The sequence below is a fragment of the Pseudomonas sp. N-137 genome (genome assembly GCF_034555295.1).
Lineage (GTDB): Bacteria > Pseudomonadota > Gammaproteobacteria > Pseudomonadales > Pseudomonadaceae > Aquipseudomonas > Aquipseudomonas rhizophila.
Genome location: NZ_JAXUDQ010000007.1, coordinates 283397 through 341067, shown reverse-complemented (window position 1 = coordinate 341067; position 57671 = coordinate 283397). Strand labels below are relative to the sequence as shown.

The window sequence follows — 57671 nt, the reverse complement described above, 5'->3', positions numbered from 1 at the left end:
CTGGCGCCACTTGAGCAATACCTGGGGAATTTCGAGGTAGATCGCAACTACAAATTGATCACCGACGAGCGCTGCAAAGCGGCGATCTACATGCAGGGCTTCTGCCAGGCCAGCCACGGCCTGAGCGATACCTTGTTGTCGATCCTGCCGGTGCGCGCCGATGAGATCGCCGGTTCGCTGTACGAGCACAGCAAACATCGCGGACAGAGCCGTTCGGTGCGCGACCTGAAGCTGGCCACGGCGTAAGCAATCGGCAGTCTCGCCAGGAAATTCTTCAGAAACTTCCTACACTCACCTCACGTGTCCTGTCTTTCAGGCAGGCGCGTTGACGGTTCGCTGTTCCCTCGCTTTGGCAGTCTGAACCCATCAGCCGGTCTCCCTGACTTGACGTGAAGTCGGGGGTGTTCCGGGCCGACTACGCCAAACGAAACAACCTGAGCCAAATGACGCTGTTCTTACGCACAGGCCTGGTGGCGCTGTTGCTGGGCTTATCAAGTGTGACGCCGCAGGTTGGCGCGGCACCTGAGTCGCTGCAAGTGCTCGGGCGCTCCAGTGTGAGCGACTATTCGGTATCCCTGGGGGCGGCCGACTGGAACTGGCTACGCGGCAAGGGAACGTTGCTGTTGGGGGCCTCGGCGCCGGATTACGCACCGTTCGGTATCACCAGCAATGGCCGCGACTATGAAGGCCTCACTGCTGACTATGCCCAGTTGCTGGGGCAGATGTTGCACGTCGATGTGCGGGTGCAGCGTTACGCGTCACGGGAGGCGTCGCTCCAGGCGCTGCGTAGCGGTGAGATCGACATGCTCGGCACGGCCAACGGCTTCGAAGCCAGCGACCCGGCGTTGGCGATGTCCCAGGCCTATGCCGATGACCTGCCCACCCTGGTGGCCCGCGTCGCGGATAGCCAGGACTTGCCCACGGACTTGGCGGGCATGCGCGTGGCGATGCTGTATCACTATTTGCCCACCGAGACAGTCAAGGCGTTTTATCCGGATGCGGCCTTGCAGTTATACCCCTCGACCTTGAGCGCTATCGGCGCTGTGGCGTTTGGGCAGGCCGACGTTTACCTGGGGGATTCGATCAGCTCCAATTACCTGATCAGCAAGAACTACCTGAACAATGTCCAACTGGCTGATTTCTCACGCATGGAAGTGCAGCCGTTCGCCTTTGCGGTCAGCCGCGAGAACGCACGCCTGCTGCGCATTATCAACGCCGCGCTACAAGCCATCCCCGCCAGTGAACGCATGAGCATCCTGCGGCGCTGGAGCGCTGGCGGCGCGAGCATACCCGGTCAGCAACCCCTGCATTTCAGCGTCAAGGAACAGCGTTGGCTGAATGCACATCCGCGGATCACAGTGGCCGTCAACCAGAACTTCCCGCCACTCACGTTTATCGATGAGCAAGGGCATTTGCGCGGTATCAGCGCCGATGTGCTGGCCAGGATCAGCCTGCGCACCGGCCTGAAGTTCGATATCCAGCGGGGTAACTCGCTTCATGATGTGATCGGGCGCGTCAGAAGCGGTCGGGCCGACGTACTGGCCGCCGCTCCACCGAGCACCGAACTTGAGGGGGCGTTGCGTTTTACCCGGCCCTACCTGAGCAATCCGTTCGTGCTGGTGGCACCCTTGAGGGGCAAGGTCCCGTTGACGTTGGACCAGATGGAGGGCAAACGCCTGGCGCTGATCCGGGGCAATGTGCTGCGTGAGTATCTGCTGGAGCAGTTTCCCCGGGTGCACCTGGTGCCGGCTGAAAACGCGGCGGATGCGATGTCCATGGTCGCCGCCGGCACAGTGGACGGCGCGATCAATTCGCTGATCAGTGCCCGCTATATGATTTCCCGCCAGTACCGCGGCAAACTGCAAATCACCAGTACCGTGGGAACGTTTCCGGAGAGCGTGGCCCTGGCGACTCATCGTGATGCGCCGGAGCTGCATTCGATCCTGGACAAGGCGCTGCTGAGCATTTCTCCCGAAGAAATGGACGAGCTGACCAATCGTTGGCGCAGTGAAGTGGTGATCGACGACAACTACTGGTTGCGCAACCGCACCACTATCGTCCAGGGGTTCGCCATCGCCGCGCTGCTGTTGCTGCTGGCATTGGGGTGGGTCGTTTACCTGCGGCGTCTGCTGGAACAGCTGCGCGTGGCCAAGCAAAGCGCCGATGATGCCAACCGGGCCAAGACCACTTTCCTGGCGACCATGAGCCATGAAATCCGCACCCCCATGAACGCGGTGATCGGCATGCTGGAGCTGGCCCTGAAAAAAGCTGACCAGGGTGTCATGGACCGGTTCGCCATCGAAGTCGCGTCGGGCGCCGCTCGCGGCATGCTCGACTTGATCGGTGACATCCTCGACATCGCCCGCATCGAGTCCGGCAGGTTGTCGCTGACCCCGCAGCGGGCCAACCTGCGGGAACTGATCGAGTCGGTGGCGCGGATCTTTGAAGGCCTGGCCTGGCAGAAACAACTGCACTTACAGCTTGAACTCGACGCCGCGATCAACCGCGACGTATTGATTGATCCGTTGCGTTTCAAGCAGATCGTGTCGAACCTGCTGAGCAACGCCATCAAGTTCACCGACCAGGGGCAGGTGCGCTTGAGTGTGCGAGCCGCACCGGGCGATGACGCGCAGTGCCTGCCGATCCGCCTGCGCGTCGAAGACACCGGCTGTGGTATTTCGGCCGAGGATCAGCGCCGCTTGTTCAGCCCTTTTACCCAGGCCAGCAACAACACCCAGTCGGCCCGCAGCGGCTCCGGGTTGGGGCTGGTGATCAGCCGCACGCTCTGCGAAATGATGGGCGGCACTCTGACGTTGAGCAGCGTGCCGGGGGAGGGCACGCAGATTGAAGTTCTGCTGAGTCTGCCGGCGCTCGATGCCTTGGCTCAAGCGCCGTCGGCGCAAGTCGAGGCGCTGGCACCGGTGCGGGCGCTGAACATTCTGGTGGTGGACGACTACCCGGCCAACCGTTTGCTGCTGTCCCAGCAACTGAGCTATCTGGGCCATCGCGTCCGCGAAGCCGACGATGGTGTCCAGGGGTTGCGCGTCTGGCGTGCTGAACGGTTCGATGTCGTCATTACTGACTGCAACATGCCGTTGATGAGCGGCTACGAACTGGCCCGGGCCATTCGCGAGGCGGAGCGGGCCGAGGGTTTGTCGCCGGGGGTGATCCTGGGTTTCACGGCCAATGCCCAGCCCGAGGAAAAGGCCCGCTGTGTCGAGGCCGGCATGGACGATTGCCTGTTCAAACCCATCAGCCTCAAGGAACTGAACAGCTGCCTGGCTTCGGTCACGCAGGATTGCGCCGCAGTGCCCGATGAGCGGGTGCCTGCGCCGACCACCGGCGACATCGACTTGAGCAGCCTTGAACTATTGAGCGCAGGTGACACGGGCTCAATCAAAAAACTGCTAGTGGAAATGGTCAACAGCAATGCCGAAGACCTGGCGCAATTGATGCGTCTGCTCGCCCGACAAGACCTGCCAGGGCTGGCGGACCTGGCGCACCGGGTCAAGGGGGGCGCGCTGATGATCAGGGCCCAGCGCCTGATTGCCGCCTGCGAAGCCCTGGAAAGTGCCTGCCGTGGCGGCGACCGGTCGTTGCTCGCCGCCGCGGTGGATGACGTGCGCCAAGCCATGGAGCACCTGACTGAACGACTGGAGGCCTATGTGGCGGGGGAGCTTGCTCCCGCTGGGGCGCGAAGTGGTCCCCGCGGGTCTTCTCATGGATAAGCGAGCCGCGTAGTCATCCCGAAGCTACATGCGAAGTACCTTTTTCCTCCCTTTTTTGGGATTCGTCCTACAGCGCCTCTCAAAAGCTTCCTCTAGCCTGACGCCCCTTAACGATTGGGATGCCTGTCATGCCGAACAAAGCATTACGTATCATGATTGCCGACACGCAACATGCTCATCGAATGAGGCTTGAGCACCTGTTCAATCAACAGGGTTATTTTCGGATCGCCCCCGTGAGTGGCCTGCAGGAGCTGTTGACGCTGGTGGAATACGGCAGCGAGCCGTTCGACCTGGTCGTGGTCAATGCCGGCTTGGCCAACGGCGCGCTGAACCTGCACGATTTCATTCTCGATAACCCCCAGCTTCGTCACGCGATGATTTACAACACACCACAGGTCGGCCTGTCCTCGGCGGCGGTCGCGCGGCGGCCGGGCATGCACTTGAGCCCGGCCCAGTTGCCTGACCTTGCGTCACTGGCAAGTCTGATGGAGCGGATTGATCCCCAGGCCAGCGAGTTGACGCGACCCTGGCTTCGCCCTCTCAGGCAAGGTCACGCAGGGTGAAGCTGCACCGTTGGTCGGCACTGTCAGACCTGACAGGTGGCATGGCCCGGCGCCTGTGCAACAGTCCGAAGCAGTCATGGCATCGGCGCCGTTTGCATTTACGTGGGGAGTTGCCTTGAAAGACGTATTGATCGTGGATGACCACCCTGTCATACGAGGGGCATTGCGGCTCATTTGCCAGAACGAGGGGTTTACCGGAGTCAGGGACGCGAGCGGTGTCGCCGACGCCAGGGCGTTGATCAAGGAAAAGGCCCCAGACCTGGTGATTCTGGACCTGGTGATGAACGGATTCGATGGCATGGATCTGTTGGTCTGGATCATGACCCAGTTCCCAGAGTGCGGGGTGCTGGTATTCACTTCCCAGGACGCGCAGCACTTCTGCAACCGCTGCATCTCGGCCGGAGCCAGGGGCTTTGTGACCAAGAAAAGCGACCTGAAAGAACTGATCAAGGCCATTCATGCGCTGAAATCCGGCTACTCCTATTTCCCTCAAATGCCAGTCAGGCTGGATTTTCAACAACGCACTGAACAGCAGACCCTGGAAAGTCTCTCGACCCGCGAGCTATCCATTCTGCGAATGCTGGCCATGGGAATGCGCGGCAAGGACATCGCCGAGGCCTTGTTCCTGAGTCCGAAAACCGTCAGCACCTACAAGACCCGTCTGCTGGAAAAACTCGGACTCAAGACGCTAGTGGGTCTGTCGGATTTCGCCAAGCGCAATCATTTGTGATCCCTGTGTGCGGGCTCATTGCAGCCCCGTGCGATGGCATATCAGTGAAGTTGGGGGGCGATCGTTCTCTCTATAGAACGCTAAGACTGATTTTTGCAGTCTAGTGCGGCTGCGTTCGTGGTTTTAATCTGTGTCCATCGAATCGCAACGTCTGATTCGCAACACGATTGGAGCCACCGCATGAAAAACATCATCGGCGTCTACACCAGCCCCCGAGCCCATTGGGTCGGTGACGGCTTCCCGGTTCGCACGCTGTTTTCCTACGACAACCTGGGCAAGCACATCAGCCCGTTCCTGCTGCTGGACCACGCCGCTCCCACGCAATTCGAACCCACCGCCGAGCGTCGCGGTGTTGGCCAGCACCCTCATCGCGGTTTCGAAACCGTGACCATCGTCTACCAGGGCGAACTGGAACACCGGGATTCCACTGGCAGCGGCGGCAAGATCGGCCCTGGCGACGTGCAATGGATGACGGCCGCTTCCGGGATCATTCATGAAGAGTTCCACTCCGAGGACTTCGCCCGGCAAGGCGGGTTCATGGAGATGGTTCAGCTGTGGGTCAACCTGCCCGCCAAGGACAAAATGGCCCCGGCCGGCTACCAGACAATCCTCAAGAGCGACATTCCGAGCATCGACCTGAAGGACAACGCTGGCAGCCTGCGCTTGATTGCCGGCCGCTTCGAGGGGCATCAGGGCCCGGCGAAGACGTTTACGCCCATCGATGTCTGGGACATGCGCTTGAATGCCGGGAAAAACCTGACCCTCGACGTACACGATGGCTACAACACCGCGTTGGTGGTGTTGCGTGGCACGGTTCAGGTCAACGGTCGCGAGCGGGTCGAGGCCGGGCAACTGGCGTTATTCGACCGGGCCGGCGAGCAGTTGCACCTGCACGCCAATCACGACGCGGTGGTGTTGCTGCTCAGCGGCGAGCCCATCGACGAACCCATCGTCGGTCATGGCCCGTTCGTGATGAACAGCGAGCAGGAAATTCACCAGGCCTTCAACGATTTCCACTCCGGTCGTTTTGGCGCGATGGACGACTGAGGCGAAACAACAGTCAACCCAAAGCAATGTGGGAGCGAGCTTGCTCGCGAACGCGGTGTATCAGGCACATAGACGTTGACTGACACGCTGCATTCGCGAGCAAGCTCGCTCCCACACTGGTTTGGGGTGATCTCTACAGCGTGTTCAATTTGTGCCAATCTTCGCTCCATGACCTTCCTGGAGCTGTCGCGATGCTGTCTCTGATCTCCGATCACCCACTGCTGAGTGCCTTGGTGCTGTTGGTGCTCGACATTCTGCTGTGGCGGCTGGTCAGCGCTGATCGGACTTATTGGAAGATCGGCGGGCGGCTGCTGATTTTTTCGTTGTTCAGCGCGCTGCTGTTCAACGAAGGCCTCAACCCCCTGCAACCGGCGCAGTGGGTTGACGACGTGCCACGCCACTTGGCGGCCACCGGTTTACAAATTGCCTGGTGGCTGTTCGCTGCGCGGACCCTGACGGTGATGATCGGCGCGGTGATGATGCAATGGGTGGGTCATACCGGGCGGCTCTTGCAGGATTTGATCGGCGCGGTGATCTTCCTGATCGCCGTCATCGCTGCCCTGGCGTATGTGCTGGACTTGCCGGTCAAGGGCGTCCTGGCAACCTCCGGGGCGATGGCGATCATCGTCGGCCTGGCCTTGCAGAGTACCCTCAGCGACGTGTTCTCCGGGATCGTGCTCAACACCACCAAGCCCTATCAAGTCGATGACTGGATTTCCATCGATGGCACCGAAGGCCGGGTCACCGACATCGACTGGCGCGCCACGCGGTTGCAGACCGCCCAGGGCAGCATGGCGGTGATTCCCAACTCCTTGGCGGCCAAGGCCAAGATCGTCAACTTCAGCCGGCCCAGCGATGTCCACGGGTTATCCATCAGCATCCCGGTCAGCCCGCATGCACGGCCACAAACCGTGATCGATGCGCTGGAGCGGGCGATGATTGGTTGTCGTTCCCTGCTTGCCAGCCCGGCTCCCTGCGTGACACTCAAGAGCACCGGCAGCACCGGGGCGGAATATGAAATCAGCGGGTTCGTCGCGTCCATGGGCCAGAAGCGCGAGGTGCGCAATCAGTTGTTCGACCTGGCGTTCCGGCATTTGCAGGCATCGGGCGTAAGCCTGTTGTCCACCAGCGAAAGCGCGTCCACCAATGGCGTGTCGCGGCCCCGTGCGTTGCTGGAAAGCTCGAGCATTTTCTCCACCTTGCGCCAGGATGAGAAAGACACCTTCAGCCAGAACATGACCCTGCAGACCTTCCGCGCCGGCGACATGATCCTGCCGGCCGGGGAGGTCAGCGATCATTTGTTCATCATCGAGTCGGGGGTGGTCAGCGTGACCCTGTTTCGTAACGGCCAGCCGTTCGAGGCCGGACGCATGGGGCCGGGAGAGGTTATTGGCGAAGCCGGGATCGTTTCCGACCAGGCCGCGCTGGCGAACTTTTCCGCCAAGACCTTCTGCACCCTTTATCGCATCGAGAAGAGCTACCTCAAACCCTGCCTGGACGCTCGCCGCGACATCAACGACGCGATGAAAAACCTGCTGGACGTGCGCATGCACCTGGCCCAGAACCTGACCCGCGACGTCCCCAAACCGGTGGCCAAGAAGCGCTTCCTGCAATGGTTGCGTAGTCGGGCCTGAGCAAGTATCAAGGGCGTGCATTGGCCCCCCGAACTTCCCAATAATTGGCTATTTGTACCGCGCCACCGCGAGGCTAACGTAGCGCCACACCCAATTGTTCTGGAGTTCACCATGCAACCGCGTATCGATTTCTACACCGCTTCCCCTGAAGCTTTCAAAGCCATGCTGGCGTTCGAAACCGCTGTTTCGAAACTGGGCCTGGAAAAATCCCTGCTGGAACTGGTCAAGCTGCGTTCCTCGCAAATCAACGGTTGCGCCTTCTGCATCGACATGCACACCGCCGATGCCCGCAAGGACGGCGAGACGGAGCGTCGCCTGTATGCCGTGACCGCCTGGCGCGAAGCCCCGTTTTTCACCCCTCGCGAACGCGCCGCGCTGGCCTGGACCGAAGCGCTGACCCGCTTGAGCGACACCCATGCGCCAGACGCCGACTACGAACTGCTGAACCAGCATTTCACGCCCAAGGAAATGGTCGACCTGACCGTGGCAATCAACGCCATCAATGGCTGGAACCGCTTGGCGGTGGGCTTTCGCAAGATGCCTGAGGCGTGAGTCCACCGGCAATCAATCCAGATAGGTCCTCGGTGTACGACCGGTCATGTGCTTGAAAAAGGCGATGAAAGCGCTGTCACTGGCAAAGCCCAGTTCAAAGGCGCTGTAGCTCAGGCTGCGACCAGTGGCGAGCAGTTCAATGGCGCGCATCAGGCGCCATTGCTGGCGCCACTGTTGATAACCCATGCCGGTTTCCCGTTGAAAGATCCGTCCGATGGTTCGGCCGCTGGCACCGATCTTTTGCTCCAGCACCGCCAATGTTGGTGGCAGGTGGTCCAGGGTTGTGAGCAAAGGCGCGAGGCGTTTGTCCTGAGGCAGCGGTAGCAGCATCGGCTGTTCTGCCGCCTCACGGATTTCGTTCAGGCACAACCCCAGCAAGTGCAGGTTGCGACCTTGGGTCCAGTCGCTGTCGAACGCCGCGTCGGTGATCGGCTCGAGTACAGCGTGCAGCAGCGGCGAGACCTCAATGACGCAAACGCGTGAAGGCAGGTCCGCGCACAGCGTCGCCGTCAGGTAGATCGATCGGTAATCCACGCTCTGCTGCATCACCGCCCGATGGGGCGTCAGCGGTGGAATCCAGGCAGCTCGCGACGGGGGCAGCAGGCACAGCTGTTGCGCCAGTGTGATGCGCGCGCAGCCCTGTCGCGTAAATAGCAGTTGCCCGCGTTGATGCTGGTGTAGGCCAGAATCGTGGTGCCCCAGCGTCGCTGCAATGCCGATGACCGGCGCGCTATGACAGTCGGGGTCGAACCGGGCGTGAGCGCCGAGCCAAGCCATAAGTTGTCCGATTTCAAGGATCAGTTGTCAGGCTTTGGATAATACGATAGTCCTGGCTTCGTAGACTGCTCGTCGTTTTTCTAACGAGCGTGCCCATGACTTCTCGTCCGTTCCTCGGCCTGGCGATTGCCTTGGTGATGTTTCCGCAAATTGCCCAGACCCTCTATAGCCCTGCATTGGCAGACATCAGCCTGACCTTTGCCGTCAGCGCCGAAATGGCGGCGCAGATGTTGTCCGTATTTTTCCTGGGATTCGCCTTGGGTGTGGTGGTGTGGGGGGGCGTCTGTGACCGCATCGGCCGAAGGCCCGCCATGCTGGGTGGGTTGGCGTTGTATGCGCTAGGGACGGTGCTGGGCCTGAACGTCGACACCTTCGACGCATTACTGGCCGTCCAGGCTCTGGCTGCGTTTGGTGCGGCGGTCGGTTCGGTGGTCACCCAGACGATTCTGCGTGATCGCTACCAGGGCGCGGAACTGGGCAAGGTTTTTTCGATGATTGGCATTCCCCTCGCGGCCAGCCCGGCGATCGGTTTGTTCAGCGGTGCCAGCCTGGTTCGCTTCTTTGGCTATCAAGGCACACTCGGTGGCCTGTTGATGCTGTCGCTGATTCTACTGTGGTGGAGCGCGCGATCCTTGCCCGAGACGCTTGAGGGCAGTGTCCCGCCGCAACCCTTGTTGACGACTCTGTGGCGCATGCTGAAGGACCCGGACATCTGGCGCTCGTCGTTTTTGGTGGCGGCATTCAACGTCGCCCTGTTCAGCTACTACAACCTCGCTCCGTTCCAGTTCGAACGGCTCGGGTTGAGCCCTGAGCTGTTCGGCTACAGCGGGGCGATTCTGGCGTTGGGTTCGGGTCTGGGGGCGTGGCTGAACAAGCGTCTGCTTGCACGGGGTTTCGACGGCTCTCAGTTATCGGCTGTTGCGGCGATCGTGCTGCTGATGGGGGGGATAAGCGTTCAGGGCCTGCTCGACAGCGCTGGTTTTGTTGTGGCGATGCTGTTGATTGTCCTGGCGTTTGGCATGGCGATACCCAACGTGCTCGGTGCGGCATTGGTACGCTACGGTGATTGCCTGGGCACCGCTGGCGCGCTGTTTGGCCTGTTCTATTACTTGCTGATAGGAGGCGCGTTGATGCTAGCAGCCTGGTTCCAGGCGCTGGGCTGGACCCTGATTCTGTGCGGCTCACTGGCGGTGTGCCTGACGGTTCACCTGATGTGGGAGCGAGCCTGCTCGCGATGACGGTGTATCAGTCAACATCAATGTTGAGGGTCAGTCCGCAATCGCGAGCAGGCTCGCTCCCACAGGATTGTCTTAAGTTTGAAAGCTTCGGACGACAGGCACTGCAATAGGTTTGCTTCGGCTTAATAGGAAGCATTACTATTCACGCCTCGTCCCTACAGCGCAGTGCGATGACCCCCAAGCCGCCCCGCAGACCTGGCTTTTTCGAGCATTACGAAGAGTTGATCGGCACCTGGACCCGTCGTCTGCGCAATCGCCAGCAGGCCGAGGACCTGGCTCACGATACTTTCGTGCGGGTGCTCGAGTCCGATTCGGCTGATGTCCAGCAGCCGCGGGCCTATTTGCACCAGACGGCGCGCAATATTGCGGTGGATGGCTATCGGCGCGAAGATCGGCGGGGCGCCATGGAGGAGGTGGCGCTCGATCACAGCCAGTCGCTTTCGGGCGACCCGGAGCACTACATGCACGCGATCCAGTTGGCGGACTCCATCGAAAGGGCACTGGCCGAGCTGCCGGCCAATTGCCGTACGGTGTTTGTCTGGCAGAAGATCGAAGGCTTGACCCAGGCGGAAATCGCCGAGCGCCTGGGCTTGTCAAAAAACATGGTGGAAAAGTATATGATCCGCACCCTGCGGCATCTGCGCGATCGTCTGGACGGGGCTGGCCAATGATCCGTCGTTATCTTCCACCTGAGCCACAGGACCTTCCATGATGGATAACCGTGAATGCCCGTGCGGGCAGAACCGGGTTCGCGACGAGGCGGCGCAATGGTTCGTACGCTTGCAAGCTCCCGTCATGGGTGTCGATGAGCGCCAGCGTTACGAGGCCTGGCTGGACGAGCATCCTAATCACCGCGACGAAATTCTACTTCTACAGGGGATCTGGAGCGCCACGGATCTGCTGCCCAAGGAACGTCTGCAAGCGTTGTGCGAACCACCCGCCAAACGTCCCCAGCGTCGACCGCTGCTGCGCTTCGCCGTGGCCGCCGGGCTGTTGGCGATGGCGGTCGGGCTGGGCTTGTTCAGCGGCTTGGGTGCTTCCAGCGATTACAGCGCTGAATTTGCCACGGCCCTGGGCGAGCGCCGGCACATCGCGCTGCCGGACGGTTCGGTGATCGACCTCAACAGCCGCAGCCGCGTGCGTGTTCAGTTCGTCCACCATCAACGGCGCGTGGAACTGGCCGAAGGCGAGGCGTTGTTTCGCGTCGAGCATGACGCTGGCCGGCCGTTTACGGTGGAGGCGGGCAACGGCCGGGTGACGGTGACCGGAACGCGCTTCGATGTGCGCCGCGATGCCGACTCAACCCGGGTGGCGGTGGAGCAGGGCAGTGTCAAGGTTCAGGGGCGCGACGCGGCGCAGGCCGAGTTCGTCAGCCTCACGGCCGGCCTTGGCACCCGTATCGATGCGCAGGGCAAGGTCGCCGCACCTTATGGCATCAACGCCGATGAACTCACCGCCTGGCGCCACGGCAAACTGGTGTTCAACAACGCTCCCTTGAGCGAAGTCGTCCAGGAGGTTTCCCGTTATCGCGCTAAACCCCTGCGCGTCGGCAGCGCGGCGGTGGGCAACTTGCGCCTGACCAGCGTGTTTCGTGCCGATAACCCCGAGGCGCTGCTCAAGGCTTTGCCCAACATCCTGCCGGTGGCCGTGCGCACCCTGGATGACGGCAGCCAGGAAATAATTGCGCGGTAAATTCAGGTTTTTTTCGAGTTCTTCGTCTTCTTGTCCAACTGCAACTGGTTTGCATTAACAGACGCGTATTCTTGCGATTCAACAGGACAAGGTTCGACGTGAAAACCACCTTCAAAAACAACAACCGCGCCCCCGCCCGCTGGCTGCCGCTGGCCCTGACCCTGGCCGTCAGTGCCGCATTGCCCCAGGCCTTCGCCGATCAGGCGGCCACGTCCATTCACATCCAGGCGCAGCCGCTGGGCCAGGCCTTGAGCCAGCTCGGCCAGCAGACTTCTTTGCAGGTGTTCTTCAGCCCGGAGCTGGTGGCCGGCAAGCAAGCCCCGGCGGTGGACGGCAACTTGTCCCCAGAAGCGGCCCTGGGCCAACTGCTGCAAGGCAGCGGCCTGCAATACCAGATCAATGAAGGTTCGGTGACCGTGCTGCCGGCGCCCTCGGCGTCCACTGGCGGCCCGCTGGAACTGGGGGCCACCGACATCCAGGTGGTCGGTGACTGGCTCGGCGATGCCAATGCCGAAGTGGTGCAGAACCATGCCGGCGCGCGCACGGTAATCCGCCGCGAAGCGATGGTGGAGCAGGGGGCCATGAACGTCGGCGATGTGCTGCGGCGCGTGCCGGGGGTGCAGGTGCAGGATGCCAATGGCACCGGCGGCAGCGACATCTCCCTGAACGTCGGCGTGCGCGGTCTCACTTCGCGCCTGTCGCCCCGTTCCACGGTGCTGATCGACGGCGTGCCGGCGGCGTTTGCGCCTTATGGTCAGCCGCAACTGTCCATGGCGCCGATTTCTGCGGGCAACTTGGACAGCATCGACGTGGTGCGCGGCGCCGGGTCCGTGCGTTACGGGCCGCAGAACGTCGGCGGCGTGATCAACTTCGTGACCCGCGCGATTCCGGAAAAAGCCACCGGTGAAATCGGCACCACCCTGGAAACCTCCCAGCGCGGCGGCTGGAAGCACATCGACAGCGCTTTTCTCGGCGGCACGGCCGATAACGGCATGGGCGTTGCGCTCCTGTATTCGGGGGTCAACGGTAATGGCTATCGCCGCAGCAACAACGACAATGACATCGACGACGTCATCCTCAAGACCCATTGGGCGCCCACCGAGGTGGATGATTTCTCGCTGAACTTCCATTACTACGACGCCAAGGCTGACATGCCCGGCGGCCTGACCCAGGCGCAATACGACGCGGACCCGTATCAGTCCGACCGTGACTGGGACAACTTTGCCGGCCGGCGCAAGGACGTGTCGTTCAAGTGGATCCGCGAGATCAGCGAACGCACCCAGGCCGAAGTGCTGACCTATTATTCCGACAGCTACCGTGGCAGCACCATCGCCTCCCGGGACCAGCGCAACCTGGCGTCCTACCCGCGTACTTACTACACCTTCGGCATCGAACCGCGGGTGTCCCATGTGTTTGACCTGGGCTCGACCACCCAGGAAGCCAGCGTCGGTTATCGCTACCTCAAGGAAGGCATGCACGAAGAGGCCAGTCGCCTGGCGCTGCGCGATAACCAGCCGGTGGTGCGGCCGGGGTCCGATGGTCACGTCTATCAGGACCGCACTGGTGGCACCGAAGCCCATGCGGTCTACATCGATGACAAGATTGATGTCGGCAAGTGGACCATCACCCCGGGCATCCGTTTCGAACGCATCAGCACCCAATGGCACGACCGCCCGGTGCTCGACACCGACGGCAGTCCGGTACAGGAAAAACGCCGCAGCATCGACAGCAACGAACCGCTGCCGGCCTTGAGCGTGATGTATCACCTGTCCGATGCCTGGAAGCTGTTCGCCAACTACGAGACGTCGTTCGGCAGCCTGCAATATTTCCAGCTCGGCCAGGGCGGCGACGGCAACAACACCGCCAACGGCCTGAACCCGGAAAAAGCCAAGACCTACGAGATCGGTACCCGCTACAACGATGACGTCTGGGGCGGGGAAGTGACGCTGTTCTACATCGACTTCGACGACGAGTTGCAGTACATCAGCAACGATGTGGGCTGGACCAACATGGGCGCCACCAAGCACCAGGGCCTGGAAGCCTCGGTGCGCTACGACATGGCCGCGCTGGACCCACGCCTGGAAGGCCTGAGCGCCAATGCCGGTTTCACCTACACCCGCGCAACTTATGAAGGTGATATTCCAAGCTTCAAGGGCCGTGACCTGCCGTTCTACTCGCGTCAGGTGGCGAACCTGGGGTTGCGTTATGAGATCAATCGCTGGACTTACAACCTCGATGCCTTTGCCCAGTCTAAGCAACGCTCACCCGGCAACAGCGTGAACCCCGACGGCAGCTTCAGCGACGATTACATCACCGACGGCAGCGCCGATGGACGCTACGGTGACATGCCGGGTTACGTGCTCTGGAACGTGCGCGCTGGCTACGACTTCGGATCGCAACTATCGAACCTGAAGGTCGGCGCCGGGGTGAAGAACCTGTTCGACCATCAGTACTACACCCGCTCCAGCGACAACAACTCGGGCATCTATGTCGGCGCACCGCGTACGTTTTTTGTGCAGGCGAGCGTGGGGTTCTGATGAAAAACCAGGATTGACGCGTACTCCTGTGGCGAGGGGATTTATCCCCGTTGGGCTGCGCAGCAGACCCAAAGCGGCAGACTCAATCTGCCTGACACACCGAGTTAGTGATTTTAGGGCTGCTTCGCAGCCCAACGGGGATAAATCCCCTCGCCACAGATAAATCTCCTTTCCACAGAGAGGGGTGTAACGCCTCAAACCTTCAACACTTTCCCACTGACCGCCACCGCCACCAACGACAGCGCGATCAACCCGAACGCAAAGCTCAGGCTGCTGCCATGGGCGACGAATCCGATCAGCGCCGGGCCTGCGAGGATGCCGGCGTAGCCGATGGTGGTGATGGCCGGTACGGCGATCGCTTCAGGCATCAGCGTCTGCTTGCCGACCGCGGTGTACAACACCGGCACGATGTTCGAACACCCGGCCCCGACCAACGCATACCCCAACAGCGCCGCCTGCCACATCGGTGCCAGGGTCGCCAGCAGGAACCCGGCCGCAGCGGTCGCGCCGCCGTAGATAATCACGCGTCTGGCGCCCAGGCGATGCACCACCGAATCCCCCGTCAGGCGGCCGACGGTCATGGTCAGCGCGAACGCGGCATAACCGAGCCCGGCATAGGCGGTTTCCACTCCACGCTCGGCCGTCAGAAATACCGCGCTCCAGTCCAGCACCGCGCCTTCGGCCAGGAATACGATGAAACACAAGATGCCGATAAACAGCACCACGCCGTGGGGAATGGCAAACGCCGGGCCCGAACTTTCACTGCCATAGGGCAGCAGATGCGGCGCCGCCTTGAACAGCGCCACCAGCAACAGTGCATTGACCACCAGCGTCGCCCCCAGGGGCGAAAGGCCGAGGCCGAGCAGCGCGCTCACACCGGCCGCGCCAATGATCCCGCCGAGGCTGAACATGCCGTGAAAACCCGACATCATGGTCTTGCCGCTGGCCCGCTCGACGATCACCGCCTGCAGGTTGACGGTCGAGTCCACGGTGCCGAGGCCGGCGCCAAACAAAAACAAGGCTGCCACCAGCCAGGGCAAAGACGTCATCGTTGCCAGCGCGGGCAAGGCCAGGCAGATCAGAATCGTGCCGCCACTGAGCACCCGCCGGCAGCCAAATCGCGCCGCCAGTGCGCCGGAAATCGGCATCGCCAGAATCGACCCCACCCCAAGGCACAACAACAGCAACCCAAGAGTGCCTTCGTCCAGGTTCGCCCGCACCTTGGCGTACGGCACCAGCGGCGCCCAGGCCGCGATCCCGACACCGGCGATGAGATAGGCAATGCGGGTGGACATCTGTTCCAGGCGTCCGGGGATGAAGGTTGGCGGTGGGGTAATGGCAGTCATGAAACGTCCTTGGTTTGGCGAGGCGATGGTGCGGGCGGGCCCTATGCTTGCACATCCACTGACCGCGCCGCGACCTCAAGGTGCCGAAGAGGTGTGTGGGTGGCAAGCACGCTTTGCCTGCACAGCCTTGGCCGGAATAAAGTACCGGCTTTCGCTGGCTGAATCCGGGTCTGGTCCATGACGCAGTTCTATGATGCACGGGGCAATATTTATGGCGTGGTCTCACCGCAGCAGGTCCGTGCCCAAGGCATTGACCTGCCGCCGACAGCCGCCCAGGCTGCCCAGGCCCGCCAGGCCTGGACCCGCGCCGCAGTGCAGGCCTTCTGTAGTTGGGCGCCGGGTCAGGCGCCGCCGGATGCCAAGGCCCATTGCAGCGATGGTCTGCTGATCGGCCCGTTCCAGAATGAGCCACCTTTTGACCTGTTGATCGTCAACACCGACGGGACCCTGGCCGAGCGCAGCGGCAATGGCCTGACGATTTTCTCCCAGGCGCTCAAAGAGCAAGGTTTGATGCCGAGCGACGGCGAATGTGTGCTACAGGTTCATCACGACAAACGTGAAGGCGTGTCACCGCTGCAAACGGCGGTCCGCGTAGCGGAGTTCGAAGGTCTCTCGGGTTTCTGGCTGGACTTGGGAAAACCACTTTTCGGCCCCGGCGCTGTCGCGGCTCAAGGCGTGCAAAGCGTGATCGTCAACCAGCGCGAAGTCAGCCGTGTGGCTGCGCTTCATGCTTTGAATCCGGCCTGGGGCAGCAGTCAGTTCGTGAACATTGGCAACCCGCACTGCGTGACCCTGGTGGACAGCGCCGAGACGTTGCCAAGTAACCCGCAAATGCGTTCCCCAGCGTTGGCGCAAAGCCTGACGCGCATTGCCTATGCGCCGCCCGGTGGGTCCGGGATTCCCTGCCCGGCGGGGGTGAATCTGCAGTGGGCTTGGCGCCAGGCCGAAGCAAGCATTGCCGCGCGGATTTTTGAACGAGGGGAAGGTCCCACCGCTTCTTCGGGCACCAGTGCCAGTGCGGTGGCGTGCGCCGCGTGGCGAGTGGGTTGGGTGAAGGCGGGGGCGGTGAGTGTGGTGATGCCGGGTGGCACTGCACCGATTCTGCTGGAAGAACAGGCGGGTGAGCTGATGCGGGTCAGGTTGTTTGGTATTGCGCGGTCTGTGTCATAGACGATCTGCGCCGCAGCCAATGACGCCATCGCGAGCAGGCTCGCTCCCACATTCGATCTTCAGCGGGCACAAAAATGCGCGTACGGCGCCGCTCCACTGTGGGAGCGAGCCTGCTCGCGATGACCTCAGCCTGGCTGAACCGCAAACTCCACCATCGGCATCTGCCGCTTCATCAGCACTTCGCCATTGCGAATGGAGTAAAGCGGTAGGCCCTGGCTACGGATCACTTCGTAGTCACTGTCGGCCGAGAGGATCAGCAGATTCGCCGGGCGCCCGGCTTCCAGGCCGTAGCGCTCGCCCAGGGCCATGGCCTTGGCGCTGTTATCAGTGACCAGGTCCAGGGCGCTTTGCAGGTTGCGGTAACCCAGCATGTGGCAGATGTGCAGGCCAGCTTCCAGCACCCGCAGGATATTGCCGTTGCCTAGGGGATACCACGGGTCGACGATGGAGTCCTGGCCGAAGCACACGTTCATCCCCGCTTCGAGCAATTCGTTGACCCGGGTGACGCCGCGGCGTTTAGGGAAGTTATCGAAACGTCCTTGCAGGTGGATGCTTTCGGTGGGACAGGAAACGAAGCTGATGCCCGAGTGCCCGAGCAGGCGAAACAGCTTGGCGCAGTAGGCATTGTCATAGGAGCCCATGGCCGTGGTGTGGCTGGCGGTGACGCGGGCGCCCATGTCGCGGCTGCGGGCTTCTTCGGCCAGCACTTCGAGAAAGCGCGAGTGCGGGTCGTCGGTCTCGTCGCAATGCACGTCCACCAGGCAACCGGTGCGCTCGGCCAGGTCCATCAGGAATTTCACCGAGCTTACGCCTTGATCCCGGGTGTACTCGAAATGCGGAATGCCGCCCACCACGTCGGCACCCATTCGAATTGCTTCCTCCATCAGTTCGCGGCCGTTGCGGTAGGACTCGATGCCTTCCTGGGGAAACGCGACGATCTGCAGGTCGATCAGGTGACGACTTTCCTCACGCACTTCAAGCATGGCTTTGAGGGCGGTGAGGTCAGGATCGGTGACATCGACATGGGTGCGCACATGCTGGATGCCATGGGCGGCCAATGCCTGGATGGTTTTTTTGGCGCGGGTCTTGGTGTCTTCCTGGGTGATGGTGGCCTTGCGCTCGCCCCAGCACTCGATGCCCTCGAACAGCGTCCCGCTCATGTTCCAGCGGGGTTCGCCGGCGGTGAGGGTGGCATCCAGATGAATGTGCGGTTCGACGAACGGCGGCACCACCAGATTACCGCCGGCGTCGAGGTCTTGCGGGCCGAGGCTCGGGGCTTCGGTCTGGCGTGCAATGCTGGCGATCAGGCCGTTTTCCAGGTGCAGTTCATGCAAGCCTTCGCGGTTGCGCAGGCGGGCGTTGATGATGTGCATCAAGCGAGTCCTTCTCAAAGATCTTGGAGGGGGGTATCGGTGGCGCGAATTCCCAATAGGCCGATCAATATCACATACGTTAGCGCGCCGGTGGCGATTCCTACCAGTGGCGCAACCCAAGGCGAAGTGAACGCCGCGAGGGTGCCTGCGCCGTACGCAAACAGCCCCGGCCAGTTGAAGGCCGGCAGCTGCGCTTGGGCCAGACGCGGATAGCGGCCGCGCCAGCGGAAGAAGAAATCGGCCATGATCACTCCGCCAATCGGCGGGATCACCGTGCCCAGCAAAATCAGGTAAGGCACCAGCAGATCGTACATGCCCAGCAGGGCCAGCAGTGTGCCGATCGCCGCGCCGCCCAGGGTCACGGTTTTGCGCCGACGGGTGCGCAGCAGGTTGCAGCCGGCCACGGCAAAGTTATAGATGGTGTTGTCCTGGGTGCTCCAGATGTTGAGCAGCAGCATCGCCATCGCCGCCATGGCGAAGCCTTGCAGCAGCAGCACTTCCACCACGTCCGGCTGCTGATAGACGATGGCTCCGTAGGCGCCGATCAATACCATCAGGCCGTTGCCGATGAAAAAGCCGATCAGGCTTGCCAGCACCGCGATCTTCGCCGAGCGGGAAAACCGCGTCCAGTTGGTCGCCTGGGTGGCACCGCTGACGAACGTGCCGAATACCAGCGTGATGGCGGTGGACCAATCGAGGCTGCCCGTCGGCACCACCGCCAGCAACCCATCCAGGCCACCGACCTTTACCGTCGCGACCCACATCGACAACATCAGCAACAACATCATGGCCGGCACGGCGATGTACGACAGGATCTCCAGCCCGCGATAACCGATGTAGGCGGTGACGCAGAACCCCAGGCCGAACAACACCATCAGCCCCAGCACGGTGCCTTCGTTCAAATGAAAATACTTGCCCAGTACCACCGCCGCCGTCGCCGTGCCCCAGGCGTACCAGCCGATCTGGGTGAAACCCAGGATCAAGTCGCTGAGCTTGCTGCCCACCTCACCGAAACAGAAGCGACCCATCAGCACCGAATTGAGCCCGCTCTTGAAGGCGATATAACCCAGGCCGGCGGCGTACAGGCCCAACAGCAGATTGCCGATCACGATGACCGTGAGCATTTCGGCAAAACCGAACGCTACCCCCAGCTTGCCACCGGCAAACATCGTGGCGGTGAAAAAGGTGAAGCCCAGCAGCACCATGGCCGTGGAGGCCAGGCCCTTGCGGGCATGCATCGGGACTTCGCTCAAGGGATAGTCGTTGCCCGGATCGTTTTGAGTCATGTGGAGGTCCTTGCGCAGGAGGAAGATGTCGCAAGCGTGCAGCGCCCGTGCCAAGCGAGTGATCGCGAGGTTATTTATAGCCAATCCTTGGTATTGGGTAAGTGAAGAGAACGAAAGCAGTGCGGCGGTGGTTCAAGTTGGAACACAGTTTCCACTGCCTATGCGGTTTCTTCAGGTGGGAGAGTGCAGCGCTAGAAACCGCAACACTGCCGCGACGATGGCCTCCGGCGCGTCTTCCTGGACCAAATGCCCGGCATTGGGAACGGGATGAAACTGTGCGCCCGGTATCATCCGTTGCAACGCACGACCGCGTTCGATGGGGATCCACTGATCGTCTTCTCCCCAAAGGATCTGCGTCGGGCAGCGCACGGTTGCATACAGCGGTTCGACCTCGCGGGTATAGCGTTCGTCCATCTGCGCGATCTGCCGATAGAGCGCGGCCTGGCCGGTCTCGCCAAGCCAGGGCTGCACGTACGGCGCCAGTTCTTCATCGGGGATCTGCCTGTTGATCGCACCCCGGATATAGGTCGGTACGATGGCCCGCTGAATGTAATCGGGCAGGCCGCTGAACGCCGCTTCGTACTGGCGCACATGCTGGACAAAAGGTGAACCCCAGGGCGACAGCGCCACCGGATCGATCAGGGTCAGGCTGCGGTAGTGCTTGCCGTTGAGCAGGTGCGTGCGCAGGGCGGTTGCGCCACCAAAATCGTGGGCCACCACGTCCGGGCAATCCAGGCCCCAGTGTTCCAGCAACTGCGCGAGCAAGTGGTTTTGCACACCGAGGGAAACGTCGGCGTCCGGTTGTGCGGATTGGCCGTAACCCAGCAGGTCAAAGTAATGCACCTTGTGAGTGGCGAAGAACAGCGGGGCGATTCGGTGCCACACGTAGGAAGAGAAGGGCGTGCCGTGGACAAACACCAGCGGCGGGCCGTCGCCGTGGACGGCGTAACGGATGCGGTGTCCGTTGAAGTTGTATTCGTGATCCAGGGGCCAGTGGCTCATGGTCGCGTCCTCTTGGCATGTTCGAGCCAAAAAGCATAGACACAAAAAAAGCCAATGCCACAGGTCCCTGTGGCCCGCTTACTCGCCGCGGTAGATGCAACCGCTGGTGCAGGTCTCATGGATGCGAATGGCACTGAGTTCCGGCAACAATGGCTTCAACTGTTCCCAGATCCACTTGGCCAGGACTTCGCTGGTGGGGTTTTCCAGGCCGGGAATGTCGTTGAGGTAGTTGTGGTCCAGGCGCTCGTAGAGCGGCTTGAAGATCGCCTTGATCTCCGAGAAGTCCCGAATCCAGCCGGTGTGCGGGTCGATGTCGCCGCTCAGGTGAATCGCCACTTTGAACGAGTGGCCGTGCAGGCGGCCGCACTTGTGACCGTCTGGCACGTGGGGCAGGCGGTGGGCGGATTCGAAGGTGAATTCTTTGAAAATTTCCACAGGTTCAGGCTCTTTAAGGTAGCGGTCGCGAGGCAGGCGGCGGAGTTTATCAGTTTGGTTCCGCGTTGCGCGACCGTGCTGACTAAAGGGTCAGCAAACGCCCGCCCAGCCCACCGTTGGCCGCCAGTTCAAGAAACTCGTCACCGAGTCGGCGGCTTTCGTCCATCGCCGTGCGCCAGTATTTGCGGCGGCTGGTGTCATCGCCCATGAAACGCTTGAAGTCGTTACGGTCCGGCAGCTTGCCGAAGGGCAGGCGCGCCAGGTATTCACGGGACGGCGCCAGTAACAGCACGTCCTGCAGGCGCTCGACGTTCCCCCGGCGCCATGGCAGGCCCTTGTCGAACCAGCCGGGAATGACCCGGTCGGTGAAGTGCGGATACAGCACGATGTCTTCGCCGCTGTAGGGCAGGTCCAGGTGGTAGTCCAACAGGCCGCCGTCGCGGTAGGTGCCAACGCCGGCGCCGGGCAGGTCGCGCACGCCCTCCATCACCATCGGGATCGAGCCGGATGCCAGCAGCGCCTGGCGCAGATTACCGGCCTCCAGCGTGACGAAGCGTGACGGAAAGTCGTTCAATGGGTGCAACGGCGGCGCCCGGCGTGGGTCGTGGACGATCAGCCGTTCGAAATGCCGCGACAGGCGCGCTCGGCCCCGCAGGTTGTCGGCGATCACCGACGACAATCCCAGGCCGAGTCGCCCGCGATGATCCTGGGCCAGCCAGCCGTGACTTTTGACCACCATGATGTTGAGTCGGTAATGCGGGTTGTCGAGGATCGACGTGTCGCGGCCCTGAAGCAGATCATCGAGCATGCGCTGCGAACTCTGGCTCACCCCGGCCATGGTCACGCCTTTGGCAAAGCTTTGCTCGTTGTACAAGGTGCCCAGGCGCCGGATCCCCTCGGCGGCATCCGGCAGGCAGGCGCTGGCGAAGCGCCAGGAGCCCACCGAAGCACCGATCAGCGAGCGCTCCCGGGGCGCGGCGGGCAGCCACTCGCCAAACAGCGCCAGGTCCAGCCCCTGAATGCCCAAGGCCTTGGGGCCACCGGCGGCGCCCGGCAGAATGCCGACATCGGCAGCGTTCAGGCCAGCCTGGCGAATGCGTGCCAGAGCACGAGGGCCGGCCTTGAGGGTCAGGGCAGGGAACTTGATGTGGATGGCGGTCATACCGGTCTCGAATGGTGCAACGGATAATTTAACGGCGTCAGCCCTGTGGCAGCGAACAGGTTCGCTCCCACATTGATCTGTGTTCAATGATGGCAATTCAGTTTCAGTTAAGTTCGCCCCGATACAGTTCCCCGGTGAAGATTACAAAAAAAGGAGACAACCCATGAACCGCCTGACTGCCTTTTTCATCGTTACCCTGATGGCCATCAGTGGCCTGGCCAGCGCACGAGACCTCACGGCCGACGAAGCCCAAAAGCTGCAGGACGCTGGTACCATTCTGTCGGTTGAAAAACTCAACGCCACTGCCTTGTCCAAACACCCTGGCGCCACCTTGACCGATACCGAGCTGGAACAAGAATACGGCAAGTACATCTATCAGGTGGACTTGCGCGATGCCCAGGGCGTTGACTGGGAACTTGAATTGGACGCGGTTGACGGCAAGGTACTCAAGAATCATCAGGATCTGTAATGAAGCTTAATTTACGCCCCCGCAGCCGTTGGGGGCTGGCGCTGCTGGTGTTCTGTTCACTGGCCGTCGCTCGAGACCTGGACCAGGATGAGGCCCTGCAATTGCGGCAGCAGGGCGTGATCCTGCCCCTGGAACATTTGCTGCAACAGGCGCTGGATCGCCACCCCGGCGCCAAACTGCTGGAGGCCGAGCTGGAAGAAAAACACGGCGTCTATATTTACGAGGTCGAATTGCTGGCTACCGACGGCGTTGTGCGCGAACTGGACCTGGAGGCCGCGACCGGCCGTTTACTCAAAGATGAGGAAGACTGATGCGCCTGCTTCTGGTGGAAGATCATGTTCCCCTGGCCGACGAAGTGATGGCCGGGCTGACGCGGCAGGGTTATGCCGTCGACTGGCTCGCCGATGGTCGCGACGCGGTTTATCAGGGCAGCAGCGAGCCTTATGACCTGATCATCCTCGATCTCGGCTTGCCGGGGGTGCCGGGGCTTGAAGTGTTGGCCCAATGGCGCGCGGGCGGCCTGAGCACGCCTGTGCTGATCCTGACCGCCCGTGGTTCCTGGGCCGAACGCATCGAAGGCCTCAAGGCCGGGGCCGACGATTACCTGACCAAACCCTTTCATCCCGAAGAGCTGCACCTGCGGATCCAGGCATTGCTGCGCCGCTCCCATGGCCAGGCCAACCAGCCGACGCTTCAGGCGGCCGGGCTGCATCTGGATGAAGGTCGCCAGTGTGTGAGCCGCGACGGCACCGAAATCCAACTGACCGCGGCCGAATTTCGCCTGCTGCGCTACTTCATGCTTCATCCTGAGCAAATCCTTTCCAAGAGCCATCTCGCTGAACACCTGTATGACGGTGAAACCGAGCGCGATTCCAATGTGCTGGAAGTCCATGTCAATCACTTGCGGCGCAAGCTGGGCCGCAGCGTGATCGAAACCCGTCGCGGCCAGGGTTACCTGTTCGGCGGGCAGGCGCAGTGAGATCGATCCAGCGGCGTCTGAGCCTGGGCCTGATCGGTGTGATGGTGGTGGTCGGCGTGGTTCTGGCGCAGACCAGTCTGTGGTTGTTCGAGCTGGGTCTGCAGCGGTATCTGGAGGCGGGGCTGCGCAACGACAGCGAGAACCTGCTAGTGGCCCTGGTGCGTGGTCCGCAAGGCCTGCAACTGGATGAGCGACGCTTGTCGCCGGCTTATCTGCGACCATTTTCCGGGCATTATTTCCGCATCGATTTTGCCGATACGCATTGGCGCTCCCGCTCCCTTTGGGACCAGGAGTTGCCCCATCTCGACCATCCGGGACTGCACAGCAACCTGCAATTGGGGCCTGAAGGTCAGAAGCTGCTGGTCCTGCGCACCGACTATCGGCGTCTGGGCCAGGCCATTTCCATCAGCGTGGCCCAGGACTACACGCCCGTGCGGGACAGCTTCCTGCGCATGCAGCAGATCGGCCTGGGACTTGGGTTGGCGGGGTTGCTGTTGATTCTGTTGTTGCAACGCATCACGGTGCACCGCGCCTTGCGCCCGCTGGACAAAGCCCGGGAGCAGATCGCCCAGTTGCAGCGCGGGCAGCGTTCGCAACTTGACGAACAGGTGCCGCGGGAACTGGAACCGCTGGTGGCGCAGATCAACCATCTGCTGGCCCACACCGAGGACAGCCTCAAACGTTCACGCAACGCCCTGGGCAACCTGGGTCACGCCCTGAAAACTCCACTGGCGGTGCTGCAAAGCCTGGCCTCGAATGAAAAACTCGACCCTTACCCCGAGCTGCGCAAGCTGTTGCTCGAACAACTGGAACAGGTCCGTCAGCGCCTGAACCGCGAACTCAACCGCGCCCGACTGTCCGGCGATGCCTTGCCCGGTGCCCATCTTGACTGCGACGCGGAACTGCCGGCGTTGCTGGCCACGCTGAACATGATCCATGGTGAGCACTTGCACTTGGCTTACGTCGCGCCGCCCGGCCTGCACCTGCCCTGGGATCGTGAAGATCTGCTGGAACTGCTGGGCAACCTGCTGGACAACGCCTGCAAATGGGCCGACGCGCAAGTGCGCCTGACCGTGAGCGAGACAGCCGAAGGGTTCAGCCTGGCGGTGGAAGACGATGGGCCAGGCATTCCCGCAGACCGCCGCGATCAGGTCTTCAGCCGCGGCACGCGGCTTGATGAACAGACCGACGGCCACGGCCTGGGGCTGGGCATCGTGCGGGACATCGTCGACACCTGGGGCGGGACACTGGCGCTGGGCGACAGCGAGTGGGGCGGGCTGAAGGTCACGATCGGATTGCCTAAGCGCTGATCTCTGGTGGGAGCGAGCCTGCTCGCGATAGCGCCGGGTCAGCCACTTCAATATCAACTGACAGACCGCCATCGCGAGCAGGCTCGCTCCCACATTGTTTTGGGGCTGGACTCAAGATATCGGTGCGTTCCCGCTCTCATGCGGATATAAAACCCGCCGCATGACCCTTGCAGCTTCTCGCCGCTTCCTGCAAAGTCGCGACCTTTTTGTCCGGTGGCTCTCCATCGCTGTGCTTTGAGGTAATGATGATAAATGCAGTAATTGCCGCGGTTGGCGTGATGCTGGTGCTCAGTCTGTCCCGCGTGCATGTGGTGATCGCGCTGATTATCGGCGCTCTGGTGGGCGGCCTGACTGGCGGCCTGGGCATCGACGCCACGCTCAAGGCGTTCAATGCCGGCCTCGGGGGCGGGGCAACCGTGGCTTTGTCCTACGCTTTGCTGGGTGCTTTCGCCGTAGCGATTGCCAAATCCGGTATGGCTCACGCCCTGGCCGACAAAGCCCTGGCCATGGTGGATCGCCAGGACGTCGCCGGTGGCTCGGGGGTCAAGTGGGTTCTGATCGGTTTGCTGGGAACGGTAGCGGTTGCCTCCCAGAATATTCTGCCGATCCACATCGCCTTCATCCCGCTGTTGGTGCCGCCGCTTCTTTATGTACTGACCAAGCTGCAGCTGGACCGCCGGTTGATTGCCTGCGTCATGACTTTTGGCTTGATCACGCCCTACATGTTCCTGCCGGTGGGCTTTGGCAACATCTTCCTCAACGAGATCCTGCTGGCCAACGTCGCCCGCAGCGGCGTGGACGTCAGTGACATCAACATCACCCATGCCATGGGCATTCCGGCGCTGGGCATGGTGTTTGGTTTGGTCATGGCGTTTTTCACGTATCGCAAAAAACGCATCTACGACCTGAAAACAATCGCCAGGGCCGAACAGGTGACCGTGCGCTACAACCCGTTGAGCCTGTTGGTGGCGGGACTGGCGATCGCGGCGGCGTTTGCCATTCAGCTCCTGCTGGATTCGATGATCATCGGTGCCCTGGTCGGGTTCCTGATTTTCTCGGTATCGGGGGTGGTGCGCTGGCGTGAAACCGACGACCTGTTCACCGAAGGCATGAAGATGATGGCGATGATCGGTTTCATCATGATCGCCGCCTCAGGCTTTGCCGAAGTGATGAAGGCAACAGGTGAAGTCCAGAGCCTGGTGGAAACCTCGGCGGCCTGGATCGGCCACAACAAGGGCATCGGCGCCCTGTTGATGTTGCTGGTGGGCTTGCTGGTGACCATGGGCATCGGTTCATCGTTCTCCACGGTGCCGATCCTGGCGACGATCTTCGTGCCGCTGTGCCTGCAATTGGGTTTCAGCCCGCTGGCGATCGTTTGCATCGTCGGCACCGCCGGAGCCCTGGGCGATGCCGGCTCGCCCGCTTCGGACTCGACCCTGGGCCCGACCTCCGGGCTGAACATCGATGGCCAGCACCACCACATCTGGGACACCGTGGTCCCGACCTTCATCCATTACAACTTGCCGCTGCTGGTGTTTGGCTGGGTGGCGGCGATGGTGTTGTAATTCGGGACCCAGTCGCCTTCATCGCGAGCAGGCTCGCTCCCACAGGGGTGTTCACAGGATATCCAATGTGAGAGCGAGCCTGCTCGCGATAAGGCCCCCAAAATCCAGCACCTCTTTAGCTGACCACTCGGCGCAAGCCCTTCACCTTGTCCTACAGTTTTCTCGCGCCGTGCCGTTAACACAGTTAACCACGCCATAAAACCGATAAGAGTGAACAGTATGCGCCTGAGCCTGAAGGCTAAAGTTCTGTCCTTGGCAATACTGCCTGTATTGCTATCCGCCGCTATTATCAGCCTGACCACGGCCTTCATCCTGAAGGAGCAGGCCGGCAAAGAGGTTCAGCAAACCCGCGAGCGCTTGCTCAGTGACGCCAAGGCCACCCTGCAGAATTACGTCGCGGTGGGGCTTACTGCCATCAAGCCGTTGTACGACGCGTCGGCGCCCGGGGATAACGCCGCGCGGGCCGAGGCTATCAAGCTGCTGTCGAACGTCACCTACGGCAAGGACGGCTATTTCTTCGGTTACGACTCCGAAACTGTTCGTCTCTTCAAGGCCAACAGCCCCGACGGTGTGGGCAAAACCTTCAAGGACAACCGCGATCCCAACGGTGTCTATGTCAACCGTGACCTGGTGAAAGTCGCCAAGGACGGGACACACTATCTGGAATACAGCTCGCCACTGCCAAACAGCAAAGAACTGGTGCCAAAGCTCGGCTACACCGACTACTTGCCCAAGTGGGACATGGCGGTCGGCAGCTCGGTCAACCTGGACGGCATTGAAGCTCAGGTAGCACTGGTTGAGGCCAAGGTTCAAGAACGTCTGCAAGGCGTTCTGCTGAGCATCGTGGGTATTGCTGTGGTGGTATTGCTGGTGATTGCGGTGGTGGGCATGTTGCTGGCCAATGCCATCCTGCGGCCGCTGCACCTGATGAAAGACAACCTCGATGACATCGCGGCGGGCGAGGGCGACCTGACTCGCCGCCTGGCGATCACCAGCCAGGACGAACTCGGCCAACTGGCCGGCTCGTTCAACCGTTTTGTCGACAAGATCCACGGTCTGGTACGGCAGATCACCGAAATGACCTCGCAGCTGACTGGGCTGGTGGCGCAGGTTTCCGAGCAGGCACAGCGCTCCGAGCAGGCCATGGAGCGTCAGCGTCACGAAACCGACCAGGTCGCCACGGCGATCAACGAGATGTCTTCGGCCGCCCAGGAAGTGGCTCGCAGTGCCCAGGGTGCCGCCGTCGCGGCCCAGCAGACCGACGAAGAAGGCCAGTCCGCCAAGCGTGTGGTGGCCGGCAGCATCCAGCAGATTCATGCACTGGTGAACGATATTCGCAGCAGCGGCTTGTCCCTGGACAGTTTGCAACAGGACGTGGCTTCGATTGTCAGCGTGTTGGGCGTGATTCGCTCGATCGCCGAGCAGACCAACCTGTTGGCGCTGAACGCCGCCATCGAGGCCGCTCGCGCCGGGGAAGCGGGCCGCGGTTTTGCCGTGGTGGCTGATGAAGTACGGGCCCTGGCCAGTCGGACCCAGCAAAGTACCCAGGAAATCCAGGGCATGATTGATCGTCTGCAGTCGGGCACCCACGCGGCGGTAGAAGCGATGCGCCGCTCCAGCGAAGCGGGCGATGGCACGTCGGTGCAGGCCAACGAGGCCGGGGCGTCCCTGGACACCATGGCGCAGTTGATCGGCACCATCAATTCGATGAACGCCCAGATCGCCAGCGCTGCTGAAGAACAGACCGCCGTGGCCGAGGAAATCAACCGCAGCGTGCACCAGATCGCCGTGGCGGTGGACAGCGTCGCCGACGAAACTCAACTCGGTGCCCAGACCTCCCGCAGCCTGGCCGATCTGGGCCAACGCCTGGGCAAACTGGTGGGGCAGTTCCGCATCTGAGTCGTGCAGCAGGAGCTGCCGAAGGCTGCGATCTTTCGTGCTCGATCCGGATGTTTCGCCTGGGCAACCGGGCCCTATCGGGAAAGGAGGATCGCAGCCTTCGGCAGTTCTTGCCGGACGCAGGCAAACACGACCTTGTGGGAGCGAGCCTGCTCGCGATGGCGGTAGATCAGTCAATAACGATGTTGACTGTGAAGGCGCTATCGCGAGCAGGCTCGCTCCCACAATTGTTTGGCGGTGTCTGCATGATTGGGGAGGCCGTGCAGGCGCTACGCTTCTCGCACATCCCGCATCAACAACCCAAACCGCAAATCCACCGCATCCGGAATCGGCACGTACACCACATGCCCGTCTCCCGGTGCCACGTCGATGCCCTGGCCGTTGACGTTCTGCAGTTGATGCAGGTCGAAGTGAAAGTTGCCCTTGGGGGTCATCAATTCCATGTGATCGCCCAGGCCAAAGCGGTTCTTGACCCGGACTTCGGCCAGACGCTCGCGCCGCTGGCCGGTCAATTCGCCGACGAACTGCTGGCGCTCCGACACTGAACTGCCGTTCTGATAGTTCTGGTACTCATCATGAACATGCCGGCGTAGAAAACCCTCGGTGTAGCCGCGCTGGGCCAGGGATTCGAGGTCGGTCATCAGGCTGCGGTCAAACTCCCGGCCGGCCACGGCGTCGTCGATCGCCCGGCGATAGACCTGGGTGGTGCGTGCGCAATAAAAGTGCGACTTGGTCCGGCCTTCGATCTTCAAGGAATGCACGCCCATGCGGGCAAGCCGTTCCACGTGCTGTACGGCCCGCAGATCCTTGGCGTTCATGATGTAGGTGCCGTGCTCATCCTCGAAGGCCGGCATCGATTCCTCCGGGCGGTTCGCTTCCTGAAGCAGGAACACCTGGTCGGTGGGCGCGCCGAGGCCCAGGGTCGGTTCGGCTGGCCAGGTCTGCACGATATCGCCCACCGCGTTTTCCTGCGCCGGTTGCGCCGAATATTTCCAGCGACAGGCGTTGGTGCAACTGCCCTGGTTGGCGTCGCGCCGGTTCAGGTAGCCCGACAGCAGGCAACGTCCGGAATAGGCCATGCACAGCGCCCCGTGAACGAACACTTCCAGTTCCATGGCCGGCACCTGCTCACGGATTTCGGCGATCTCCTCCAAGGACAGCTCCCGGGACAGGATGATGCGGCTCAAGCCCTGCTGTTGCCAGAACTCGACGCTGGCCCAGTTCACGGTGTTGGCCTGCACCGACAGATGAATCGGCATCTGCGGGAAATGCCGGCGCACCAGCATGATCAAGCCGGGGTCGGACATGATCAGCGCGTCCGGTGCCATGGCAATCACAGGCTCCAGGTCTTTGAGGAAGGTGCGCAGCTTGGCGTTGTGGGGCGCGATGTTCACCACCACATAGAAGCGCTTGCCCATGGCCTGGGCCTCGCCAATGCCCAAGGCCAGGTTGGCGTGGTCGAACTCGTTGTTACGCACACGCAGGCTGTAGCGCGGCTGACCGGCGTACACCGCGTCGGCGCCGTAGGCGAAGGCATAACGCATGTTTTTCAGGGTGCCGGCGGGGGCGAGCAGTTCGGGGGCAACGAAGGGCATGGTGGCGTCGGATCGCAAAAAGCGCCGAGAGTACGCCACGACGGGTACCGTGCAATTGATCTGGATCAACACCGGATGCAAAGGGAAAGGCACTCCGGCGAATCCTGGCTGACTAACGTTTATCGCGCCAAGGATATGGAAAAGAAATGAACCGAAAGACCCTGCAAGACAAGTCCCAGATGCTGATGTTGATTCTGGTCACCATCGCTTTCATCTGGATCCTCCTGCCGTTTTATGGCGCCGTGTTCTGGGCAGTGATCCTGGGGATCGTCTTTGCCCCGATGCAGCGCCGCCTGCAACTGAAACTCGGCTGGCAGCGCAACCTCACTTCGTTGCTTACATTGAGTATTTGCGTGGTGATCGCGATCTTGCCGGTGATCGTCATCAGTACGTTGCTGGTCCAGGAAGGGGCGGCGTTGTACAAGAGCCTGGAAAGCGGAGAGTTGGACATTGCCGATTACCTGGCCCGCTTCCGGGATGCCTTGCCGCCTTACTTCCAGAACCTGCTCGACCGTTTTGGCCTGGGTAACCTGAACGGGCTGCGAGAGCGAATCGTCAAAGGCGCGATGCAAGGCAGCCAATTCTTCGCCACCCAGGCGTTCAGCTTCGGCCAGGGCACGTTTCAGTTCCTGGTGAGCTTCTTCGTCATGATTTATCTGTTGTTCTTTTTCCTGCGTGACGGCCCTGAGCTGGTGCGCAAGGTCCGTACCGCCGTTCCCCTGGCGGAGTACCAGAAACGTCGCCTGCAGTTGAAGTTCAACCGTGTGGTGCGAGCGACCGTGAAGGGAAACCTGCTGGTGGCCATCACCCAAGGGGCGTTGGGTGGGCTGATTTTCTGGATCCTGGGGATTCCCACGGTATTGCTCTGGGCGGTGCTGATGGCCTTTCTGTCGCTGTTGCCGGCGGTGGGCGCGGGCCTGGTCTGGGCGCCGGTGGCAGTGTATTTCCTGCTCTCCGGGGCCATCTGGCAGGGCGTGGTATTGACCCTGTTCGGGATATTCGTCATTGGCCTGGTGGACAATTTCCTGCGCCCCATCCTGGTGGGCAAGGATACGAAGATGCCCGACTACATGGTCCTGGTCTCGACCTTGGGCGGGCTGGCGGTGTTCGGGCTGAACGGATTTGTGATCGGCCCGCTGATCGCCGCGCTGTTCATGTCGTGTTGGGCGCTGTTCGTCGAAAGCAAGCCGCGGGTGCGATTGCCCTAGGCGGTCAGCAGATAAGGGCCGATGCGTTGTGACAGGGCTTGGGCGGCGGGCAGAGAAGTCAGCGGACCGCTGATGGTGACGCCGTCCTGCACCAGATACCAGCAGGCCAACAGACCACGCTCCCTGAGCGGGGCGGGCACGGCGCTGCCAATGACAGACATGATTTGAACCTTGGGCATGGGAACCTCCATCAATCGATGGAGTTACCTTACGACTCAGCAGGGGGGAGGAAAAATCAACCGCTTCAATAGTAGGAATCGATGCTGCTCAATCGACGACCAGATCGAGCATGTGCACCACTTCCTGCTCGTTGAGCAAGCCCTTGCGCACCAGGTGTTGCGTCAGCAGCGAAAGGAATTTGGCGCTGCGGTGGCCTTCCAGGTGCTTGAGTTCAGTCAGCGCGGTGTACACCTTGCTGGAGGTACACAGATCATTGTTGCGGTGCGGGTGTTGCGTGGGCATGTCTTCGTCCTTGTTGTTATGGAGATGTTTGTTGGCGGACAACGCCAGTTTGCGACGTCCTCATGACGTGCACGTGACGGTCGGGCCTGGCAAATTCAAGCAGGATTCAGACCATGATGCCTGTTCGGGCCTGACTGATTGTTCCGCCAGCGACATCGGCAAGCCTTTTCAATCAATCAGCCCTTTCTTTCGCCCACAAAAAAGCCCCTGAATCTTTCGATTCAGGGGCTTGATTTGCTGCTGTCTGGCTCCACGACCTGGACTCGAACCAGGGACCCAGTGATTAACAGTCACTTGCTCTACCAACTGAGCTATCGCGGAATGACGCGTATGTTACTGATTGGAAAAGAGAAGTCAAGCTTCTCTTGCCGGCCGGCACATTCCTCAGGTCCGTTGGCGATTAATCGGCGATTGGCGGTTACCGCAACGGCAGGAGAGGGCTACCATGGTCCCCCGGAAGTGGCTGAACGCGCTACCGGCCATTCGCCAAACAAAGGTTTGCGCCATGAATCATCTGTTACCGCTTCACACAGGCAACCACACTGAGGTGCGCCTATGAGTACCGCCCAGATCAGCTTGCCCAAGGGCGTGGGACCGCACGCGGAGAAACTCTACGATGCCATCACCCAGGCCAGCACCGCTGACGAACTGAACCGTGCCGGTGGCAAGGCCGAGGGTTTTGTCCTGGGGCTGGAAAGCACCAAGGCCATCAAGAGTCAGATTGCCGAGTCGTTGTATGTGATCTACGACGATGCCGCGAGTCAGCGGGCGACGGAGCTGTAATTTCGACGAGTTGCTTTTGTGGCGAGGGAGCAAGCTCCCTCGCCACGGGGTCAGCGTGAACGCAAAAAAAGGGAAGCCTTGGCTTCCCTTTTTTCATCCCGGCGACCTTCAGATCACCTGAACAATCGCCTTGGTCACTGCATCGATGTTGTTCTGGTTCAGCGCGGCCACGCAGATGCGGCCGGTGTCCAGGGCATAGATGCCGAACTCGTTGCGCAGGCGCGTCACCTGTTCAACGGTCAGGCCGGAGTAGGAAAACATCCCGCGCTGGCGTGCGACGAAGCTGAAATCCCGCTGCGGAGCGGCTTTAGCCAGCATATCCACCATCTGGTTGCGCATGCCGCGAATCCGCAGACGCATTTCGGCCAGTTCCGCTTCCCATTGGGCCCGCAGTTCCGGGCTGTTGAGCACGGCTGCGACAATACTGGCGCCGTGGGTCGGCGGGTTGGAGTAGTTGGTGCGGATCACACGCTTGACCTGGGACAGTACCCGGGCACTTTCCTCTTTCGATTCGCTGACGATCGACAGGGCGCCAACGCGCTCGCCGTACAGCGAGAACGATTTGGAGAACGAGCTGGACGCAAAGAAAGTCAGGCCCGACTCGGCGAACAGGCGCACGGCGGCGGCGTCTTCGTCGATACCGTCGCCAAAGCCCTGATAAGCCATGTCCAAAAATGGAACGTGGTTCTTGGCCTTGACCACGTCCAGTACGTTTTTCCAGTCTTGCGGGCTCAGGTCCACGCCGGTGGGGTTATGGCAGCAGGCGTGCAGCACGACGATCGAGCGGTCGGGCAGGGCGTTGAGGTCTTCCAGCAGGCCGCTGCGGTTCACGTCATGGGTGGCGGCGTCGTAGTAGCGGTAGTTCTGCACCGGGAAACCGGCGGTTTCGAACAGCGCGCGGTGGTTTTCCCAGCTTGGATCGCTGATGGCCACGACGGCGTCAGGCAGCAGTTGCTTGAGGAAGTCGGCGCCGATCTTCAGTGCGCCAGTGCCGCCCACGGCCTGGGTGGTGATGACGCGGCCGGAGGCGATCAACGGCGAGTCCTTGCCGAACAGCAGGGTCTGGACCGCCTGGTCGTAGGCGGCAATGCCGTCGATCGGCAGGTAACCACGGGAAACGTGTTGGGCCACGCGGATCGTCTCGGCTTCGACAACGGCGCGCAGAAGTGGAATGCGCCCCTCCTCGTTGCAGTAAACACCCACGCCCAAGTTGACCTTATTGGTACGGGTGTCGGCGTTGAATGCTTCGTTGAGGCCCAGGATGGGGTCGCGTGGTGCCAATTCGACAGCGGAAAACAGGCTCATTATTGCGCGGCTCTGAATGGAGTGTGAGGGGACGTGTAGCGCTCCAGCCGAATGCACTAGAGCGGTGCACAAACGGGGAGCTAGTATAGAGGCCATCACCGGGCGCGGCGACAGGCGATTCGGTTTTTAAGGTAAGTATTTTCGTTTTTTTTCGACCGTTAGTCCCCTGGCGGCGTCAAAGACTTCAAGGCGTGTAGGACGTTCGTCTTGAAAGCGAAGGCATTCACCTCCACATTGTATGCATCCCAGTTTTTTCCTCGGGCGACATCAGTCGTTTCGGTCTTTCTCGTTCCTGTTGGCTGGCCGACAGGGGTGAACCCAGAGGTTATGTTATGTCTGAATTCCAGCTAGTCACCCGATTCCAGCCCGCCGGCGACCAGCCGGAAGCCATTCGCCAGATGGTCGAAGGCATCGAGGCCGGACTGGCGCACCAGACGCTGCTCGGTGTGACAGGCTCGGGCAAGACTTTCAGCATCGCCAACGTGATTGCCCAGGTGCAGCGCCCGACCCTGGTGCTGGCACCGAACAAGACCCTGGCGGCGCAGCTGTATGGCGAGTTCAAGGCGTTTTTCCCCAATAACGCGGTGGAGTACTTCGTCTCCTATTACGACTACTACCAACCCGAAGCCTACGTACCGTCTTCGGACACCTTCATCGAGAAGGATGCTTCGATCAACGATCACATCGAACAGATGCGGCTCTCGGCCACCAAGGCATTGCTCGAACGCAAGGACGCGATCATCGTCACCACGGTATCGTGCATCTATGGTCTGGGTAGCCCGGAAACGTACCTGAAGATGGTCTTGCACGTTGATCGCGGCGACAAGCTCGACCAGCGAGCCTTGCTGCGTCGCCTGGCGGACCTGCAGTACACCCGCAACGACATGGATTTCGCCCGGGCAACGTTCCGGGTCCGTGGCGACGTGATCGACATCTACCCGGCGGAATCGGACCTGGAGGCGATCCGCATCGAGCTGTTCGATGACGAAGTGGAGAGTCTTTCGGCGTTCGATCCGCTGACCGGCGAGGTGATCCGCAAGCTGCCGCGCTTCACCTTCTACCCCAAGAGCCACTACGTTACGCCCCGGGAAACCCTGCTGGGCGCTATCGAGGGGATCAAGGTTGAATTGCAGGAGCGCCTGGAATACTTGCGGTCGAACAACAAACTGGTGGAAGCCCAGCGGCTGGAGCAGCGGACCCGATTCGACCTGGAGATGATCCTGGAGCTGGGTTACTGCAACGGCATCGAAAACTACTCGCGCTACCTGTCGGGTCGCCCGGCGGGCGCGCCACCGCCTACGTTGTATGACTATCTGCCGGCCGATGCCTTGCTGGTGATCGACGAATCCCACGTCAGCGTGCCCCAGGTCGGCGCCATGTACAAAGGCGACCGGTCTCGCAAGGAAACCCTGGTGGAATACGGCTTCCGTCTGCCTTCGGCCCTGGATAACCGGCCGATGCGTTTTGACGAATGGGAAAGTGTGAGTCCGCAGACGATTTTCGTCTCCGCCACCCCCGGCAACTACGAGGCCGAGCATGCCGGCCGGGTGGTCGAGCAGGTGGTGCGACCCACCGGGCTGGTCGATCCGCAGGTTGAAGTGCGCCCGGCGCTGACTCAGGTCGATGATCTGCTCTCGGAAATCTCCAAGCGTGTGGCGGTGGAGGAGCGGGTGCTGGTCACCACGCTGACCAAGCGCATGGCCGAAGACCTGACTGATTATCTGGCCGACCACGGTGTGCGGGTGCGCTACCTGCACTCGGACATCGACACGGTGGAGCGGGTCGAGATCATCCGCGACCTGCGCCTGGGTACGTTCGACGTGTTGGTGGGGATCAACCTGCTGCGCGAAGGCCTGGACATGCCGGAGGTGTCACTGGTGGCGATTCTGGACGCCGACAAGGAAGGTTTCCTGCGCTCCGAGCGTTCGTTGATCCAGACCATCGGTCGGGCGGCGCGTAACCTCAACGGCCGGGCGATTCTTTATGCCGATCGCATCACCGGTTCCATGGAACGGGCTATCGGCGAGACCGAGCGTCGTCGCGATAAACAGATTGCCTTCAACCTGGCCAACGGCATCACGCCGAAAGGGGTGTTCAAGGACGTCGCCGACATCATGGAAGGCGCCACTGTGCCCGGCTCGCGCAGCAAGAAGCGCAAGGGCATGGCCAAGGCCGCCGAAGAGAGCGCCCGTTACGAAGCCGAACTGCGCTCGCCGAGCGAAATCAGCAAACGTATCCGTCAGTTGGAAGAAAAAATGTACCAGCTGGCCCGGGACCTGGAGTTCGAAGCGGCTGCGCAGTTGCGTGACGAGATTGGCAAGCTGCGCGAGCGGTTGCTGACTGTCTGAGGTTGTGTGGCCACGGTAATGGCCTTATCGCGAGCAGGCTCGCCCCCACAATGGACCGCGTCCAGTCCGGACAACTTGGTTCCCTGTGGGAGCGAGCCTGCTCGCGATTGAAGGTGCCTCGGTCTGACAGGTGCCACACAAATCCCCCTCTCACTGGAGCCCGCCCACCATCGCCTGTTACCATTCGCCCCCTGTTTCATCTTCGCTTTTATATTCTTTCCGAGACATGCCATGACCACCGTCCGCACCCGCATCGCGCCTTCGCCCACTGGCGATCCCCATGTCGGCACCGCTTACATCGCTTTGTTCAACTATTGCTTTGCCAAGCAGCACGGCGGTGAGTTCATCCTGCGGATTGAGGACACCGACCAGCTGCGTTCGACCCGCGAGTCCGAACAGCAGATCTTCGACGCCCTGCGCTGGCTGGGCATCGACTGGAGCGAAGGTCCGGACGTTGGCGGCCCGCACGGTCCTTACCGCCAGAGCGAGCGCGGTGACATCTATCAGCAGTACTGCCAGCAACTGGTAGACATGGGGCACGCCTTCCCGTGCTTCTGTACCGCCGAAGAGCTGGACCAGATGCGCGCCGAGCAGATCGCTCGCGGCGAGACCCCACGCTACGACGGCCGCGCGCTGCTGCTGTCCAAGGAAGAAGTCGCCCGTCGTCTGGCCGCCGGTGAGCCCCATGTGATCCGCATGAAGGTGCCGACCGAAGGCGTCTGCGTGGTGCCGGACATGCTGCGCGGCGATGTCGAGATCCCGTGGGATCGCATGGACATGCAAGTGCTGATGAAGACCGACGGCCTGCCGACGTATTTCCTGGCGAACGTGGTCGACGATCACCTGATGGGCATCACCCACGTCTTGCGCGGTGAAGAGTGGCTGCCGTCGGCGCCGAAACTGATCCTGCTCTACGAATACTTCGGCTGGGAACAACCGCAGCTGTGCTACATGCCACTGCTGCGTAACCCTGACAAGAGCAAGCTGTCCAAGCGCAAGAACCCGACGTCGGTGACCTTCTACGAGCGCATGGGCTTCATGCCTGAGGCGATGCTCAACTACCTGGGGCGCATGGGCTGGTCGATGCCGGACGAGCGCGAGAAGTTCTCGCTGCAGGAAATGGTCGAGCACTTCGACCTGTCGCGGGTGTCGCTGGGTGGTCCGATCTTCGATGTCGAGAAACTCTCCTGGCTCAACGGTCAGTGGTTGCGTGACCTGCCGGTGGAGGAGTTTGCTGCGCGTGTACAGAAGTGGGCATTCAACCCTGAGTACATGATGAAAATCGCTCCCCATGTGCAGGGCAGGGTGGAGACGTTCAGCCAGATCGCACCCCTGGCCGGCTTCTTCTTTGCCGGCGGCGTGACCCCGGATGCGAAGCTGTTCGAGTCCAAGAAGCTTTCCGGTGATCAGGTGCGCCAATTGATGCAACTGATCCTGTGGAAGCTCGAAAGTCTGCGTCAGTGGGAAAAGGACAGCATCACCGCGACCATCCAGGCCGTGGTCGAATCGCTGGAGCTGAAACTGCGTGATGCCATGCCGCTGATGTTCGCCGCCATTACTGGCCAGGCCAGCTCGGTGTCGGTGCTCGATGCCATGGAGATCCTTGGCCCGGACCTGACCCGTTTCCGTCTGCGCCAGGCCATCGATCTGCTCGGTGGTGTGTCGAAGAAGGAGAACAAGGAGTGGGAAAAACTGCTGGGCGCGATTGCCTGAGTGCTCGATGAGGCAGGACATACCCCGGTTTTCCGGGGTTTGTCGGTAAGTGATTGTTATCCCGGCAAAAAACTTTCAAATTTGTTGAAAATAAATTTGACAGCCCTCGGATACGCCCTTAAGATTCGCCCCGTCCTCAGCGATGAGGGGCTATAGCTCAGCTGGGAGAGCGCTTGCATGGCATGCAAGAGGTCGACGGTTCGATCCCGTCTAGCTCCACCAATTTACACTTCAAGGCCTGGCCACACCGGTCTTGAAGCGATCAACACTCAGCGTTGATCAGTTGTATAGAAGGGTTTGCGTCCCCTTCGTCTAGTGGCCTAGGACACCGCCCTTTCACGGCGGTAACAGGGGTTCGAGTCCCCTAGGGGACGCCAGTTTTACAGAAGCGATGTTGCAAGACGTCGCTCCGCCGCGAGGCGAAAAATCCGGGGCTATAGCTCAGCTGGGAGAGCGCTTGCATGGCATGCAAGAGGTCGACGGTTCGATCCCGTCTAGCTCCACCAATTACAGGTTCAAGGTTTGGCCACACCGACCTTGAATCGATCAGTTCTCAGCGCTGATCAAGTTAGAAGGTTTGTGTCCCCTTCGTCTAGTGGCCTAGGACACCGCCCTTTCACGGCGGTAACAGGGGTTCGAGTCCCCTAGGGGACGCCACGATTACCCGCTCTGCGGGATTTTATAAGGGTCATTCAATTCTTGAATGGCCCTTTTGTTTGTCTGGCGTTCGGCCAATCTTCAATTCCTTTAACGATGCTTCTGACCAGCGGTCAAAATTTCCGCTTGCGGAAAATTATTACATGGATAATATTTCAGTCGTAATATTCGGAGGTAACGATGAGCGATAAAAAAGCGCAAACCCGCGAACGCATACTCAAGGCCGCCAGTGCTGCGCTGATTCAGCGGGGTCCGGCCGAGCCGAGTGTCGGCGAAGTGATGGGCGCCGCCGGGCTGACAGTGGGCGGCTTCTATGCCCACTTCGAAAGCAAGGATGCCTTGATGCTCGAGGCATTCAAGCAACTGCTCAGCCAGCGTCGTGGCTTGATCGCTGACATGGATGCCGAGCTGAGCGGTGAGGAGCGGCGAACCCTGGCAGCCGCGTTCTACCTGTCGCGCAAGCACCGTGATACCACCGATCTGGCCTGCCCGATCCCGGCATCGGTCGGCGAGCTCGGGCGGCTGCCGGATGAGTTTCGTGAGGTGCTCAATGAGCATATTGAGCTGATGGTTGCGCAGTTGGCGGCCAGCCCGGAAGACGCCGACAAGGCCTTGGCTGACATTGCCCTGATGGTCGGCGGCCTAGCCTTGGCGCGAGCGTTGGGCCCGGGAGAGTTATCGGATCGGTTGCTGCGCGCTGCCAAGTCGGCGGTGCGATGAGCTAAGGCGCAAGCCCTGGAGATGAGCGATGAACAGGTTTAGCTGGATTCGTGGCGTCAATGGCACGCTGGGATGGGTGGCTCCGGGCCTGGTGGCGAAGAAGATGCGATCGCTGTTCATGCGTCCCCGGGACTTGCCGCCAAGGGATTGGGAGCTGCCATTGCTGGCGACCTCCGAGCGCATCACCTTACGCTTCGGTCTGTCCGCCTTGCGTTGGGGCAAAGGTCCGACCGTCTTGTTGATGCATGGCTGGGAAGGGCGACCCACGCAATTTGCCGCGCTGATCACGGCGCTGGTAGGTGCCGGCTACACGGTGGTGGCGTTGGACGGCCCGGCCCATGGCCGCTCACCTGGGCGCGAGGCCAATGTCCTGCTGTTTGCCAGGGCCATGCTCGAAGCCGCGGCGGAGTTACCACCTCTGCAAGCCGTGGTTGGGCATTCCATGGGTGGTGCCAGTGCCATGCTCGCGGTTCAGCTGGGGTTGCGGACCGAGACTCTGGTCAGCATTGCGGCGCCTGCGCGCATTCTTGGCGTGCTGCGTGGGTTCGCCCGGATGATGGGGCTGCCGCCCAAGGCGCGATCGGCCTTCATTCGCCAAGTGGAAAACGATGTGGGCATGCCGGCTTCGAGGATGGATGTCGCCCATTACCAACTGGACGTGCCCGGGCTGATTGTCCATGCCGAGGACGACACCTTCGTTTCGGTCAAGGAATCGCAACTGATTCACGAAGCCTGGTTCGACAGCCGCTTGCTGCGCTTGCCGCAGGGCGGCCACCAGCGGGTGCTGGCCGATCCTCGCGTCATTGATGGCGTGTTATCCCTGCTGGCCGGGCGCAGTCTGCAAGCACGGCAATCGGCTTGATCTGTGGGAGCAAGGCTTGGCCGCGATGGCGGTCAAGCTCGGATCCGTTACACTGGCCCCCACCAAATTCGACTGGGAGAGGGGCATGGGCTGGGATCGGGCAACGCCGTTCATTATTGATCTTCAAGTAAATGCTGAAGACATCGACGGGCTGGGCCACGCCAATAACGCGGTATACGTCACCTGGCTTGAGCGCTGTGCCTGGCGCCATTCCCAGCGCCTGGGGCTGGATCTGGTGGAGTATCGGCGGCTGGACCGGGCCATGGCGGTTGTGCGTCATGAGATCGATTACCTGGCGGCGGCCTACGAAGGTGACGAGCTGCAACTGGCTACCTGGATCGTCGACTGGGATCAGCGATTGAAGATGAATCGGCATTTCCAGCTGATTCGCCCCAGCGACAACACCACGTTGCTGCGCGCCCAGACCACCTTTGTTTGCATCGAACTGTCCACTGGCAGGCCCAAGCGCATGCCGCCGGAGTTCATCGAGGGTTATGGTCCTGCGCTGATGACATCCGGCATTCTCATAGACTGACCCAGCGCTATCGCGAGCAAGCTCGCTCCCACAGGGATCTGTGGTGGATGCAGAATCTGTGAACACGCGGGATCCAGTGTGGGAGCCGAGCTTGCTCGCGATGACGGCCGCACATTCGGTATCAATGCAAGCTGACCCAGCGCTATCGCGAGCAAGCTCAACTCCCACAGGGGATTGGTGGTGAATTCCGATGTTGTGGGCAAAATCCGGTAAACTGCCGCACGTTTTTCGTTGAGTGTGTTTTTCCATGCAAATTGCCCTGGCGCCCATGGAGGGGTTGGTTGACAACATCCTGCGGGACGTTCTGACCCGTGTTGGCGGTATCGACTGGTGCGTGACCGAGTTCATTCGCATCAATGACCGTCTGCTCACACCGGCCTATTTCCACAAGCTTGCCCCTGAGCTGCTGACCGGTGCCCGGACCGCTGCCGGCGTACCGCTGCGGGTGCAATTGCTGGGTTCCGATCCGGTGTGCCTGGCGGAGAACGCCGCATTGGCCTGCGAGCTGGGTTCGCAGGTTATCGACCTGAACTTCGGCTGCCCGGCCAAGACTGTGAATAAATCACGGGGTGGGGCGGTGTTGCTCAAAGAGCCGGAGCTGCTCAACGAAATTGTCGAGCACGTGCGCCGCGCGGTGCCCAGGCACATTCCCGTTACCGCCAAGATGCGCCTGGGTTTCGACAGCCCGGATGGGGCGTTGGTCTGTGCCACGGCATTGGCCGAAGGTGGCGCGGCGCACATTGTGGTGCATGCGCGGACCAAGACCGACGGCTATAAACCACCGGCCCACTGGGAGTGGATCCCACGGGTTCAGGAGGTGGTCAAGGTCCCGGTATTCGCCAACGGCGATATCTGGAGCGTTGAAGACTGGCGCCGGTGCCGCGAGATCAGTGGTGTGGAAGACATCATGCTCGGCCGCGGACTCGTTTCCCGTCCTGATTTGGCCCGGCAGATCGCTGCGGCCAGGGCCGGTGAAGAGGTGATCGAGCTGTCCTGGGCCGAGTTGCAACCGATGCTCCAGGACTTCTGGGTGCAGGTGGTCGAGCAATTGACCCCACGCCAGGCGCCCGGCCGGTTGAAGCAGTGGCTGGCGATGCTGACTCGCAATTATCCCGAAGCGGTGGAGCTGTTTACCGCCCTGCGCCGGGAAACCGACCTGGACGCGGTAGGCCATTTGCTCGGCGTGCAGCGCACCGAAGCGGCCTGAAAAAAATTTCAAAACAACCTCTTGAAAAGTTTTTGGCGGTCCCTAGATAGGGATTACGCGATGCCGAATTCGGGTCGCGGAGACAAAAAACCTTGCTGAACTTTTCAGGAGATTTGAATCATGAGTACTGCATTTTCCCTGGCCCCTCTGTTCCGTTCCTCGGTGGGCTTCGACCGTTTCAACGACCTGTTCGAAACCGCCTTGCGCAACGAACCGGGCAGTAGCTATCCACCCTACAACGTGGAAAAACATGGCGATGACGAGTATCGCATCGTGGTTGCCGCCGCCGGGTTCCAGGAAGACGACCTGGACCTGCAAGTGGAAAAAGGTGTGCTGACCATCAGCGGTGGTAAGCGCGAAGCGAGCAACGACAGCGTGACCTACCTGCACCAGGGTATCGCCCAGCGTGCGTTCAAGCTGTCCTTCCGGTTGGCCGATCATATCGAGATCAAATCCGCCGGCCTGAGCAACGGTCTGTTGAGCATCGACCTGTTGCGAGTGATCCCGGAAGAGGCGAAAGCCAAGCGCATCCCGATCAACGGGGCGCAGCAACAACCCGCGCTGCAAAACTGATGCATCGCAACTAATGAAGAAGGGCGCCATTGGCGCCCTTTTTCATTTGTGGAGCCCTCATTGCGGGCTCCTTTGTCAGGGCAACAGTCGCTCAAACGCGTCTAGCGGCAACGGCCGACTGTGCAGGTAGCCCTGGTACAAATGGCAACCCAGCCCCTGCAGGAAACTCAGTTGTTCCGGGGTTTCGACACCTTCGGCGATCACCTCCAGCTCAAGGCTGCGGGCCATGGCGACGATGGCGCGGATGATTTCGGTATCGTTGGGGTCGCTGGTGGCGTCGCGCACGAATGACTGATCGATTTTCAAGGTGTCCACCGGCAGACGTTTGAGGTAGGTCAGCGACGAATAACCGGTCCCGAAATCGTCCATGGCGAAGCTCACTCCCAATTTTTTCAGGCGACGCATCTTGGCGATGGTGTCGTCCAGGTTCTGGATCACGATGCCCTCGGTGATTTCCAGCTTGAGCATGGCGTAAGGCAGGCCATAGGTGGCGAGGCAGCTTTCGATGCGCTCGACGAAGTCGCTCTGGCGGAACTGCCGTGGGCTGATATTCACGCACAGGCTGAATTGCAGCGGATCGATCTTGCCCTTGGCGATCAGTTGTTTGAAGCCGTTGCAGGCTTCATCGAGAATCCAGGTGCCAACTTCCAGGATCAGCCCGCTGTCCTCCAGCACTTTGATGAATTCATTCGGTGATTGGGCGCCCAATTCGGGGTGATGCCAGCGCACCAGCGTTTCGGCGCCGATGATGCGGTTGTCCCGGGCGTCGACCTGAGGTTGGAAATGTACGCTGAACTCCCCGCGAGCCAAGGCCTGGCGCAGGTCGGTTTCCATGCGCAGCCGTTCGCTGGCGGCTTTTTGCATGGTGGTGTGGAACATCTGCGAGGTGTTGCGCCCCGAATCCTTGGCGCGGTACAGCGCAATGTCGGCGCGCTTGAGCAGGTCGGTGGGGGTGGAGCCATGGTCGGGAATCAGCGCCATGCCGATGCTCGGCGTGACCTGCAACCGTTGGCCATCGAGAAACATCGGCTCCGACAGTAATTCGCGCAGAGTGTCGGCCAGGTTCTGTACCTGTTGGCTGACTGCGCTGCGGGTGCCTTCCAAGCCGCTGAGCAGCACCACGAATTCGTCGCCGCCCAGCCTCGCCACGGTGTCTTCCAGGCGCACGCTGGCTTCCAGGCGTGCGGTGATGATTTTCAGCACCGTGTCGCCCACCGGGTGGCCCAGGGAGTCGTTGATGTGCTTGAAGTGGTCCAGGTCCAGAAACAGCAGGGCGCCCCGCAGGTTATGGCGCTTGAGCAAGGCGATCTGCTGGCTCAGCCGATCCATCAGTAAGGCGCGGTTGGGCAGGTTGGTCAGCGGATCGTGATAGGCCAGGTGGCGGATCTGTGCTTCGGCATTGCGCAACAGGCTCACGTCCCGGGCGGTCAGCAGCAGGCAGGCCGTCTCATTGAGCATGATCGGTTCGACCGAGACCTCCACCGTGAGGATCTCTCCGCGTTTATTGCGCCCGAGCATTTCCTGGTGATGCACCCGGCCCTTGAGCTCCAGTTCGGCCAGCAATGCCATGCGTTGTTTTTCTTCGGCCCAGATACCGACCTCGTAGACCGTATGCCCGATCACTTCGTCGGCGCGGTAGCCGGTCAGGCGGCAGAAGCCATCATTGACTTCGAGGTAGCGGCCGCTGTCGCGTTCGGTGATGGTGATCGCGTCAGGGCTGGAATGGAAAGCCTTGGCGAATTTCTCCTCGCTGGCCTTGAGGGCCGCCTCGGAGCGCTGCTGCTGGGAGATATCCCGCAGGGTGGTGACGATGCAGGGCTGGTTGCCGACGTTGATCTGGCGACTGGAAATCACGCATGTCAGCGGCTGGCCGTTTTTATGGTGGACGACGACGGCCACGTTGTTCAGGGAGCGCTCGCGTATCACCCTTTCGATGCGTTGCAGGCTGCTCCCCGAGGCGTCCCACAGGCCGATTTCGTCGGCGCTCAGGCCGATCACGTCGGTGGCTGACCAGCCGAAGGTCTGGGTGAAGCTGGAATTGATTTCGAGGAACCGGCCACTATCCTGATGAGTTACGCAGATCGGGTCGGGGCTGACCTGGAACAGGGTGGCGAATTTTTCTTCCGACGCCGCCAGGCTCTGTTCGCGTTCTACCTGGTCAGTGATGTCCAGCAAGGTACCGGCCATGCGCAGCGGGCTGCCGTCGTCATTGCGATAGAGACGTGCGCGGCTTTCCAGGTATCGGGCGCTGCCGTCCGGCATTTGTACGCGGTAGGTCAGTTGATAATTCCCCGCCGGGCCTTCCCGCAGGCTGCGGTAGGCGTTGCGCATGTTGTTGCGCTCGTCATCGGGCACCCCTTCGAAAAACGCATCGAACGACTCGTGGAACGGCTTGGGCTCCAGGCCATGCAACTGCGCCGCCCGGGCCGAGCCGTAGAGCATGCCGCTGGGAATATGCCAGTCCCAGGTGCCCAGTTGCGCCGAATCGAGGGCCAGATCAAGGCGTTCCTGGCTGTCCTTGAGGGCCTGTTCGGCGAGTTTGCGTTCGGTGGTATCGAGGAAGGTGCTCAGCAGATAAGGTTGGCCTTCCAGCTCGACCTTCTGGGCGCTGAGCAGGCCGCTGTGGATCTGACCATTGCTGGCCTGCAGTTCCACCTCCATGCTCGCCATTTCGCCGTTGGCCTTGATGATCTCAACCAGTTTTGCCCGCTGTCCGGGGTCGACCCATAGGCCCAGTTCCAGCGTCGTGCGGCCGATGATGTCGTGCAGCGGCCAGCCAAACAGACTTTCGAAATACTGGTTGGCCTCGATGATCAGCCCGTCTTCCTGGCGGGTCAGCAGCACCATATTCGGACATAGGTGAAAGAGCGTGGCGAAGCGTTTTTCCGAGTTGCGCAGTGCCTGCTCCCGTTCGCGCTGGTGCGTGATCTCCCGGATTACTCCGATCATCCGCGGGCGGCCGTGTTTGTCGGGTAATACGCTGCCGTTGATTTCCAGCCAGTGCAGGCTGCCGTCGGGCCAGACGATGCGATGGTGCATGGCCTGTTCCAGCGGCGCACCGGCCACAGCCGCATGAAAGGCGCGGATGGCCTTTGCTCGGTCTTGGGGGAGCAACAGGTCCAGATAGTCCACATCCGCCGGCAATGGCTGGCGCGGATCGAAGCCGAACAGCGCCTGGGTGCCCCGTGACCAACTGATCCGCCCGGTGTCAATGTCCCACGACCAGGCTCCCAGGCGCGCGCCGTTCAAGGCGGCCAGCAACTGGGGGGCGCTGTCCCAGCTTTGCTCGGACCGTTTCGGGTCTAGCGCCTGAATGCGCGGCAGGGGCGGGAATTGGTCAGCGGATTTGGGCATTATCTCGCGAGCCTTGGGCAATTTGGGGCGTTGGGCGCAGGCGTTTCGGCTCTATAGGAGTAGCACAACCTATGCCCTTTTCCCTGGCAGATCGATTTGTGCGTCCAGTAAGGACATGAAAGCCCGTGCAGCATTCGACAGCGTCCGTTCGGTGTGCAAGATATAGCCTAGCTGGCGACTGAGCTGTATGCCCGGCAAAGGAATGCGTGCCACCTGTTCATCGAGCATGGTGCGCGGCAGGACGCTCCAGGCTAGGCCGATGGAGACCATCATTTTTATGGTTTCCAGATAATTCGTGCTCATGGCGATGTTCGGCGTCAGGCCCTGGGCTTCGAACAGGCGTTGAACAATGTGGTGGGTAAAGGTATTGCCGCCGGGGAACACCGCCGGATGCAAGGCGATGTCTGCCAGGCTGACCGGGCCGTTGTCCAACAGCGCGTGTTCCGGCGCCACCACGAAATCCAGGGGGTCGTCCCACACCGGCGTGGCGCGTACCAGCGTGTGCGGTTCCGGGGCCAGGGTGATGACCGCCAGCTCCGCCCGGCCGTGGAGAATTTCTTCGTAGGCCACTTCCGAATCGAGGAACTGAATATCCAGCGCCACCTCAGGGTAGCGTCGGGTGAACTCCCTCAATAGAGGTGGCAGCCGATGCAGGCCGATGTGGTGGCTGGTGGCGAGCGTCAGGCGTCCGGTCACTTCACCGGTCAGGTTGGTCAGGGCGCGGCGGGTGTCATCCAGCACGTTAAGAATCTGATAGGCCCGTGGCAGAAGGGCTCGGCCAGCCTCGGTCAGGCCGACTTCTCGACCGAGCCGATCGAACAGGCGCACTTTGAGCTGTTGCTCCAGCCCGGCGATACGCTTGCTGATGGCCGGCTGGGTCAGGTGCAGGCGTTCACCGGCGCCGGAGAAACTGCCGGTCTCGGCGATGGCGATAAAGGCGTTGAGGCTGGCGAGGTCCATGGTCGTCCTGGTCGAATTCCAAATGGTTATGCAAAGCATAAAAAATATGAATTTGAGTTATTTAATGTAGCCTCATAAGATCAGCCTCACAAGCCAAGGGGTTATTGATTCACCAAGACCCAGGGCATAGAAACAAGCTGATGAGGAACCGTCTGATGGCCGGCAAAACGCTCTACGACAAGCTCTGGGATTCGCATTTGGTCAAGCAGCGCGACGATGGTTCGGCGCTGATCTACATCGACCGTCACATCATCCACGAAGTGACTTCGCCGCAAGCCTTCGAAGGCCTGCGTCTGGCCGGGCGCAAGCCGTGGCGCATCGATGCCAATATCGCGACCCCGGACCACAACGTGCCGACCACGCCGGAGCGCAAGGGCGGCATCGAAGCCATTGCCGATCAGGTGTCGCGCTTGCAGGTGCAGACCCTTGACGATAACTGTGACGAATACGGCATCGTTGAATTCAAGATGAATGACGTGCGCCAGGGTATCGTCCACGTCATTGGCCCGGAGCAGGGCGCGACCTTGCCCGGCATGACCGTGGTCTGCGGCGACTCCCACACCTCCACCCATGGTGCGTTTGGCGCCTTGGCCCACGGCATCGGCACCTCCGAGGTCGAGCACGTGCTCGCTACCCAGTGCCTGGTCGCCAAGAAAATGAAAAACATGCTGGTGCGTGTCGAGGGCAAGCTGCCGTTTGGCGTGACTGCCAAGGACATCGTCCTGGCCGTGATCGGCAAGATCGGCACCGCCGGTGGTAACGGCCATGCCATCGAGTTCGCCGGCAGCGCCATCCGCGATTTGTCCGTGGAAGGGCGCATGACCATCTGCAACATGTCCATCGAAGCCGGCGCTCGTGTCGGGCTGGTGGCCGCCGATGAAAAAACCGTGGAGTACGTCAAGGGCCGTCCGTTCGCCCCCAAGGGCGCCGAGTGGGACATGGCGGTGCAAGCCTGGAAAGACCTGGTTTCCGATGCCGACGCGCAGTTCGACACCGTGGTCGAACTCGACGCGACGCAAATCAAGCCGCAAGTCAGCTGGGGCACTTCCCCGGAAATGGTCCTGGCCGTGGACCAGAACGTGCCCGATCCTGCCAAGGAGATGGATCTGGTCAAGCGAGACTCCATCGTCCGCGCCCTGAAATACATGGGTTTGAGCGCCAACCAGGCGATCACCGACATTCAGCTGGACCGTGTGTTCATTGGCTCCTGCACCAACTCGCGGATCGAAGACCTGCGCGCAGCGGCGGTGATCGCCAAGGGCCGCAAAGTCGCCTCGACCATCAAGCAGGCCATTGTGGTGCCGGGCTCGGGCCTGGTGAAGGCCCAGGCGGAAGCCGAAGGTCTGGACAAGATTTTCCTCGAGGCCGGTTTCGAATGGCGTGAGCCTGGGTGCTCGATGTGCCTGGCGATGAACCCGGACCGTTTGGAGTCGGGCGAGCATTGCGCCTCCACCTCCAACCGTAACTTCGAAGGCCGTCAGGGCGCCGGTGGCCGTACGCATCTGGTCAGCCCGGCCATGGCCGCCGCCGCCGCCGTCAACGGCCGTTTCGTCGACGTCCGTGAATTGATCTGAAGGAGCGCAGCATGAAAGCTTTTACCCAGCACACTGGTCTTGTCGCGCCTCTGGATCGTGCCAACGTCGACACCGACCAGATCATCCCCAAGCAGTTTTTGAAGTCGATCAAGCGCACCGGTTTCGGCCCGAACCTGTTTGACGAGTGGCGCTACCTGGATGTGGGCCAGCCGTACCAGGACAACTCCAAGCGCCCGTTGAACAAGGATTTCGTCCTCAACGCCGAACGTTACCAAGGCGCCAGCGTGTTGCTGGCCCGCGAAAACTTCGGCTGCGGCTCCAGTCGCGAACACGCGCCATGGGCCCTTGAAGAGTACGGCTTTCGCAGCATCATTGCGCCGAGCTACGCCGACATCTTCTTCAACAACAGCTTCAAGAACGGCTTGTTGCCGATCATCCTGAGCGACGCTGAAGTCGATGAGTTGTTCCAGCAGGTCGAGGCCAACCCCGGCTATCAACTGCAGATCGACCTGGCGGCCCAGACCGTGACCCGTCCTGACGGCAAGGTGTTGCGTTTCGAGATCGATGCATTCCGTAAGCACTGCCTGCTCAACGGTCTGGACGACATCGGCCTGACCTTGCAGGACGGCGAGGCGATTGCCACGTTCGAGGCCAAGCACCGGGCGAGCCAGCCTTGGTTGTTTCGGGATGCTTGATTGATCTGAGATTGATGTCGTCAGTGCTGGCCCCTTCGCGAGCAAGCTCGCTCCCACAGGTGTTTTGTGAACACCATAAATCCCCTGTGGGAGCGAGCTTGCTCGCGATGGGGTCCGCCCAGGCAATAAAAAACCATAAGGACATCCCATGACCAGCACCGCCCACAGTCAGGTCGTACAAAAGCAATTCGGTGAACAGGCTTCGGCCTATCTGAGCAGTGCTGTGCACGCCCAGGGCACTGAGTTCGCCCTGCTGCAGGCTGAGCTTGCCGGGCGCGGCGAGGCCCGTGTGCTGGACCTGGGCTGCGGCGCTGGGCACGTGAGTTTCCATGTGGCGCCGCTGGCCGGTGAAGTGGTGGCCTACGACCTGTCCCAGCCAATGCTTGACGTTGTAGCTACGGCGGCAGCGGATCGTGGCCTGAGTAACATCACCACGGTGTGCGGCGCCGCCGAACGCCTGCCGTTCGCTGACGCTGAGTTCGACTTCGTGTTCAGCCGCTATTCGGCGCATCATTGGAGCGACCTGGGCTTGGCGCTGCGGGAAGTGCGCCGGGTGCTCAAGCCGGGTGGAGTGGCGGCGTTCATTGATGTCCTGTCACCCGGCATGCCGTTGTTGGACACGTACCTGCAAAGCGTTGAGGTGCTGCGTGACACCAGCCATGTTCGCGATTATTCGGCCGGCGAGTGGTTGCGCCAGGTCAGCGAGGCGGGGTTGCATACCCGCAGCACCACGCGCCAGCGTCTGCGCCTGGAGTACCAGTCGTGGGTCGAGCGCATGCGCACCCCCGAAGTGATGCGTGGGGCGATCCGTGAGCTGCAGCGATCGATGGGTGTTGAGGTGCGTGAATATTTTGAGATTGAGGCCGATGGTTCGTTCAGTACAGACGTACTGGTGCTGTGGGCCGAGCGATAGCACTTTTTCCGGCCAGTCCAAGCGCGGGCCGACAGAGCAAACGAGGAAAACATGAGCAAGCAGATTCTGATTCTCCCAGGCGACGGTATTGGCCCGGAAATCATGGCCGAAGCGGTCAAGGTCCTAGAGCTGGCGAACGACAAGTACGGCCTGGGCTTTGAACTCAGCCACGATGTGATCGGCGGCGCTGCGATCGACAAGCATGGCGTCCCCCTGGCCGATGAAACCCTGGATCGCGCGCGTGCCGCCGATGCCGTACTGCTGGGCGCCGTGGGCGGCCCGAAATGGGACAAGATCGAACGCGACATCCGTCCTGAGCGCGGCCTGCTGAAGATCCGTGCGCAACTGGGCCTGTTCGGCAATCTGCGTCCGGCAATCCTCTACCCGCAACTGGCCGACGCTTCGAGCCTGAAGCCGGAAATCGTTTCGGGCCTGGACATCCTCATCGTCCGTGAACTGACCGGCGGTATCTACTTCGGCGCCCCGCGCGGTACCCGTGAGCTGGATAATGGCGAGCGTCAGGCCTACGACACCTTGCCGTACAGCGAGAGCGAAATCCGCCGTATCGCCCGGGTCGGTTTTGATATGGCGCGGGTGCGCGGCAAAAAACTGTGCTCGGTGGACAAGGCCAACGTCCTGGCTTCCAGCCAACTGTGGCGCGAAGTGGTCGAGCAGGTGGCCAAGGATTACCCGGACATCGAACTGAGCCACATGTACGTCGATAACGCTGCCATGCAACTGGTGCGCGCGCCCAAGCAGTTCGACGTGATCGTCACCGACAATATGTTCGGTGACATCCTGTCCGATGAAGCCTCGATGCTCACCGGCTCCATCGGCATGCTGCCGTCGGCCTCCCTGGATGCCAACAACAAAGGCATGTACGAGCCATGCCACGGTTCGGCGCCGGACATTGCCGGGCAGGGCATTGCCAACCCGTTGGCAACCATCCTGTCGGTGTCGATGATGCTGCGCTACAGCTTCAGTCTCAATGACGCGGCTGATGCCATCGAGAAGGCGGTCAGTGTGGTATTGGATCAAGGTTTGCGCACGGGCGACATCTGGTCGACCGGTTGTACCAAAGTCGGTACGCAGCAAATGGGCGATGCAGTAGTCGCCGCGTTGCGTAATCTGTAATCTTTGCGGCCCACCGCTTCGACGGTGGCCCACTTTTGTATAGGTGTAGTTGCGATGAAACGTGTAGGTCTGATCGGTTGGCGCGGCATGGTCGGTTCCGTGCTCATGCAGCGAATGCTGGAAGAGCAGGATTTCGATCTCATTGAACCGGTGTTTTTCACCACCTCCAATGTCGGTGGCCAGGGCCCGTCCGTGGGCAAGGACACCGGTGCGCTCAAGGATGCCTACAGCATTGACGAGCTCAAGACCCTCGACGTGATCCTGACCTGTCAGGGTGGCGACTACACCAGCGAAGTCTTCCCGAAACTGCGTGAAGCCGGCTGGCAGGGTTACTGGATCGACGCCGCCTCCAGCCTGCGCATGCAGGACGACGCCGTGATCATTCTCGACCCGGTGAACCGCAAGGTCATCGACCAGCAACTGGACGCGGGCACCAAGAACTACATTGGCGGCAACTGCACCGTCAGCCTGATGCTGATGGGCCTGGGCGGCCTGTTCGAGGCCGGTCTGGTGGAGTGGATGAGTGCCATGACCTATCAGGCGGCCTCCGGGGCCGGCGCGCAGAACATGCGTGAACTGATCAAGCAGATGGGTGCGACCCACGCCGCTGTCGCCGATGACCTGGCCAACCCGGCCAGTGCCATCCTGGACATCGATCGCAAGGTCGCCGAGGCGATGCGCAGCGATGCGTACCCGACCGAGAACTTTGGCGTGCCGTTGGCCGGCAGCCTGATCCCGTGGATCGACAAGGAACTGCCGAACGGCCAGAGCCGTGAAGAGTGGAAGGCCCAGGCCGAAACCAACAAGATCCTCGGTCGCTTCAAGAGCCCGATCCCGGTGGATGGCATCTGCGTGCGTATCGGCGCCATGCGCTGCCACAGCCAGGCGCTGACCATCAAGTTGAACAAAGACGTGCCGATCGCCGACATCGAAGGGCTGATCAGCCAGCACAACCCTTGGGTCAAGCTGGTGCCGAACAACCGCGAAATCAGCATGCAGGAGCTGAGCCCGACCAAGGTCACCGGCACCTTGAACGTACCAGTGGGTCGTCTGCGCAAGTTGAACATGGGCTCGCAATTCGTCGGTGCCTTCACCGTCGGCGACCAGTTGCTGTGGGGCGCGGCCGAACCGCTGCGTCGCATGCTGCGGATTCTGCTCGAGCGTTGATCGGTCACTGCTGTGAAAGAACCCGTGCCTTGTGAGAGGTGCGGGTTTTTTTATGGGAACGGTGTCGTCCGTGACATCGCCATCGCGAGCAAGCTCGCTCCCACAGTGGATCTTCAGTGGCCACAACAACTGTGGGAGCGAGCTTGCTCGCGATGGGGCCAGTACAACCACTGCAAACTCCCCTGCCAATTGCCTGCATACCCCCCACCCGGTAAAGTGCCGCTCCCCACGTTTTACCTGAGGTAGACCCATGAGCCAGTCCTTTGATATTGCCGTGATCGGCGCCACCGGTACTGTCGGCGAAACCCTTGTCCAGATTCTCGAAGAGCGTGACTTCCCGATCGGCAACCTGCACCTGCTGGCCAGCAGCGAGTCGGCGGGAAGCTCGGTGATGTTTCGCGGCAAAAATGTGCGGGTGCGCGAAGTCGACGAATTTGATTTCGGCAAAGTCCAACTGGTGTTTTTTGCCGCCGGCCCGGCGGTGACCCTGAGCTTCGCCCCGCGTGCCACGGCGGCCGGTTGCGCGTTGATTGACCTGTCCGGCGCCCTGCCGCCTGAGCAGGCGCCGCAGATCGTGCCGGAAGCCAACGCCGGGCTGCTGGCGGGTCTGAGCAAGCCGTTTCAAGTCAGCAGTCCCAGTGCGTCGGCGACCGCGCTGGCCGTGGTGCTGGCGCCGCTGCGCCAATGCCTGGCGTTGCAGCGTATCAGCCTGACCGCCAGTCTCGCTGTGTCCGCTCAGGGCCGCGCCGCCGTCAGTGAGCTGGCCCGTCAGACTGCCGAGTTGCTCAATGCACGTCCCCTTGAGCCGAAATTTTTCGATCGGCAAATGGCGTTCAACCTGCTGGCTCAGGTGGGTACCCCGGACGAGCAGGGTCACACGCTGCTGGAAAAGCGTCTGGTGCGTGAATTGCGTCAGGTGCTGGAACAGCCTTCGTTAAAGATTTCCGTCACTTGCATTCAAGCCCCGGTGTTTTTTGGCGATAGCTTTAGCGTGACTGTGCAGGCAGCCGGCGCCGTCGACCTGGCGAAAGTCAACGCAGCCTTGGAGGCGGCACCCGGCATCGAGCTGGTGGAGGCGGGCGATTACCCGACCCCGGTGGGCGATGCGGTAGGGCAGGATGTAGTCTACGTTGGACGTGTGCGCGGGGGGATCGATGACCCGGCGGAACTAAATATGTGGCTGACGTCAGATAACGTACGCAAGGGCGCGGCGCTCAATGCTGTGCAAGTGGCTGAGTTGTTGATAAAAGACCTGCTGTAAAAGATACTTGGCAACAATTTGTCGAATGATTCTAGCTGGGCGCTATGCTTGGCCAGAGTGCTGAAGGCGAACCTCCCTCTCGGGGCTTTCCCCGAGCATGAGTGAAACGATCGCGCGCGCCGTTGCTTCGGGGGGCGCGCAATGCCTTACGGCAGCGGCATCAACACCTTCTCGCTGGCCGAGGAATGTTCAAACAAAGGAAGAGGCTATGGTTCAAGTTCGCAAACTGGTGTTAGCAATAGCGGCCGCCTCGGCGCTGTCCTCCGGTATGGCGCAAGCACTCGGGCTCGGGGAATTGACCCTGAAGTCGCCGCCGAACCAGCCTCTGGTCGCCGAGATCGAGCTGCTCGACGTCCAGCAATTGACCGCCGCCGAAGTCGTGCCGAGCCTGGCCTCGCCCGAGGAGTTTGCCAAGGCCGGAATCGACCGCCAGGCGTTTCTCAATGACCTGACCTTCACCCCGGTAATCAATGCCAATGGCAAGAGCGTCTTGCGGGTGACTTCCAGCCAGCCGCTGTCGGAGCCGATGGTCAAGTTTCTGGTGCAGGTGATGTGGCCCAATGGCCGTCTGCTGCGCGACTACAGCGTGTTGATCGACCCTTCCAAATTCTCCCCCCAGGCGGCTGACGCCGCCCGGACGAAGCCGTCCCAGGTCGTCTCCACGCCGGTGACGGGCGCCACCAAGCCTTCCCAATACACCACCACGCCGCGCGATACACTTTGGGAAATTGCCGCCAAGGTGCGCAACGGCGGATCGATCCAGCAAACCATGCTGGCGATCCAGGCGTTGAACCCGGACGCATTCATCAACGGCAACATCAATTTGCTCAAGACCGGCAAGGTATTGCGTCTGCCGGACCCGGTGCAAAGCACCGCGTTGCCGCAGCCCCAGGCTATCGCTGAAGTGGCTGCGCAGAATGCCGCCTGGCGTCAGGGGCGGCGGGGCGTTGCGCGTTCCGGCCAGCAGCAGTTGGACGGTACCAAGCGTGGTGGCAGTCAAGCTGCACCGGCCCAGGCGGCCGGTCGCGATAATCTGAGTCTGGTCTCCGCCGAGGCTGCGAAGGCCGGCGCCAAAGGCGCTGCCGGCGATGCCCAAGCCCTGAGCAACCAGCTCGCGGTCACCCAGGAAAGCCTCGATTCGGCTCGCCGCGACAATGAAGAGCTCAAAAGCCGCATGGCGGATCTACAGAGCCAACTGGACAAGCTGCAGCGCCTGATCGAGCTGAAGAACAATCAGCTGGCCAAAATGCAGGCTGATGGTGTCGCCGTACCGCCGCTCGATGAGTCGGCCCCGGCGATGTCGGCAGAATTGACGCCGGACCCAACGGCGCAAGCTCCTGCACCCGCGCCTGAAGCGACGCCGCCCGCGACTCCCGTGGAGCCAGCCCCGGCAGCGTCCAGCGAACAAAAGTACAACGATCTGCTGACCAATCCGATCCTGTTGGGTCTGGTTGGCGGTGGCGCGTTGATCCTGCTGTTGTTGCTGCTGTTGCTGGCCCGTCGCCGCAAGGCGCAACAGGAAGCCGAGAAGCACTTGCGCATGGCCCGAGCCCTCGAGGAGGAGGCTGATTTCTCCCCGGAGCTCGATCTGCCCCCGAGCAGCTTCGAGGGCATTGAAGTTCCACCGCCAAGCGTAAAGCTCGAACCAAAACCCGCTCCCGCGCCAGCGCCCAAGCCAGCCCCGGTGATTGCGCCCGTGATCGTCACGCCGCCGATCGCCGCGCCATTGGTGGCTCCGGCTGCCGAGCGTTCCGACGATGTGCTGGGGCAGGCCCAGTCCCACATTGATCGTGGTCGTTTGAATCAGGCGGCCGATCTGCTTGAGCAAGGCATCAAGGCCGAGCCTCAGCGCAGCGACCTGCGCCTGAAACTGATGGAAGTCTACGGTCAGCAGGGCGACCGCGACGCCTTTGTTGCCCAAGAGCGCCAACTGGTGGCCAACGGCGAAAACTATGCCCAGGTCGAACAGCTCAAAAGCCGTTTCCCGGCCATGGTGGTCGCCACCACTGCCGGTCTGGCCGCCGCGGCAGTCGCTGCCGAGCTGGACGCCCAGTACGTCAAGGATTTGCTGGAAGATACGCCGCCCACCGATGAGGAGCTCGACAGCGCCTTCGACCTGAGCCTTGAGGATCTGGAAGCCGCACCGGCAACGCCTGAGCCAGAGCCTGTCGTCGAGCTGGATGCATTCCCGTCCGATGATGACCTGGACTTCGAATCGTTGCTCAAGCAGCAGACCGAGGCCAATGAAAGCCTGGATGACCTGTCGGAGTTCGACCTTGACCTGGGTGCCGACACCCCGGCGCCGACGCCGGCCCTGGCCGACGAAGACTTCCTGCTGGACCTGGATGACGACCTCAAGGGCCTGGATGAGCCTGCCGTCCAAACCCCTGCGGTGGCCGACACCCCGTCTGACGACCTTGAGCTGCCGGAAGATTTCGACCTGTCCCTGGCCGATGAAATGGATGTGCAGGACAAACCCAAGGACGCCTTCGAGTCCGAACTGGACGATGTCAATGCCGAGCTTGAGCGCCTGTCCGACAGCCTCGCTCAGCCGACTTTCACTGCTGAAGACGCGTTGGCCAGTGCCGACGATGAGCCGGATTTCGACTTCCTCAGCGGTACCGATGAAGTGGCGACCAAGCTCGATCTGGCCCAGGCCTACATCGACATGGGTGACAACGATGGTGCCCGGGATATCCTCGGCGAAGTCCTCAGCGAAGGCGATGCCACGCAGAAGAGCGAGGCGCAGGAAATGTTGTCGCGCCTGGCCTGAGGTGATCGGGTAAACAAAAGCGGCAGCCGGTGAGGCTGCCGTTTTTGTTTGGGCTGGAGTTTAGGTTGGCTGGCGGGCCTCATCGCGAGCAGGCTCGCTCCCACAGAGGTTCTCGGGTATTCACAAATCCTGCGCCCAGCACAAATCCCTTGTGGGAGCGAGCCTGCTCGCGATGGCGCCAGTACATTCAACACATGACCACCGGTTGGACTGGCATCCCATCCCGCCGGCCTTATAATGCCCGCCTTTGCGTACTTCAGCAGGCTGTAATTCCTTGGCAAACATAGACAACCCGGCCGCCGAAATGGCGGCCGACGGCTTTTTCCGGATCGCCCTGGGCGTTGAATATAAAGGCTCGCGCTATCGCGGCTGGCAGCGCCAGGCCTCCGGTGTGGCGACGGTGCAGGAAACCCTCGAAAACGCACTGTCCAAAGTCGCTGATTCGCCCGTGTCGCTGCATTGTGCCGGCCGTACCGATGCCGGCGTGCACGCCTGCGGCCAGGTGGTGCATTTCGACACCCAGGTCGAGCGTTCGATGAAGGCCTGGGTCATGGGGGCCAACATCAACTTGCCTCACGACGTCAGTGTCAGCTGGGCCAAGGCAATGCCGGCGCATTTCCATGCACGCTTCAAGGCCATCGCCCGGCGTTATCGCTACGTGATCTACAACGACCAGATCCGCCCCGCGCATCTGAACGAAGAAATCACCTGGAACCACCGTCCGCTGGACGTCGAGCGCATGGCTGAAGCCGCGCAGTACCTGGTCGGTGTTCATGATTTCAGTGCCTTTCGCGCCGGCCAGTGCCAGGCCAAGTCACCGATCAAAGAGCTGCATCACCTGCGGGTGACCCGCCACGGCAAAATGATCGTGCTCGATATCCGCGCCAGCGCCTTCCTGCATCACATGGTGCGCAACATCGCGGGCGTGCTGATGACCATCGGTGCCGGTGAGCGGCCGGTGGAGTGGATCAAGGAAGTGCTCGAAAGCCGCATCCGGCGTTCCGGTGGCGTGACGGCGCACCCGTTTGGCCTGTACCTGGTACAGGTCGAATACCACGATGAATTCGAGCTGCCGCAGCGTTACATCGGGCCACATTTCCTCACGGGCTTCTCGGAACTCGACGGCTGACGCCCTGCGCAGCATTTGCTACCATCCGGGACTTTCACGGATTTGCCTGAGGTTTTGACGACATGCCGGCCGTTCGCAGCAAGATTTGCGGGATCACCCGCGTCGAGGACGCGCTGGCGGCGGTGGAGGCTGGTGCCGATGCCATCGGGCTGGTGTTTTATGCCAAGAGCCCGCGCGCGGTGACGGTGCAGCAGGCGAGGGCGATCATCCGGGCCTTGCCTCCGTTCGTGACCCCCGTCGGCCTGTTCGTCAACGCCAGTCGTTGTGAGCTGGGCGAGATACTCGATG

Annotated in this window: 49 protein-coding genes, 5 tRNA genes and 1 pseudogene (2 of these 55 running past the window's edge); 41 read left to right on the top strand and 14 right to left on the bottom strand. The window is 61.3% G+C overall.

Features of this window, described 5'->3' with window-relative positions; all coding sequences use genetic code 11:
* The 7 genes from T3A99_RS07705 to T3A99_RS07675 form a co-directional block, all read left to right on the top strand.
* Nucleotides 1–246, top strand: partial view of a lysine N(6)-hydroxylase/L-ornithine N(5)-oxygenase family protein gene (locus tag T3A99_RS07705; RefSeq protein ID WP_274090768.1) — the end only. Its footprint begins 1089 nt before the window's first position; 246 of the gene's 1335 nt are visible here — the last part of the coding sequence; its start codon lies beyond the left edge, outside the window; it ends in the stop codon at nt 244–246.
* A 197-nt stretch (nt 247–443) separates the two neighbouring features.
* Nucleotides 444–3728 carry a transporter substrate-binding domain-containing protein gene (locus tag T3A99_RS07700; protein WP_322834180.1) on the top strand — a complete coding sequence of 1095 codons (3285 nt, stop codon included), beginning with the start codon at nt 444–446 and terminating at the stop codon, nt 3726–3728.
* Nucleotides 3729–3856: 128 nt separating this feature from the next.
* On the top strand, nt 3857–4291 hold the full coding sequence (locus tag T3A99_RS07695) for a chemotaxis protein CheY (protein ID WP_047229284.1): 435 nt from the start codon (nt 3857–3859) through the stop codon (nt 4289–4291).
* Nucleotides 4292–4406: 115 nt separating this feature from the next.
* On the top strand, nt 4407–5021 hold the full coding sequence (locus T3A99_RS07690; protein ID WP_047229283.1) for a response regulator transcription factor: 615 nt from the start codon (nt 4407–4409) through the stop codon (nt 5019–5021).
* A gap of 180 nt (nt 5022–5201) precedes the next feature.
* Nucleotides 5202–6068, top strand: a complete 867-nt coding sequence (locus T3A99_RS07685; protein ID WP_160891261.1) for a pirin family protein — start codon at nt 5202–5204, stop codon at nt 6066–6068.
* A 191-nt stretch (nt 6069–6259) separates the two neighbouring features.
* A complete protein-coding gene (locus tag T3A99_RS07680) occupies nt 6260–7702 on the top strand; it encodes a mechanosensitive ion channel family protein (RefSeq protein WP_322834179.1) in 1443 nt (480 codons plus the stop codon).
* Between the two features lie 111 nt (nt 7703–7813).
* Entirely contained in the window at nt 7814–8254 is a 441-nt protein-coding gene (locus tag T3A99_RS07675) for a carboxymuconolactone decarboxylase family protein (RefSeq protein ID WP_047229280.1), read from the top strand.
* A gap of 12 nt (nt 8255–8266) precedes the next feature.
* Here the strand turns inward: T3A99_RS07675 and T3A99_RS07670 are convergent, their stop codons facing one another.
* Nucleotides 8267–9031: an AraC family transcriptional regulator gene (locus T3A99_RS07670; RefSeq protein ID WP_047229279.1), complete on the bottom strand. Its 765-nt coding sequence runs from the start codon at nt 9029–9031 to the stop codon at nt 8267–8269.
* Nucleotides 9032–9126: 95 nt separating this feature from the next.
* Here T3A99_RS07670 and T3A99_RS07665 point away from each other — a divergent pair, with 95 nt between their 5' ends.
* From T3A99_RS07665 to T3A99_RS07650, 4 genes are all read left to right on the top strand, one after another.
* Complete coding sequence (locus tag T3A99_RS07665; protein ID WP_047229278.1) at nt 9127–10269, top strand: MFS transporter; 1143 nt, start codon at nt 9127–9129, stop codon at nt 10267–10269.
* A gap of 170 nt (nt 10270–10439) precedes the next feature.
* Nucleotides 10440–10940, top strand: a complete 501-nt coding sequence (locus T3A99_RS07660; RefSeq protein WP_047229277.1) for a sigma-70 family RNA polymerase sigma factor — start codon at nt 10440–10442, stop codon at nt 10938–10940.
* Between the two features lie 37 nt (nt 10941–10977).
* Entirely contained in the window at nt 10978–11961 is a 984-nt protein-coding gene (locus T3A99_RS07655) for a FecR family protein (protein ID WP_076383901.1), read from the top strand.
* A 98-nt stretch (nt 11962–12059) separates the two neighbouring features.
* Complete coding sequence (locus T3A99_RS07650) at nt 12060–14498, top strand: TonB-dependent siderophore receptor (RefSeq protein ID WP_047229275.1); 2439 nt, start codon at nt 12060–12062, stop codon at nt 14496–14498.
* A 194-nt stretch (nt 14499–14692) separates the two neighbouring features.
* Here T3A99_RS07650 and T3A99_RS07645 read toward each other — a convergent pair whose 3' ends face one another.
* Nucleotides 14693–15844: an MFS transporter gene (locus T3A99_RS07645; RefSeq protein WP_047229274.1), complete on the bottom strand. Its 1152-nt coding sequence runs from the start codon at nt 15842–15844 to the stop codon at nt 14693–14695.
* Nucleotides 15845–16021: 177 nt separating this feature from the next.
* Here T3A99_RS07645 and T3A99_RS07640 point away from each other — a divergent pair, with 177 nt between their 5' ends.
* Nucleotides 16022–17014 (top strand): diaminopimelate epimerase, encoded by a 993-nt coding sequence (locus T3A99_RS07640; protein WP_274090763.1) that lies wholly within the window; start codon nt 16022–16024, stop codon nt 17012–17014.
* Between the two features lie 125 nt (nt 17015–17139).
* Here T3A99_RS07640 and codA read toward each other — a convergent pair whose 3' ends face one another.
* The 5 genes from codA to T3A99_RS07615 all read right to left on the bottom strand — a co-directional run bounded on the left by codA (nt 17140) and on the right by T3A99_RS07615 (nt 22272).
* Nucleotides 17140–18387 (bottom strand): cytosine deaminase, encoded by a 1248-nt coding sequence (gene codA / locus T3A99_RS07635; protein WP_076383904.1) that lies wholly within the window; start codon nt 18385–18387, stop codon nt 17140–17142.
* A gap of 14 nt (nt 18388–18401) precedes the next feature.
* Nucleotides 18402–19673 (bottom strand): cytosine permease, encoded by a 1272-nt coding sequence (codB, locus tag T3A99_RS07630; protein WP_076383905.1) that lies wholly within the window; start codon nt 19671–19673, stop codon nt 18402–18404.
* 171 nt (nt 19674–19844) lie between these two features.
* Nucleotides 19845–20675, bottom strand: a complete 831-nt coding sequence (locus T3A99_RS07625) for an alpha/beta hydrolase (protein WP_322834178.1) — start codon at nt 20673–20675, stop codon at nt 19845–19847.
* Nucleotides 20676–20753: 78 nt separating this feature from the next.
* Nucleotides 20754–21110 carry a 6-carboxytetrahydropterin synthase QueD gene (gene queD / locus T3A99_RS07620; protein WP_047229269.1) on the bottom strand — a complete coding sequence of 119 codons (357 nt, stop codon included), beginning with the start codon at nt 21108–21110 and terminating at the stop codon, nt 20754–20756.
* A gap of 82 nt (nt 21111–21192) precedes the next feature.
* Nucleotides 21193–22272, bottom strand: a complete 1080-nt coding sequence (locus T3A99_RS07615; protein ID WP_322834177.1) for a patatin-like phospholipase family protein — start codon at nt 22270–22272, stop codon at nt 21193–21195.
* Nucleotides 22273–22435: 163 nt separating this feature from the next.
* Between T3A99_RS07615 and T3A99_RS07610 the strand changes: the two genes are divergently transcribed.
* From T3A99_RS07610 to T3A99_RS27835, 7 genes and pseudogenes are all read left to right on the top strand, one after another.
* Nucleotides 22436–22741 (top strand): PepSY domain-containing protein, encoded by a 306-nt coding sequence (locus T3A99_RS07610; RefSeq protein ID WP_047229267.1) that lies wholly within the window; start codon nt 22436–22438, stop codon nt 22739–22741.
* On the top strand, nt 22741–23052 hold the full coding sequence (locus T3A99_RS07605) for a PepSY domain-containing protein (RefSeq protein WP_047229266.1): 312 nt from the start codon (nt 22741–22743) through the stop codon (nt 23050–23052). The genes T3A99_RS07610 and T3A99_RS07605 overlap by 1 nt, the downstream gene beginning before the upstream one ends.
* Nucleotides 23052–23720: a response regulator transcription factor gene (locus T3A99_RS07600; RefSeq protein WP_047229265.1), complete on the top strand. Its 669-nt coding sequence runs from the start codon at nt 23052–23054 to the stop codon at nt 23718–23720. The genes T3A99_RS07605 and T3A99_RS07600 overlap by 1 nt, the downstream gene beginning before the upstream one ends.
* Nucleotides 23717–25030: an ATP-binding protein gene (locus T3A99_RS07595; RefSeq protein ID WP_322834176.1), complete on the top strand. Its 1314-nt coding sequence runs from the start codon at nt 23717–23719 to the stop codon at nt 25028–25030. The genes T3A99_RS07600 and T3A99_RS07595 overlap by 4 nt, the downstream gene beginning before the upstream one ends.
* Before the next feature lie 248 nt (nt 25031–25278).
* Nucleotides 25279–26595 carry a Na+/H+ antiporter family protein gene (locus T3A99_RS07590; RefSeq protein ID WP_160891366.1) on the top strand — a complete coding sequence of 439 codons (1317 nt, stop codon included), beginning with the start codon at nt 25279–25281 and terminating at the stop codon, nt 26593–26595.
* A 219-nt stretch (nt 26596–26814) separates the two neighbouring features.
* A pseudogene (locus T3A99_RS27840) lies at nt 26815–27636 on the top strand (cache domain-containing protein); the annotation flags it as partial.
* A 36-nt stretch (nt 27637–27672) separates the two neighbouring features.
* Nucleotides 27673–28494, top strand: a complete 822-nt coding sequence (locus T3A99_RS27835) for a methyl-accepting chemotaxis protein (RefSeq protein ID WP_370695204.1) — start codon at nt 27673–27675, stop codon at nt 28492–28494.
* Between the two features lie 269 nt (nt 28495–28763).
* Here the strand turns inward: T3A99_RS27835 and yegQ are convergent, their stop codons facing one another.
* On the bottom strand, nt 28764–30089 hold the full coding sequence (yegQ, locus tag T3A99_RS07580; protein WP_076386590.1) for a tRNA 5-hydroxyuridine modification protein YegQ: 1326 nt from the start codon (nt 30087–30089) through the stop codon (nt 28764–28766).
* A 146-nt stretch (nt 30090–30235) separates the two neighbouring features.
* On the opposite strand from yegQ, the gene T3A99_RS07575 reads away from it, so the two are divergent.
* Nucleotides 30236–31297 (top strand): AI-2E family transporter, encoded by a 1062-nt coding sequence (locus T3A99_RS07575; RefSeq protein ID WP_047229261.1) that lies wholly within the window; start codon nt 30236–30238, stop codon nt 31295–31297.
* On the opposite strand, the gene T3A99_RS07570 is transcribed toward T3A99_RS07575, so the two are convergent.
* From T3A99_RS07570 to T3A99_RS07560, 3 genes are all read right to left on the bottom strand, one after another.
* Nucleotides 31294–31476, bottom strand: a complete 183-nt coding sequence (locus T3A99_RS07570; protein ID WP_047229260.1) for a hypothetical protein — start codon at nt 31474–31476, stop codon at nt 31294–31296. The genes T3A99_RS07575 and T3A99_RS07570 overlap by 4 nt on opposite strands.
* An 88-nt stretch (nt 31477–31564) precedes the next feature.
* Complete coding sequence (locus T3A99_RS07565; RefSeq protein ID WP_047229259.1) at nt 31565–31759, bottom strand: hypothetical protein; 195 nt, start codon at nt 31757–31759, stop codon at nt 31565–31567.
* 245 nt (nt 31760–32004) lie between these two features.
* Nucleotides 32005–32080: transfer RNA gene (locus T3A99_RS07560), tRNA-Asn, on the bottom strand.
* Between the two features lie 234 nt (nt 32081–32314).
* Here T3A99_RS07560 and T3A99_RS07555 point away from each other — a divergent pair.
* Nucleotides 32315–32542, top strand: a complete 228-nt coding sequence (locus tag T3A99_RS07555) for a hypothetical protein (RefSeq protein ID WP_047229257.1) — start codon at nt 32315–32317, stop codon at nt 32540–32542.
* 108 nt (nt 32543–32650) lie between these two features.
* Here T3A99_RS07555 and T3A99_RS07550 read toward each other — a convergent pair whose 3' ends face one another.
* A complete protein-coding gene (locus T3A99_RS07550) occupies nt 32651–33847 on the bottom strand; it encodes an amino acid aminotransferase (RefSeq protein ID WP_107322238.1) in 1197 nt (398 codons plus the stop codon).
* A 332-nt stretch (nt 33848–34179) separates the two neighbouring features.
* Here T3A99_RS07550 and uvrB point away from each other — a divergent pair, with 332 nt between their 5' ends.
* From uvrB to T3A99_RS07495, 11 genes are all read left to right on the top strand, one after another.
* On the top strand, nt 34180–36195 hold the full coding sequence (uvrB, locus tag T3A99_RS07545) for an excinuclease ABC subunit UvrB (RefSeq protein WP_047229255.1): 2016 nt from the start codon (nt 34180–34182) through the stop codon (nt 36193–36195).
* A gap of 231 nt (nt 36196–36426) precedes the next feature.
* Nucleotides 36427–37908, top strand: coding sequence for a glutamate--tRNA ligase (gltX, locus tag T3A99_RS07540; protein WP_047229254.1), 1482 nt, complete (start codon nt 36427–36429; stop codon nt 37906–37908).
* A gap of 146 nt (nt 37909–38054) precedes the next feature.
* Nucleotides 38055–38130, top strand: a tRNA-Ala gene (locus T3A99_RS07535).
* Nucleotides 38131–38209: 79 nt separating this feature from the next.
* A tRNA-Glu gene (locus T3A99_RS07530) sits at nt 38210–38285 on the top strand.
* Between the two features lie 53 nt (nt 38286–38338).
* A tRNA-Ala gene (locus T3A99_RS07525) sits at nt 38339–38414 on the top strand.
* A 75-nt stretch (nt 38415–38489) separates the two neighbouring features.
* Nucleotides 38490–38565: transfer RNA gene (locus tag T3A99_RS07520), tRNA-Glu, on the top strand.
* A 180-nt stretch (nt 38566–38745) separates the two neighbouring features.
* Nucleotides 38746–39285, top strand: coding sequence for a TetR/AcrR family transcriptional regulator (locus T3A99_RS07515; RefSeq protein WP_076383913.1), 540 nt, complete (start codon nt 38746–38748; stop codon nt 39283–39285).
* Between the two features lie 28 nt (nt 39286–39313).
* Nucleotides 39314–40147 (top strand): alpha/beta fold hydrolase, encoded by an 834-nt coding sequence (locus T3A99_RS07510; protein WP_047229252.1) that lies wholly within the window; start codon nt 39314–39316, stop codon nt 40145–40147.
* Nucleotides 40148–40232: 85 nt separating this feature from the next.
* Nucleotides 40233–40682: an acyl-CoA thioesterase gene (locus T3A99_RS07505; protein ID WP_047229251.1), complete on the top strand. Its 450-nt coding sequence runs from the start codon at nt 40233–40235 to the stop codon at nt 40680–40682.
* Nucleotides 40683–40929: 247 nt separating this feature from the next.
* Nucleotides 40930–41889, top strand: coding sequence for a tRNA dihydrouridine synthase (locus tag T3A99_RS07500; RefSeq protein WP_047229250.1), 960 nt, complete (start codon nt 40930–40932; stop codon nt 41887–41889).
* A gap of 120 nt (nt 41890–42009) precedes the next feature.
* Nucleotides 42010–42462, top strand: a complete 453-nt coding sequence (locus T3A99_RS07495) for an Hsp20 family protein (protein ID WP_047229249.1) — start codon at nt 42010–42012, stop codon at nt 42460–42462.
* A 75-nt stretch (nt 42463–42537) separates the two neighbouring features.
* Here the strand turns inward: T3A99_RS07495 and T3A99_RS07490 are convergent, their stop codons facing one another.
* Both T3A99_RS07490 and T3A99_RS07485 read right to left on the bottom strand, forming a co-directional pair.
* Complete coding sequence (locus T3A99_RS07490; protein ID WP_047229248.1) at nt 42538–45816, bottom strand: EAL domain-containing protein; 3279 nt, start codon at nt 45814–45816, stop codon at nt 42538–42540.
* Between the two features lie 69 nt (nt 45817–45885).
* Complete coding sequence (locus T3A99_RS07485) at nt 45886–46776, bottom strand: LysR family transcriptional regulator (RefSeq protein WP_047229247.1); 891 nt, start codon at nt 46774–46776, stop codon at nt 45886–45888.
* A gap of 155 nt (nt 46777–46931) precedes the next feature.
* Between T3A99_RS07485 and leuC the strand changes: the two genes are divergently transcribed.
* The 9 genes from leuC to T3A99_RS07440 all read left to right on the top strand — a co-directional run.
* Entirely contained in the window at nt 46932–48350 is a 1419-nt protein-coding gene (gene leuC / locus T3A99_RS07480) for a 3-isopropylmalate dehydratase large subunit (protein WP_076383915.1), read from the top strand.
* An 11-nt stretch (nt 48351–48361) separates the two neighbouring features.
* The gene (gene leuD, locus T3A99_RS07475; protein ID WP_047229245.1) at nt 48362–49006 is read left to right on the top strand and encodes a 3-isopropylmalate dehydratase small subunit; all 645 of its coding nucleotides are present in this window, start codon (nt 48362–48364) and stop codon (nt 49004–49006) included.
* A gap of 148 nt (nt 49007–49154) precedes the next feature.
* Nucleotides 49155–49919, top strand: coding sequence for a class I SAM-dependent methyltransferase (locus T3A99_RS07470; protein WP_076383916.1), 765 nt, complete (start codon nt 49155–49157; stop codon nt 49917–49919).
* A 51-nt stretch (nt 49920–49970) separates the two neighbouring features.
* A complete protein-coding gene (gene leuB, locus T3A99_RS07465; RefSeq protein ID WP_047229243.1) occupies nt 49971–51053 on the top strand; it encodes a 3-isopropylmalate dehydrogenase in 1083 nt (360 codons plus the stop codon).
* 54 nt (nt 51054–51107) lie between these two features.
* Complete coding sequence (asd, locus tag T3A99_RS07460; RefSeq protein ID WP_047229242.1) at nt 51108–52220, top strand: aspartate-semialdehyde dehydrogenase; 1113 nt, start codon at nt 51108–51110, stop codon at nt 52218–52220.
* Between the two features lie 250 nt (nt 52221–52470).
* Nucleotides 52471–53481, top strand: a complete 1011-nt coding sequence (locus T3A99_RS07455) for an aspartate-semialdehyde dehydrogenase (RefSeq protein WP_076383917.1) — start codon at nt 52471–52473, stop codon at nt 53479–53481.
* Nucleotides 53482–53689: 208 nt separating this feature from the next.
* Complete coding sequence (locus T3A99_RS07450) at nt 53690–56254, top strand: FimV/HubP family polar landmark protein (protein WP_322834175.1); 2565 nt, start codon at nt 53690–53692, stop codon at nt 56252–56254.
* Nucleotides 56255–56558: 304 nt separating this feature from the next.
* Nucleotides 56559–57383, top strand: a complete 825-nt coding sequence (truA, locus tag T3A99_RS07445) for a tRNA pseudouridine(38-40) synthase TruA (RefSeq protein WP_047229296.1) — start codon at nt 56559–56561, stop codon at nt 57381–57383.
* A gap of 62 nt (nt 57384–57445) precedes the next feature.
* A protein-coding gene (locus T3A99_RS07440) for a phosphoribosylanthranilate isomerase (RefSeq protein ID WP_092400407.1) crosses the window boundary here: on the top strand, nt 57446–57671 show its 5' end (the start). Its footprint extends 398 nt past the window's final position; 226 of the gene's 624 nt are visible here — the first part of the coding sequence; the start codon lies at nt 57446–57448; the stop codon falls past the right edge of the window.

Bases quoted from the DNA above. Each gene is read 5' to 3' on its own strand.
- T3A99_RS07700 (WP_322834180.1), top strand. From the start codon at position 444: ATGACGCTGTTCTTACGCACAGGCCTGGTGGCGCTGTTGCTGGGCTTA.
- T3A99_RS07695 (WP_047229284.1), top strand. From the start codon at position 3,857: ATGCCGAACAAAGCATTACGTATCATGATTGCCGACACGCAACATGCT.
- T3A99_RS07685 (WP_160891261.1), top strand. From the start codon at position 5,202: ATGAAAAACATCATCGGCGTCTACACCAGCCCCCGAGCCCATTGGGTC.
- T3A99_RS07680 (WP_322834179.1), top strand. From the start codon at position 6,260: ATGCTGTCTCTGATCTCCGATCACCCACTGCTGAGTGCCTTGGTGCTG.
- T3A99_RS07675 (WP_047229280.1), top strand. From the start codon at position 7,814: ATGCAACCGCGTATCGATTTCTACACCGCTTCCCCTGAAGCTTTCAAA.
- T3A99_RS07670 (WP_047229279.1), bottom strand. From the start codon at position 9,031: ATGGCTTGGCTCGGCGCTCACGCCCGGTTCGACCCCGACTGTCATAGC.
- T3A99_RS07665 (WP_047229278.1), top strand. From the start codon at position 9,127: ATGACTTCTCGTCCGTTCCTCGGCCTGGCGATTGCCTTGGTGATGTTT.
- T3A99_RS07660 (WP_047229277.1), top strand. From the start codon at position 10,440: ATGACCCCCAAGCCGCCCCGCAGACCTGGCTTTTTCGAGCATTACGAA.
- T3A99_RS07655 (WP_076383901.1), top strand. From the start codon at position 10,978: ATGATGGATAACCGTGAATGCCCGTGCGGGCAGAACCGGGTTCGCGAC.
- T3A99_RS07645 (WP_047229274.1), bottom strand. From the start codon at position 15,844: ATGACTGCCATTACCCCACCGCCAACCTTCATCCCCGGACGCCTGGAA.
- T3A99_RS07640 (WP_274090763.1), top strand. From the start codon at position 16,022: ATGACGCAGTTCTATGATGCACGGGGCAATATTTATGGCGTGGTCTCA.
- codA (WP_076383904.1), bottom strand. From the start codon at position 18,387: ATGCACATCATCAACGCCCGCCTGCGCAACCGCGAAGGCTTGCATGAA.
- codB (WP_076383905.1), bottom strand. From the start codon at position 19,673: ATGACTCAAAACGATCCGGGCAACGACTATCCCTTGAGCGAAGTCCCG.
- T3A99_RS07625 (WP_322834178.1), bottom strand. From the start codon at position 20,675: ATGAGCCACTGGCCCCTGGATCACGAATACAACTTCAACGGACACCGC.
- T3A99_RS07615 (WP_322834177.1), bottom strand. From the start codon at position 22,272: ATGACCGCCATCCACATCAAGTTCCCTGCCCTGACCCTCAAGGCCGGC.
- T3A99_RS07610 (WP_047229267.1), top strand. From the start codon at position 22,436: ATGAACCGCCTGACTGCCTTTTTCATCGTTACCCTGATGGCCATCAGT.
- T3A99_RS07605 (WP_047229266.1), top strand. From the start codon at position 22,741: ATGAAGCTTAATTTACGCCCCCGCAGCCGTTGGGGGCTGGCGCTGCTG.
- T3A99_RS07600 (WP_047229265.1), top strand. From the start codon at position 23,052: ATGCGCCTGCTTCTGGTGGAAGATCATGTTCCCCTGGCCGACGAAGTG.
- T3A99_RS27835 (WP_370695204.1), top strand. From the start codon at position 27,673: ATGACCTCGCAGCTGACTGGGCTGGTGGCGCAGGTTTCCGAGCAGGCA.
- yegQ (WP_076386590.1), bottom strand. From the start codon at position 30,089: ATGCCCTTCGTTGCCCCCGAACTGCTCGCCCCCGCCGGCACCCTGAAA.
- T3A99_RS07575 (WP_047229261.1), top strand. From the start codon at position 30,236: ATGAACCGAAAGACCCTGCAAGACAAGTCCCAGATGCTGATGTTGATT.
- T3A99_RS07570 (WP_047229260.1), bottom strand. From the start codon at position 31,476: ATGCCCAAGGTTCAAATCATGTCTGTCATTGGCAGCGCCGTGCCCGCC.
- T3A99_RS07565 (WP_047229259.1), bottom strand. From the start codon at position 31,759: ATGCCCACGCAACACCCGCACCGCAACAATGATCTGTGTACCTCCAGC.
- T3A99_RS07555 (WP_047229257.1), top strand. From the start codon at position 32,315: ATGAGTACCGCCCAGATCAGCTTGCCCAAGGGCGTGGGACCGCACGCG.
- T3A99_RS07550 (WP_107322238.1), bottom strand. From the start codon at position 33,847: ATGAGCCTGTTTTCCGCTGTCGAATTGGCACCACGCGACCCCATCCTG.
- uvrB (WP_047229255.1), top strand. From the start codon at position 34,180: ATGTCTGAATTCCAGCTAGTCACCCGATTCCAGCCCGCCGGCGACCAG.
- gltX (WP_047229254.1), top strand. From the start codon at position 36,427: ATGACCACCGTCCGCACCCGCATCGCGCCTTCGCCCACTGGCGATCCC.
- T3A99_RS07515 (WP_076383913.1), top strand. From the start codon at position 38,746: ATGAGCGATAAAAAAGCGCAAACCCGCGAACGCATACTCAAGGCCGCC.
- T3A99_RS07510 (WP_047229252.1), top strand. From the start codon at position 39,314: ATGAACAGGTTTAGCTGGATTCGTGGCGTCAATGGCACGCTGGGATGG.
- T3A99_RS07505 (WP_047229251.1), top strand. From the start codon at position 40,233: ATGGGCTGGGATCGGGCAACGCCGTTCATTATTGATCTTCAAGTAAAT.
- T3A99_RS07500 (WP_047229250.1), top strand. From the start codon at position 40,930: ATGCAAATTGCCCTGGCGCCCATGGAGGGGTTGGTTGACAACATCCTG.
- T3A99_RS07495 (WP_047229249.1), top strand. From the start codon at position 42,010: ATGAGTACTGCATTTTCCCTGGCCCCTCTGTTCCGTTCCTCGGTGGGC.
- T3A99_RS07490 (WP_047229248.1), bottom strand. From the start codon at position 45,816: ATGCCCAAATCCGCTGACCAATTCCCGCCCCTGCCGCGCATTCAGGCG.
- T3A99_RS07485 (WP_047229247.1), bottom strand. From the start codon at position 46,776: ATGGACCTCGCCAGCCTCAACGCCTTTATCGCCATCGCCGAGACCGGC.
- leuC (WP_076383915.1), top strand. From the start codon at position 46,932: ATGGCCGGCAAAACGCTCTACGACAAGCTCTGGGATTCGCATTTGGTC.
- leuD (WP_047229245.1), top strand. From the start codon at position 48,362: ATGAAAGCTTTTACCCAGCACACTGGTCTTGTCGCGCCTCTGGATCGT.
- T3A99_RS07470 (WP_076383916.1), top strand. From the start codon at position 49,155: ATGACCAGCACCGCCCACAGTCAGGTCGTACAAAAGCAATTCGGTGAA.
- leuB (WP_047229243.1), top strand. From the start codon at position 49,971: ATGAGCAAGCAGATTCTGATTCTCCCAGGCGACGGTATTGGCCCGGAA.
- asd (WP_047229242.1), top strand. From the start codon at position 51,108: ATGAAACGTGTAGGTCTGATCGGTTGGCGCGGCATGGTCGGTTCCGTG.
- T3A99_RS07455 (WP_076383917.1), top strand. From the start codon at position 52,471: ATGAGCCAGTCCTTTGATATTGCCGTGATCGGCGCCACCGGTACTGTC.
- T3A99_RS07450 (WP_322834175.1), top strand. From the start codon at position 53,690: ATGGTTCAAGTTCGCAAACTGGTGTTAGCAATAGCGGCCGCCTCGGCG.
- truA (WP_047229296.1), top strand. From the start codon at position 56,559: ATGGCGGCCGACGGCTTTTTCCGGATCGCCCTGGGCGTTGAATATAAA.